This is a genomic window from Mycolicibacter longobardus (genome assembly GCF_002102265.1).
In the GTDB taxonomy this organism is placed as follows: Bacteria; Actinomycetota; Actinomycetes; order Mycobacteriales; family Mycobacteriaceae; genus Mycobacterium; species Mycobacterium longobardum.
In genome coordinates, this window is sequence record NZ_LQPG01000057.1 from 1 (window position 1) to 57671 (window position 57671).

The following is a 57671-nucleotide window of genomic DNA, read 5'->3' on the forward strand; positions in this document are numbered from 1 at the left end:
GGCGCCGAAGGCATGGCAAAAAACAACAACAAACAAAAACCACCAAACACACTATTGAGTTCTCAAACAACACGCCCGGTTTCAGGCAACCCCGCCACTCTACTGCATGACCCTAGTTGAGTCAACTCCGAGTTTTCGGGCTACCGGAAGGTCTTCCAGACTGCTCGTCGATCCGCATCCGCGGTGCGCCGGCCTGTCCTATCCTACACGCTCGATTTCGGCGCCGAGACCGGCCAGGTACTCCACGAACAGCGGGTAGCCGCGGTCGATGTGATACACGTCGTGGACCTCGGTGTCACCGTCGGCGACCAGGCCCGCAAGGACCAGACCGGCGCCGGCACGGATGTCGGACGCCCACACCGGGGCGCTCGAAAGCTGCGGCAGACCGCGTACCACCGCGTGGTGCCCGTCGGTGCGCGCATCGGCGCCCAGGCGGATCATCTCCTCGACGAATCGGAACCTGGCCTCGAAGACGTTCTCGGTGATCATCGACGTACCGTCGGCGATCGCCGCCAGGCCGATCGCCATCGGCTGCAGATCGGTCGGAAACCCGGGGAACGGCAGGGTCGCGACGTTGACGGCCTTGGGCCGGTCGTACTGAACGACCCGGAACCCGTTGTCGGATTGGGTGACGGTCGCCCCCGCGTCGTGCAGCTTGTGCAGCACGAGCTGCAGGTGCGCCGGATCCACTCCGGTCACCGAGATGTCCCCACGCGTCATCACCGCGGCGATAGCCCAGGTCGCGGCCACGATCCGGTCCCCGATCACCTCGTGCTCGGTCGGATGCAGGCGCGGCACCCCGGTGATCTTGAGCGTGGGCGAACCCGCGCCTTCGATCTGCGCGCCCATCTGGTTGAGCATGGTGCACAGATCGGCGACGTCGGGCTCGCGCGCGGCGTTGTGGATGGTGGTGACGCCCTCGGCCAGCACCGCTGCCATCAAGATGTTCTCGGTGGCGCCCACCGAGGGAAACTCCAGCTGGATCTCGGCGCCGCGCAGCGCATCGGCGTGCGCGACGACGCAGCCGTGCTCGATATTGCAGGTGGCACCCAGCTGGCGCAGCCCGGCCTGATGCATGTCCAGGGGGCGCGAGCCGATCGCGTCACCGCCCGGCAGCGCGACCTTTGCCCGCAGACAGCGGCCCACCAGGGGTCCCAGCACGCAGACCGACGCCCGGAACTGACGCACCGCCGCGAAGTCCGCGTCGTACTTGGGCTCGTCCGGCGAGGTGATCCGCACCGTGGTGCCGTCGAGCTCGACATTGGCGCCCAGGCCCCGCAGCACCTCGGCCATCAACGGCACGTCCAGGATGTCCGGGCAGTTGGTGATGGTGCTGGTGCCTTCGGCCAACAAGGCCGCCGCCATCAGTTTGAGGACGCTGTTCTTGGCGCCACCGACGGCGACCTCACCGGACAGCCGGTTACCCCCGGTAACCACGAAACGCTCACCCACTCGCGTCAGTGTAGTGACGTCCTGACCGCGATCCCGAATATTGCCGACGGTGGCCGGTATCGGGCCCACAACAGTTCCCGCGCCCGGTACGGTTTGGGCTATGGCAGTGCACATCACCCGCGTTTACACCCGCACCGGCGACGACGGCACGACCGGGCTGAGCGACTTCTCCCGGGTCCCCAAGACCGACCCGCGGCTGGTCGCCTACGCCGACGTGGAGGAGGCCAACGCCGCCATCGGCGTCGCGATCGCACTCGGCAAGCCCCCCGCCGAGGTGAACGCGACGTTGCTGCACATCCAGAACGATCTGTTCGACACGGGCGCGGATCTGGCGACTCCGGTCGCTCAGAACCCGGAGTTCCCACCGCTGCGGATCACCGCCGACTACATCGATCGGGTGGAGGCGTGGTGCGACGCATACAACGAGCAGCTGCCCCCGCTGAACTCGTTCATCCTGCCGGGCGGTTCGCCGCTTTCGGCGCTGCTGCACGTCGCCCGTACCGCGACGCGCCGTGCCGAGCGGTCGGCATGGGCAGCACTCGAGGCCTATCCGGAGGGCGTGTCGGTCCTGCCGGCGAAATACCTGAATCGGTTGTCGGACTTGATGTTCGTGCTGTGCCGGGTGGCCAATACCGACGGTGACGTGCTCTGGCAGCCCGGCGGGGATCGCACCGACCGACCCGAAAAATAAGGCGCGCCAACGCCTTCCACTAAATCAGTAGTCGTGCCGGCGGGCTCGCGGTGACGGGCGTGCCTCCAGCCACGACAAGAAGGCCGTTCGGGCGCCGCGGTCCAGCGCGATCTCGAAGCCTTCCCGACGGTCCTGGGTGGTGTCGCACAGTTCCAGCACCACGATCTCGTCGGTCATGATGTCGAATTCGTCGCCCCGGGGCGCGCGGCGAGACACCACGTCCACACCGCGGCGGGACAGCCGACGGTCCGGCCACAGTCGCACACTCGAGAGTCGGTAGAAGGCGGCTTCGCCGCCCCGATAACGGACCACGCCATGACGCCAGCCGTGGCCACCGACAGCGGGCAGGTCACGCATGATCGCCGCGGTCCCGCCCTGCCGCAGTTTCCACAGCCGGTAGCTCAGCGCCACCACAGCGCTGAGGAGGACGGCGACGAGCACGACCATGCAGATCATGGGCGTGCTCATCGGATCACGCTCGCTAGTCGATCACACCCAGGGCGCGCAGCCGGGCCCGGCCCTGCGCGGCCATCTTGGGGTCGCCGGACTGAGCGTCGTGCCGTGCGGTCGCTTCGTCGATCTCCGCGGCGAAATCGACCGATTCGGCCAGGATGCTGACGCCCTCGTCCGTCACCGACAGGAAGCCACCGTGCACGGCCAGCCGCAGTTCGTCCTCGTCAACGCGGTCCACCCGCACCATCGCGTCATCGACAAGCTCGGCGACCAGCGGGATGTGCCCCGGCATGATGCCGATCTCACCGACGGTGGTTCGGGTGAAGATGAACGTGGCCTTGCCCGACCACACCTTGCGGTCGACCGCGACGATGTCGACGTCAAGCTCTGCCATTACCCACCGCCTTTCGCCGAGAACGGATTCCGAGTCACAGCTTGGCGCCCAGGCTCTCGGCCTTCTTAGCCAGGTCGTCGAGACCACCGATCAGGAAGAACGCCTGCTCGGGCAGGTGGTCGAAGTCACCCTTGGTCAACCGGTCGAACGCCTCGATGGTCTCCTTGAGCGGCACCGTCGAGCCGGGCTGGCCGGTGAACTGCTCGGCCGCCATCATGTTCTGGCTCAGGAACCGCTCGATACGCCGTGCCCGGCCGACGAGTTGCTTGTCCTCCTCGGACAGTTCGTCGATACCGAGGATGGCGATGATGTCCTGCAGGTCCTTGTAACGCTGCAGGATCCGGATGACCTCCTGGGCGACGCGGTAGTGATCCTCGCCGACGATGGCCGGGTCCAGAATGGTCGAGCTGGACGCCAGCGGGTCCACCGCGGGGAAGATGCCCTTGGAGAACACCGCACGGCTCAGCTCGGTGGTCGCGTCCAGGTGCGCGAACGTGGTCGCCGGCGCCGGGTCGGTGTAGTCGTCGGCGGGCACGTACACGGCTTGCATCGAGGTGATGGACCGGCCGCGGGTCGAGGTGATCCGCTCCTGCAGCTCGCCCATCTCGTCGGCCAGCGTGGGCTGGTAACCCACCGCCGAGGGCATCCGGCCCAGCAGGGTCGAGACCTCGGAGCCGGCCTGGGTGAACCGGAAGATGTTGTCGATGAACAGCAGCACGTCCTGGCCGGCCTCGTCGCGGAACCACTCGGCCATGGTCAGGGCCGACAGCGCCACCCGCATACGGGTGCCCGGCGGCTCGTCCATCTGACCGAACACCAGGGCGGTGTCCTTGAGCACGTTGGCGTCCTCGAGCTCGACCCACAGGTCGTTGCCCTCACGGGTGCGCTCACCAACGCCGGCGAACACCGAGGTGCCACCGAAGTTGCGGGCGATGCGGTTGATCATCTCCTGGATCAGCACGGTCTTGCCCACGCCGGCACCACCGAACAGGGCGATCTTGCCGCCACGCACGTACGGGGTGAGCAGGTCGACGACCTTCAGGCCGGTCTCCAGCATCTCGGTGCGGGGCTCCAGCTCGTTGAAGGCCGGAGGCTTGCGGTGGATGCCCCAGTGCTCGAAGTCCTCGCCGTAGCCCGGCTTGTCCAGGCAGTGGCCCAGCGCGTTGAACACGTGGCCCTTGACGTCGTGACCGACCGGCACCGAGATCGCCGCCCCGGTGTCGGTGACCTCGACGCCACGCACCAGGCCGTCGGTGGGCTGCATCGAGATGCAGCGCACCAGGTTGTCACCCAGGTGCTGGGCGACCTCGAGGGTCAGCGTCTTCGCCAGTTCCGAGAAGGTGATCTCGGCATGCAGCGCGTTGAACAGCTCGGGCACCGCGCCCCGGGGGAACTCGACGTCGACGACGGGGCCGGTCACGCGCACGACGCGGCCGGCGGTTGTCTTGTCAGCGGTAACAGTCATTATCTTCTTCGCTTCCTTGGGGACTTACCGGGCGGCGTCGGCGAGGGCGTTCGCACCGCCGACGATTTCGCTGATTTCCTGGGTGATCTGGGCCTGGCGCTCGCGGTTGGCCTCGAGGGTCAACGCCTTGATCAGATCGTCGGCGTTGTCGGTCGCCGACTTCATTGCGCGCTGGCGCGAAGCCAGCTCCGAGGCCGCCGAGTCGAGCAGTGCCGCGTACACGCGGGTGGTCAGGTACCGCGGCAGCAGCGAGTCGAACAGCGTGGTGGCGTCCGGCTCGAAGGAGTACAGAGTCCGAGGACCGGTCTCCTCTCCGACGTACTCCACCAGCATCGGGGCGATCCGACGCGCCTCGGCCGACTGCGACAGCATCGAGCGGAAGTCGGTGGCCACCACGTGCAGCTCATCGACGCCCAGCACCCCGTCGGTACCCGGGTGGCTGCCGTCGTCGTCGACTCCGGCCATGAAGGCATCCACCAGGGTCGAGGCGATCGCCGCAGCGTTCTCGTAGGTCGGCTGCTCGGAGAAACCGGTCCAGGAATCGGTGATCGACCAGTTCCGGAAGGTGTAGTAGGCCAGCGCTTTACGGCCGACGACGTAGAGAACCGGGTCCTTGCCCTCCGAACGCAGCAGGGAGAACAGCTCCTCGGCCCGCCGGAAGACGTTGGCGTTGTAGCCGCCACACAGACCGCGATCGGAGGACACCACCAGGACACCCGCCCGCCTGGGCTCGCTGCGCTCGACCAGCAACGGGTGGTCCAGGGCCGCCTCGGCGGCCAAGGTGGTGAGCATCCGGGTGATCTCGGTGGCGTACGGCCGCGCCGTTTCGAGCCGGGCCTGCGCCCGGCCGATACGCGAGGTGGCGATCAGCTCCTGAGCCTTGGTGATCTTCTTGATCGACCCGGCTGAGCGGATTCGCCCGCGTAGTTCCCGAAGTGTGGCTGCCATACCGGCGTTACTTCTTCTTCGCCGGTGCGGCCTTGCGGACCTGCACCGCTTCCTTGCCGAGCTTGTCCTCGTCGAGCGCTTCGACATGCTCGTCGGGCACCACCGAGCTGCCGTCGGAGGCGGCGAAGCCCTTCTTGAACTGGTTGATGACCGAGACCAACTTCTCGCTGGCCTCATCGGAGAGCTTCTTCGACTCACGGATCCCGGTCAGGATGTCGTTCTCGGAGGCCCGGATGTGGTCCAACAGCTCGGTTTCGAACCGGCCCACGTCCTCGACCGGCACCGAGTCCAGGTGCCCCTCGGTACCCAGGAAGATCGAGACCACCTGCTCCTCGACGGGCAGCGGCGCGTACTGAGGCTGCTTGAGCAGCTCCACCAGGCGGGCGCCGCGCTCCAGCTGAGCCTTCGACGTGGCGTCCAAGTCGGAGGCGAAGGCGGCGAAGGCCTCCAGCTCGCGGTACTGCGACAGGTCCAGACGCAGCGAGCCGGCCACCTCCTTCATCGCCTTGATCTGGGCGGCGCCACCGACGCGGGACACCGACACACCGACGTTGATGGCCGGGCGGACACCCTGGTTGAACAGGTCGCTCTCCAGGAAGCACTGGCCGTCGGTGATCGAGATGACGTTGGTCGGGATGTAGGCCGAGATGTCATTGGCCTTGGTCTCGATGATCGGCAGACCGGTCAGCGAACCGCCGCCCAGCTCGTCGGAGAGCTTCGCGCAGCGCTCCAGCAGCCGGGAGTGCAGGTAGAACACGTCGCCCGGGTAGGCCTCGCGGCCCGGCGGGCGGCGCAGCAGCAGGGAGATGGCGCGGTAGGCCTCGGCCTGCTTGGTCAGGTCGTCGAACACGATCAGCACGTGCTTGCCCTGGTACATCCAGTGCTGGGCGATCGCCGAGCCGGTGTAGGGGGCCAGCCACTTGAAGCCGGCGGAGTCCGACGCCGGGGCGGCGACGATCGTGGTGTAGTCCATGGCGCCGCCCTCTTCCAGCGCGCGGCGCACGCTGGCGATGGTGGTGCCCTTTTGGCCGATCGCGACGTACACGCAGCGGACCTGCTGCTTCGGGTCGCCGGTCTCCCAGTTCTGGCGCTGGTTGAGGATGGTGTCCACACACAGCGCGGTCTTGCCGGTCTTGCGGTCGCCGATGACGAGCTGACGCTGGCCGCGGCCGATCGGGGTCATGGCGTCGACCGCCTTGATGCCGGTCTGCAGCGGCTCGCTGACGCTCTGACGCTGCACCACCGAGGGGGCCTGCATCTCCAGCGGACGACGGGTCTCGGCCTCGATCTCGCCGCGGGCGTCGATCGGCTGACCGAGCGGGTTGACCACGCGACCGAGGAAGGCGTCGCCGACCGGCACCGAGAGCACTTCGCCGGTGCGCTTGACCTGCTGGCCCTCTTCGATGTTCTCGAAGTTGCCCAGGATCACCGCGCCGACGTTGTGCTCGTCGAGGTTCAGGGCCACGCCCAGCACCCCGCCGGGGAACTCGAGGAGCTCCTGGGTCATCACCGAAGGCAGGCCCTCGACGTGTGCAATGCCGTCGCCGGCGTCGATGACGGTGCCGACCTCCTCGCGCGCGGTGTCGGCGCTGAAGGAGCTCACGTACTCCTCGATCGCCCCCTGAATGTCGTCAGAGGAGATTGTCAACTCTGCCATGGCTTTTCGTCTTCCTGCCTTCGAGATGGGTGATGGTCTAGGTCTTGGTCAGTCGGGCAACTGCGTCTTGGCGGCCGCCAGGCGCGACGACAGCGTGCCGTCGATGATCTCGTCGCCGACCGAGATCGCCAGCCCGCCCAGCAGTGCGGGGTCGACGCCGACCTGCACACGCACCGGGTGGCTGTAGATCCGGCTCAGCACGGTGTTCAGCCGGGTGCGCTGGGCGTCGCTGAGTTCGGCCGCGGCGCCGATCTCGGCCACCAGCTCGCCACGACGTGCCACGGCGATCTGGGCAAGCTCGGTGACTGCCTGATGCGCGGACTGCCCGCGCAGCAGCCGGACGGTCTGCTCCAGCAGCGCCGCCGCGATCGGGTTGGCGCCGCTGGCACCGCCGATGACGTTGCGCAGCAACCCGACCCGCCCGGCGGCCGGGGTCGCGGTGTCACCGAGCAGGATGTCCAGCCGGGGCTGGGCGTCCAGTACGCGGGAGAACCGGAACAGCTGGTCCTCCACCTCGTCGACGGTGCCCGCACTCTCCGCCGACAGCAGCAGTGCCTGCCGGGCGACGTGTTCGACGGCGGTGACCAGGTCGGCGCCGTTGGACCAGCGGGCCTCGGCGGCGGCGGTCACCAACGCCAGAGCGGATGCACCGATCTTGTCGGCGAACAGCCGCTGCACCAGCCGCACCTTCGGTGCGGCGTCGTCGGTCGGCACGGTCAGGTGCCGGGTGACCACGCTCTCGCGCTGCAGCACCTCGGCGACCCCGGTCAGGTCCCCGGCCAGAGCGGACAAGCCCTGCTCGTCCAGGCCGCCTGCCACCTCGCCGAATTTGTCCAGCAGTCCCGCCAGTGCCTGGCGGCTGGCCGAGCGCATCCGGGCCAGGATGGGCGATTCGACCTCGACGGACTTGGGCGCCATGGCGTCGAGTTCGTCGAGGAACCGGTCGACTGTGGCGGACTGCCGCTGCGGGTCGGCGACGTGGTCGCGAACCAGTTCGGCCGCCCGCTGCACAGACTCGGCGCCCAGGCTGGACCGCAGTTCGCGGATGAGTTGCGCGCGCATCAGACCGACCTGCTGTCCGCCGGCGGCTTTGACGCGTTCCGCATCGACGCCGGCCTGACCACGCAGTTGCTCGGTGATCCGCTCGGCATCGGCGCGGGCTTCGGCGGTGACCCGCTGCGCCTCGGCCTCGGCGTTGGCCAACGCCGCGGAGTGCGCCTGGCCGGCCTCGGCGAGGCGGGAGGCGGCCGCGGCCGCCTCCTCCAGCTGTTTGCGCACTGACTCCTGCTGGGCGGCCATCAGCTTGCGCACCGGTGGCACCACGAACTTGACCAGCAGCCAGACGATGATGGCGAAGCCGGCCAGCTGCCCGATAAATGTCGACATCTCTGTTGCTACCGCCCCGTGCTTACCGCGGAAGGTGCCTCGACCTCGACGCCGAGGATCCGGCTGGCCAGGGTGGCCGACAGTGCCGACACCCGGGCCTGCAGCTGCTCATTCACCGCATCGCCTTCCTGCTTGAGTTGGTCGGAGGCGGCCTGCAATGTCGAAGCCACCTCCGCCTCCGCCGCCGACCGCTGCTCGTCGATGACCTTGCGGCCCTCGGCACGGGCCTCGTCCCGTGCCGTCGACGCTTCGAGGCGCGCCGCCGCCATCTGCTTCTCGTAGTCGGCGTCGGCGGCCGCGAACTGCTCGGCGGACTCCCGGTTGTCGGCGAGCGTCTTGGTGACCATGTTGTCGCGCTCCCGCAGCACCCTCATGATCGGCGGGACCACAAAGGTGCTGATCACGCTGAGCACGATCACGAAGATCGCGAGCACCACGAAGAAGGTGCCGTCGGGTTGAAGGAAGCTCTTCTTCGGGCCTTCCTCAGCCGCCTGGCTCAGGGCCAGAACGACAACGCTCATGTCACCCATCTCGCGTGTTACTGCTGCGCGGCGATCGGGGTGGCGAAGACGAACAACGCCATGAAGGCCAGGTTGATGAAGTAGGCCGCCTCGACCAGACCAACCGTGATGAAGAACGGGGTGAACAGCCGACCCTGAGCCTCAGGCTGGCGGGCGATGCCGGCGATCAGGGCGTTACCGGCGATACCGTCACCGATACCGGCACCGATGGCGCCACCGCCCATGATGAGACCGCCGCCGATCAGGGCACCGAGTCCGATCAGATTGGGATCTGCCATTTCTTATCCTCCTTGCTAGCTGGTAGTTCTCTACCAGGTCTGATGTGGTCCTACAGGTACTACTAGTGGTGGTCTTCCTCGAGCTCCATGGCCTGACTGAAGTACAGGATGGTCAGCAGGGCGAAAATGAACGCCTGGATCAATCCGACGAACAGGTCGAAGGTCTTCCAGATCGCGTTCGGCGCCACCATGAAGACCGGCCCCAACAACGCGATCAAGCTGACCAAGATGCCGCCGGCGAAGATGTTGCCGAAAAGTCGCAGGGACAGCGAGACCGGCTTGGCGATCTCCTCCACCAGGTTGATCGGCGCCAGGACGGCCACGTGACCCTTGAGCACCCGCAGCGGGTGGCCCACCAGGCCACGACGCCAGAAGCCGGCCAGGTGGTAGCCGCAGAAGACGAAGAGCGCCAGCGCCAGCACGAAGTTGATGTCGGCCGCAGCCGAGGAGAGCAGCTCGTGGACACCGTGTTCGTCGGAGTACTGCACCGGTAGCACTGAGAGCCAGTTGCAGACCAGGATGAATATGAAGATGGTGACCGCCAGCGGCAACACGAACGGCGCGATCTTCATCCCGATGGCACCCTCGATCTGGTTGCGCATCTGCACGGTGATCGCCTCGAAGAACAGCTGAACACCGCCCGGCACGCCGGTCGAGGTGACCTTGGCGCGCAGGAAGAACGCCAGCGCGATCACGATCACCGCGGCGATCGCGGTGGAGGTGATTGTGTCGATGTTGACCTCACCGACCAGCGGCCACACCGCGGTCTCGTGGTGGCCGACTTCGATGCCTCCCTCAGCCAGGATCGACTCAGTCATTTTCCGTCCCTTCAGCGCCCGACTCTGACGCTTGCGCGCGGAGCTTTTTTACCACTGGCAGCATGGTGGTCAGCACCAACACCACCTCGAACAGCGCCAACCCGAACAGCGCACCCAGGCCGTCCGGCCGGAACTGGTAGGCGATCGCCAGGCCGATCACACTGATGACCAGCAGACGCGACGCCGAGTTCAGCGCCATCTTCTTCTTCAGCGGGTGGTCCTGCGCGGTGATTCGCAGCGCCGACCGGCGGATCAGCAGCGCATTGCCCAATCCGAGCGCCAGGCCCAGCCCGAAGAACACCCCGAACAGCGGGTGTCCGAATTGAGCGGCCACGGCGATCGCGGCGGCGGTCAGAGCGACACATATCAGCAGCAGCCGAATCGGCTGGAACACCACCGACGGCAACACCAACGGCGCATCCTGCGCTGGTGTCGTCACCGCCTCACCCCAATCTCAACATTGCGCTGCGTCACTGTCGCGAAGTCGCCCGCCGAGCGTATCGGATGCCCGAACGCTTCTCCGAACCACCTGACAAGCCCATCCTAACTCGTCCTACTACTCCGCGTCGTAGCGGCCTTCTTCCAGGCCGTTTTCCCTGCGCAGCAGCGGGATGAGCGTAACGACGATCGCGATGAGCATCGCGCCCAACATCACCGCCCCGGTGTAGCGCGGATCGAAGAAGATGGTGCCGGCGGTACCGAACGCCACGATCGCCGTCCACAAGTAGATCAGCAGCACCACCCGGCGATCGGAATGGCCGATCTGCAGCAACCGGTGGTGCAGGTGCATCTTGTCCGGACTGAACGGGCTGAGCCCGGCGCGGGTACGGCGGATGATCGCCAGCAGCACGTCCAACGCGGGTACGCACATCACCGCGGCCACCAACAGGAACGGTGACAGCAGCGCGAAGACGTCACGGGCGCCGTAGGCGGTTTGCGAGATCGGCCCCGCGGCGGTGGTCGACGCCGCGGCCAACATCAGCCCGATCAGCATCGACCCGGAATCGCCCATGAAGATCTTCGCCGGGCTGAAATTGTGCGGCAGGAACCCCAGACAGGCACCGGCCAGCACCACCGAGATCAACGCGGGCGGGTAGAACAGCACGTCACCGCCGTGGTCCTGCAGCACGCCGACGGAGAACATGCAGATCGCCAGCGCGGTGATCAGCCCCAGGCCCGCGGCTAGGCCGTCGAGCCCGTCGACGAAGTTCATCGCGTTGACGATCGAGACCGTCAACGCCAGCGTGAGCAGGATCGACGACACCTGGTCGAGCACCACGGTGCCGACACCGCCGATCGGGATATAGAGCACACTCCAGGCGACGCCCATGGTGACCAGCACGCTGGCCGCGGTGATCTGGCCGGCGAACTTGGTCAGGGCATCCAGTCCCCACTTGTCGTCGAGCAGGCCGATGCCCATGATCACCCCGCCGGCCAGCACCACCGCCGGCATGCCGTTGGAGTAGACGAAACCGCGGGTCAACGCGGGCAACTGCGACGCCAGGAAGATCCCGGCGACGATGCCGACGTACATCGCCAGCCCGCCCATCCGCGGTGTCGGCTTGACGTGGACGTCGCGTTCGCGCGGGTAGGCGACCGCGCCCACCCGGGTGGCCAGCCAGCGGACCGGACCGGTGGTGAAGTAGGTGATGATCGCAGCGGTCAGTCCGACCAGGGCGAGCTCCCGCAGGGGCACACCGGCGCCACGGTCGGCAAGGGCCAGCAGGCTGGTCACGGTGTGCCCGTGAGCGCCGCCGGGTCCAGCCCCAGCACCGCTCCGATCTGCTCGGCGGAGACCGGTCCGGTTCGCACGATGCGCGGGGCGGGCCCGGTCAGATCCACGATCGTCGAGGCCTCCCCTCGTTCGGCCGGGCCCGCGTCGAGGTAGACGTCGACGGACTCCCCGAGTTGGCGCTGCGCTTCGCCGGCGTCGACGGCCGGCGGGCCACCGGAGACGTTGGCACTGGACACCGCCATCGGGCCCACGGCCTTGAGGACCTCCAAGGCCACCGGATGCAGCGGCATGCGCACCATGACGGTGCCGCGGGCTTCGCCGAGGTCCCACTGCAACGACGGCGCCTGGGTCACGATCAGGCTCAGCGCGCCCGGCCAGAACGCGCGGATCAACTCGCGGGCGGTGTCGGGAACGATCAGGGCCAGCCCGTCGATGGAGTTCCACGACCCGACCAGCACACCCACCGGCATGTCCCGGCCGCGTCCCTTGGCCGCCAGCAGCGCGGTCACCCCGGCGGCGTTGAAGGCGTCCGCACCGATGCCGTAGACGGTGTCGGTGGGAAGCACCACCAGGCGCCCGCCCCGGACGGCGTCGACCGCCGCGGCGATCCCGGCGGCGCGCCGATCGGCGTCGGCGCAGTCGAAAACCTCTGTCATGGTTGACCGTTCCTGACCGCCGTCACGAATCGGGGCCGTCCGGTCAGATCCGGGCGGGAGACCACGTCGTCGAAGAATCCGGTACCGCGCACGGCTTCGACCGTAGTCGCCGGCGTGGTGTCGTCGTGCTCGACCGCGAACAGGCCGCCGGGACGCAGCAGTCGTGCCGCCAGTGCGGCCAGCGGAGTGATCACCGACATGCCGTCGGCGCCGCCGAACAGCGCGTGTTCCGGGTCATGTTGGGCCACCTCGGGATCCAGGTCCGCCCCGTCCGGAATGTAAGGCGGGTTGCTGACCATCAGGTCGACCTGGCCGTCCAAGTCCGGCAGCAGATCCGGCATGGTGACGTCGCCGCTGCGCAGTTCCACCGACGTGCCCGCGCAGTTGCGTCGCGCGTAGTCCAGTGCCGGCTCGGAGTCGTCGACGGCGAGCACCCGGGCGGCGGGAAGATGATGGGCCAGCGCGATCGCCAGTGCACCGGAGCCGGTGCAGGCATCGACGATCAGCGGGTCCGGCCGAAGTTGTTGAGCCATAACCCATTCGAGGATGGCCTCGGTCTCCGGTCGCGGGATGAACACACCCGGGCCGACCTGCAGGGTCACCGGGCCGAACGCCGCGGTCCCGATCAGGTGCTGCAGCGGGACCCGGGCTCGGCGCGCGGCCACCAGTTCCCGGTAACGCCCGAAGAAGTCGTCGCCGGGCGGATCCAGCAGTGCCAGACGGCCGCGGTCGGTGCCGGCCGCGTGGGCAGCGAGCGCTTCGGCGTCGTGGCGGGCGGAGTCGATTCCGGCGGCGGTGAAAAGCGCTGCGGCGGAATCGATCGCTTGCCGGAGCTGGTTCACGCCGTCCCCTGTAACCGGGATTCCTTGTCTGCGGCGGCCAGGGCATCGAACATCGCGTCGAGGTCCCCGTCGAGGACCTGGTCTAGGTTGTGCGCCTTGTAGCCGATGCGGTGGTCGGTGATCCGGTTCTCCGGGAAGTTATAGGTGCGGATGCGCTCGCTGCGGTCCACGGTGCGGATCTGGCTGGCGCGGTCGGCGGAGGCGTCCGCCAGTGCCTGCTCCTCGGCCAGTGCCTGCAGCCGAGCCGCCAGGACCTGCAGTGCACGGGCCTTGTTCTGCAGCTGGGACCGCTCGTTCTGGCAGGTGACGACGATTCCGGTCGGCAGGTGGGTGATGCGCACCGCGGAGTCGGTGGTGTTGACGCCCTGGCCGCCCTTGCCGGAGGACCGGTAGACGTCGATGCGCAGGTCGGACTCGTCGATGGCCACCTCGGCGACCTCTTCGGGCTCGGGGTAGACCAGCACCCCGGCGGCCGAGGTGTGGACCCGGCCCTGAGATTCGGTCACCGGCACCCGCTGCACCCGGTGCACCCCGCCCTCGAACTTCATCCGCGACCACACTCCGTCGGCGCTGTCGCCCTTGCTCGCGATGGTCAGAGTGGCGTCCTTGTAGCCGCCGAGATCCGAGGTGGTCTCGTCGAGCACCGTCACCTTCCAGCCCTGCCGTTCGGCGTAGCGGATGTACATCCGGGCCAGGTCGGCGGCGAACAGCGCGGACTCCTCCCCGCCCTCGCCGGACTTGACCTCGAGCACGATGTCGTCGGCGTCGTGCGGGTCACGCGGCGCGAGCATGTCGGTGAGCGCGGTGTCCAGCTCGGCGACGCGCGCCTCCAGCTCGGGGACCTCGGCGGCGAACGACGCGTCGTCGGCGGCCAGCTCGCGGGCGGCCTCCAGGTCGCCGCGGGCCGACTCCAGCTTGCGGTGGGTGGCGACGATCGGCGCCAACTGGGCGAAGCGGCGCCCGGCCCGGCGCGCCTCGGCCGGATCGTTGTGCAGTTCGGGGTCGGAAAGCCGAGTTTCCAGGGCGGCGTGTTCGGCCAGCAGGGCGTCGATCGCCTGGATGCTGCGGGTCATCTCACCTCCATCGCCGAACGCAAGCCGACGCCCGGGTGACGTGCTGGCACGTTCCGGGCGTCGGTGAGGGAGCTATTTGTCGGCGTCTGCCGTGTCGGCCGCAGCACCGACCTTGCGCTTGCCGTAGCGCTTCTCGAAGCGGGCGACCCGGCCGCCGCTGTCGAGGATCTTCTGCTTGCCGGTGTAGAACGGGTGGCACTGCGAGCAGACCTCGACCACGATGTGGCCGCTCTCCTTGGTGCTGCGGGTGGTGAAGCTGTTGCCGCAACCGCAGACCACGGTGGTCTCGCCGTAGGCAGGGTGAATGCCAGATTTCATGATGTCCTCTTCGATCGTCGGCCGCCGGGTCGCCCGCCTTCGAATGTGAGGCGGACGTGAACCGGAACCTGAGGTGTTTGATTATGCCAGCTGCGCTGTCGCCCCCCAAAACGTCGGGAGGGTCTTGCGCATTCCGCTGGGGTAACGCCGTCGGTCAGTCGTTGTCCATGCCGGGCGTGGTCTTGGAGACCTGGACCAGGAACTCGTAGTTGTTCTTGGTCTTGCGCAGCTGACTCATCAACAGGTCGATGGCCTGGTGCGAGTCCAGCCCGGACAGCAGCCGGCGCAGCTTGTGCACGATCGCGAACTCGTCGGGCGAGAGCAGCAGCTCGTCCTTGCGGGTGCCGGACGGGTTGACGTCCACAGCCGGGAACACCCGCCGCTCGGCGATCTTGCGGTCCAGCTTGAGCTCGGCGTTGCCGGTGCCCTTGAACTCCTCGAAGATCACCGTGTCGCCGGTGGAGCCGGTCTCGACCATCGCGGTGGCGATGATGGTCAGCGAGCCGCCGTCCTCGATGTTGCGGGCCGCGCCCAGGAACCGCTTGGGCGGGTAGAGCGCGGTGGAGTCCACACCACCGGACAGGATGCGGCCCGACGCCGGGGAGGCGTTGTTGTAGGCACGCCCCAGCCGGGTGATCGAGTCCAGCAGCACGACGACGTCCTTGCCCTGCTCCACCAGGCGCTTGGCCCGCTCGATGGCCAGCTCGGCGGCCTGGGTGTGGTCCGACGGCGGCCGGTCGAAGGTCGAGGCGATGACCTCACCCTTGACCGAACGCTGCATGTCGGTGACTTCTTCGGGGCGCTCGTCGACCAGCACCACCATCAGGTGGCATTCGGGGTTGTTGCGGGTGATCGCGTTGGCGATGTCCTGCATGATCGTGGTCTTACCGGCCTTGGGCGGCGACACGATCAGCGCACGCTGCCCCTTGCCGATCGGCATGATCAGGTCGATGACGCGGGTGGTCAGCTTCTCGGTCGAGGTCTCCAACCGCAGCCGCTGGTTCGGGTACAGCGGGGTCAGCTTGGAGAAGTCGGGGCGGTTGCGGGCTTCTTCGACCGGGCCGCCGTTGACCGAGTCCAGCCGTACCAGGGGGTTGAACTTCTGCCGCTGGTTGGGCTGCTCGCCGTCTCGGGGCACCCGCACCGCACCGGTCACCGCGTCGCCGCGACGCAGCCCGTTCTTGCGGACCATGTTCATCGACACGTAGACGTCGTTGGGTCCGGCCAGGTAGCCGGAGGTGCGCACGAACGCGTAGTTGTCCAGCACGTCGAGGATGCCGGCCACCGGCTGCACGACGTCGTCCTCGCGCAGTTCGGCGTCCCCGCCGCCCTCGCCACCGCGCTCGCCACGGCGGCGACGGTCCCGGAAGCGGCGACCGCGCCGGCCGCCTCGCCCGTCCTCGTCGTCGCCGGCGCCGCGGTTGGACTGGTCGCCGCCCTGCTCGTCACCCTTGGACTGCGCCGAGTCGTCGGTCTTCGAGTCGGGCTTAGCGTCGGTCTTCGCGCCGTCGCGCCGTCCACCGGACTGTTCGGCCTTGTCTGCCTTGGCGTCCTTGTTGTCGGCGCGGCCCTGCTTGCGTGACTCGCCCTGCTTGTCCGCGTCGGCCGGCTTCTCCTGCTCGGCCTGGGTGTCCTGCTCGCCGCCGTTGGCCGCGGGTGCGCCGGTCGCACGGCTGGCGCCGCGCCGTTCGCGGCGGGCCGGCGCCTCGGTGGCGTCAGCCTCGGAAGCCTCGGCACCGTGGGCTGCGCCGTTCGCGGTCTGATCGGTGCTCGGCGCTTCGCCGCCGTTGCCCTCGACCTCGCGGATCGCGGCGATCAGCTCGCTCTTGCGCATTCCGGAGGCGCCTTTGACGCCGACGCGGTTGGCCAGGGCCCGCAGCTCGGGCAGCACCATCGTCGACAGCGAACCGTCGGCGCCGGTGGCGGCACCGTTGTCCGGCGCCGCAGCGGGGGCCGACTCCGTCGCGGGCGCCGGGGCTTCGGACGGCGCGGCGTCCGAAGGCTCAGGGGTGCCGGTGACGCCGGCGGGCGAGGCCTCGGAGGCCTGCGGGCTCGGGGTCTCGGGAGTGCTCTGAGGGGTCGACAGCGATTCCTGATCGGTGCTGCCTTCAGCCGTGAAGAGGTCCGTTTCGGTCACGGATTTCCTTTCTTCCCTCGTCGGTTTTGTCACGCGAGGGGTTAGTTGCATCCAGCGGAATCGCCGAGTGCGTGTCACCGTCGACTGTTTAACGGTGTTTACCCGTATCGACGGCGTCATAACGCAAACCGTCAGCTACGGGAAGAATTTGGTGGCATCCCGGTTGACATCGCAGTCTGATTCAGGTGCTGATGCCGCGAATGCGGGACGGGACCGAGGATAGCCCGCTTCGGTGCAGGACGCAACAGACACGGCGCGGCGCGCCTCAACCGGGCACCACCACCCCGGAGTTCCACTTGACGGCGTCGCCGACCCGCATCTCGGTCACGTTGAACAGTCGCGCCTCCGGAGCCTCCAGCACCTCGGGCGGCAGTTGGGGCGCCGCGCTCAGCGCTATCACCGCAGGTCCGGCACCGGAAAGCACCGCCGCGATCCCGTGGCGCCGCAGCAGCTGCATGAACTCCGCCGTCTCGGGCTGCGCCGCGGCGCGTTGCGGTTGATGCAGCACGTCCTCGGTGGCCACCAGCAGCAGGTCCGGCCGCTCGGTGAGCGCCACCACCAGCAGCGCGGCGCGGCTGACGTTGAACCGGGCGTCGCGGTGGCTGACCTGCTCCGGCAGCAGCATGCGGGTCTCCGCGGTCGACGAGCGCAGCTCCGGTATCGCCGGGAACAGATGGATGTCGGGGTGCAGCCGCAACGGCGCCGCCGAATAGTCGGCTCCGCTGCCGTCGGCCTTGTCGGCGGTCCAGGACACCACGGCGCCACCCAACACGGCGGCGGCGGCGTTGTCTGGATGGCCCTCGAACTCCGACGCCAGCTGGATCAGTTGGGCTTCGGAGAGTCCGGGCCGATCAAGTTGCGCGACAAGCCCGTTGACCACAGCAAGCCCGCCGACCACCGCGGCCGCGGACGACCCCAGGCCACGTTGGTGCGGGATGGCGTTGCGGCAGCGCACCACCATTCCGGGGGCCTCGACACCGGCTTCGTGCAGTCCCCGGAGGATGCCTTGCACCACAAGGTGATCCGCGGTCAACGGCACCTGGTCGGCGCCCTCCCCCTCGACCTGCACCACCAGGCCGGAGTCGACCGTCTCGACGATCACCTCGTCGTAGAGCCCCAACGCCAGACCCAGGCTGTCGAAGCCTGGACCCAGGTTGGCGGTCGACGCCGCCACCGCGACGGTGGCCGTCAAACCGGCGGGCAACAGTTGGGCCACTAGCCCAGCCCCAATTCGGCGACCACCGTGGCCGCGTCGACGGGAACCGCGGTCACCTGCGGCATGTCTTTGAGCGCGGTGTCGGGATCCTTGAGTCCGTTGCCGGTCACGGTGCACACCACCGTCGAGCCGCGAGGCACGAAGCCGTCCTCCACCGACTTGAGCAACCCGGCGATGCTGGCCGCCGAGGCCGGCTCGACGAACACCCCTTCGGACTGCGCCACCAGGTGATAGGCCGCCAGAATCTCCTCGTCGGTGGCAGCCAGGAACCGCCCACCCGAATCCACCTGCGCTTCGACAGCCTGCGTCCACGACGCCGGCGAGCCGATACGGATCGCGGTGGCGATGGTCTCGGGGTTCTTGACCGGCTCGCCGAGCACCAGCGGCGCCGCGCCCGCGGCCTGGGTGCCTAGCATCTTCGGCAGCTTCTCGGTCAGGCCGTCGGCGTAGTACTCGCGGTAGCCCTTCCAGTAGGCGGTGATGTTGCCGGCGTTGCCGACCGGCAGCGAGTGGATGTCGGGCGCGGTGCCCAGGGCGTCGACGATCTCGAACGCCGCGGTCTTCTGGCCTTCGATGCGCACCGGGTTCACCGAGTTCACCAGCGAGATGGTCGGAAAGTCGGTGGCCATCTTGCGGGCCAGCTCCAGGCAGTCATCGAAGTTGCCGTCGATCTGGATGATCTTGGCGCCGTGCATGACCGCCTGCGCGAGCTTGCCCATCGCGATCTTGCCCTGCGGGATCAGCACCGCGCAGGTGATGCCGGCGCGCGCGGCGTAGGCCGCCGCCGACGCCGAGGTGTTCCCGGTCGAGGCGCACAGCACCGCCTGCTGGCCGCGGGCCACCGCGTCGGTGACCGCCATCGTCATACCGCGGTCCTTGAAGGAGCCGGTCGGGTTGAGCCCCTCGACCTTCAGGTGCACCGTGCAGCCGGTCTGCTCGGAGATCCGCTTGGCGTGGATCAGCGGGGTGCCGCCCTCGTGCAGCGTGATCGCCGTCCAGTCGTCGCCGATGGGAAGCCGGTCGCGGTACGCGCCGATCAATCCGGGCCAGGGCCGGTGGACCGGTGCATGGGTGGAGCTCACTGGTCTGTTCCTTCCAGTCGTAGCACGCTGACGATCCGCTGGACGGCGTCCAGGTCATCCAGCGCCGCAACGGTTTTCGACAATGCTGCGTCAGCGGCCCGGTGGGTGACCACCACGATCCGAGCCCCGATCAGCTGGCCGTCGTCGTCGGCCACGCCCTCCTGGCGCACCTCGGCGATGCTCACCCCGTGGGCGGCGAATTCGGCTGCCACGGTGGACAACACGCCCGGCTTGTCAGCGACGTCCATGCTCACGTAGTAGCGGGTCTGGATGTCGCCGATGGGTGCAATGGCCAGCTTGGCGTATTTGGACTCGCGGGGCCCGCGACCGCCCTGCACCCTGTTGCGGGCGGCCATCACCAGATCGCCGGTGACGGCCGAGGCGGTCGGGGCGCCGCCCGCGCCCTGCCCGTAGAACATCAGCCGGCCGGCTGCTTCCGCCTCGACCACCACCGCGTTGAACGCGCCGTTGACGGTGGCCAACGGGTGGGTCAGCGGGACCAGCGCCGGGTAGACCCGGGCCGAAACCCGCTGTTGCCCATCACGTGTGGTGATGCGCTCGCAGATCGCCAGCAGCTTGATCGTGCAACCCAGCGCCCGGGCCGTGGTGAAGTCCGCCGGGCTGATGTTGGTGATGCCCTCGCGGTAGACGTCGTCAGCGGTGACCCGGGTGTGGAAGGCGATCGAGGCCAGGATGGCGGCCTTGGCGGCGGCGTCGTAGCCCTCCACATCGGCGGTGGGGTCAGCCTCGGCGTAACCCAACGCGCTCGCGTCGGCCAGCGCACTGGTGTAGTCCGCGCCGGTGGAGTCCATCTCGGACAGGATGTAGTTGGTGGTGCCGTTGACGATGCCGGCCACCCGCAGCACGGTGTCACCGGCCAACGACTGGATCAGCGGCCGGATGACCGGGATCGCGCCGGCGACACTGGCTTCGAAATAGAGGTCCACGCGCGCATTCTCGGCGGCCTCGGCCAGCTCGCCGGTGGACCGGGACAGCAGAGCCTTGTTGGCGGTGACGACGGACTTGCCGTGCGCGATCGCCGTCAGGATCGCCTTGCGGGCCGGCTCGACCGGGCCCATCAACTCCACGACGATGTCGACGTCGCTGCGCGAGACCAGGCTGTCGATGTCGTCGGTGAGCAACTCCACCGGCACGCCCCGGTCGGGCGCCACCCGGCGCACCCCGACCCCGCGCAGCACCAGCGGAGCACCGATCCGGGCGGCCAGGTCATCAGCGCTGTTCTCAAGGATTCGGACGACCTCACTGCCGACGTTGCCCAATCCCAGGACTGCAACGCCCACGGGACCCGCGGCCACCTGCGAACCGGACACTTCTACCTCACCTCCAGGCTGATCAGGTCTTCGACAGTTTCCCGGCGCAGCATAAGGCGAGCGTTTCCATCGCGTACCGCCACCACCGCCGGGCGGGTGAGCAGGTTGTACCGGCTCGACATCGAGTAACAGTAGGCGCCGGTGGCGGCCACAGCGACCAGGTCACCGGGAACCACGCCCTGGGGCACCCAGGTGTCACGGACGATGATATCGCCGCTCTCGCAGTGCTTGCCGACGATGCGCGCCAGCACCGGCTGGGCGTCTGTTTCTTTCAGGCCCTCCGGGCCTCGCGATACCAGCCGCACGTCGTAGTGCGCGTCGTAGAGCGCGGGGCGGATGTTGTCGCTCATGCCACCGTCGACGCTGACGTAGCGGCGGTGCGCGGTGGCGCTGATGTCGACGTCTTTGACGGTGCCGACCTCATAGAGCGTGACGGTGCCCGGCCCGGCGATGGCCCGGCCGGGTTCGACGACCAGCCGCGGGGTGGGCAGACCGACCGCCGCGGACTCATCACGGACGATCGCGGCGAGCTTGGCGGCCAGCTCGGCCATCGGCGGTGGATCGTCTTGCGGCAGATACGAAATACCCAGTCCCCCACCCAGATCGATGACCGACAGCTGCGCGGTCTTGTCGACACCGAACTCGGCGACCACATCGCGCAGCAGCCCGATGACCCGGTGGGCGGCCAACTCGAAGCCGGCGACGTCGAAGATCTGCGACCCGATGTGACTGTGTAGGCCGATCAGACGCAGGTGATCGGTGGCGAAGACCCGCCGGATGGCGTCCATGGCCGCACCGCTGGCCAGCGACAGCCCGAACTTCTGGTCTTCGTGGGCGGTCGAGATGAACTCGTGGGTGTGGGCCTCCACGCCGACGGTGACGCGCACCAGCACGTCCTGCACCACGCCGGCTGCCGCGGCGACCGCGTCGAGGCGTTCGATCTCGATGAGCGAGTCGAGCACGATGTGGCCGACCCCGGCATTGACCGCGGTTGCGAGTTCTGCGACCGATTTGTTGTTGCCGTGCAAGGTGATCCGCTGCGCCGGGAAACCGGCGTGCAGTGCGACGGCCAATTCACCGCCGGTGGCGACGTCCAGACAAAGGCCCTCCTGGTCGATCCAGCGCGCGATCTCGCTGCACAGGAAGGCTTTGGCGGCGTAGTGCACGTTGTCGCCCCCGCGGAACGCGCCAGCGATCTCCCGGCAGCGGCCGCGGAAGTCGTCCTCGTCGATGACGAACAGCGGGGTGCCGTACTGCTCGGCCAGATCGGTCAGTTTGACGCCGGCAATCCGCACCACGCCGTCGTCGCCGCGAACGGTGTTGCGAGGCCAGACGTTCGGCGCCAATTCCAGCAACTGCTGCGGAGTTTGGGGCCGCGGCGGCAGACCGTCGTGGTGGATCTCTTCGGCGTGGCGGGGGCCGGCGGGGTGGACGTTCACATTCGCTCCGGTGCGCTCACGCCGAGGATGCCCAGCCCGTTGGCGATCACCTGGCGGGTGGCCTGGCACAGCGCCAACCGCGCGGCGTGCAGGTCGGCGGGTGCTTCATCACCCTGTGGCAGCACCCGGCAGCTGTCGTAGAAGCGGTGGTAGTCACCGGCGAGGTCTTCCAGGTAGCGGCACACCCGGTGCGGTTCACGCAGTGCGGCAGCGGTTTCCAGCACCCGGGGGAACTCCCCCAGGTTGCGGATCAACGTGCCCTCCTTGTCGTGGCTGAGCAGCCCGAGGTGGCCCGTGTCCGCGGTCACGCCCAGTTCGGCGGCATTGCGGGCCAGGGCGCAGAGCCGGGCGTGCGCGTATTGCACGTAGTAGACCGGGTTTTCGTTGCTCGCCGAAGACCACAGCGCCAGGTCGATGTCGATGGGGGTGTCCACCGAGGAGCGGATCAGGCTGTAACGGGCCGCGTCCACGCCGATGGCCTCGACCAGGTCGTCGAGGGTGATGACGGTGCCGGCGCGCTTGCTCATCTTGACCGGCTGGCCGTCGCGGACCAGGTTGACCATCTGGCCGATCAGCACCTCGACGGTCGCCGGGTCGTCGCCGAAGGCCGCCGCGGCGGCCTTGAGCCGGGCGATGTAGCCGTGGTGGTCGGCACCGAGCATGTAGATGCACAGGTTGAAGCCGCGCTCGCGCTTGTCCAGGTAGTAGGCCAGGTCGCCGGCGATGTAGGCGGGCTTGCCGTCGCTCTTGATGACGACACGGTCCTTGTCGTCACCGTAGGCGCTGGTGCGCAGCCAGGTGGCGCCGTCCTTTTCGTAGATGTTGCCGTTGGCGCGCAGGCGTTCGATGGCCTGCTCCACCCGGCCGGAGGTGTGCATCGAGTCTTCGTGGGTGAAGACATCGAAGTCGGTGCCGAATTCGTGCAGCGAGGCCTTGATGTGGGTGAACATCAGGTCGACGCCGATTTCGCGGAAGGTCTCCTGGGCGTCCGGGCTGTTCAGTGCGTCCGGGGCTTTGGCCTGGATTTGGGCCGCGATGTCGGTGATGTAAGCACCGGCGTAGCCGTCCTCGGGGGGCGGCTCACCCTTGGCGGCGGCGATCAGCGAGTTGGCGAACCGGTCGATCTGGGCGCCGTGGTCGTTGAAGTAGTACTCCCGGGTGACCGCGGCGCCCTGGGTGCTCAGCAGCCGGCCGAGTGCGTCGCCGACCGCGGCCCAGCGGGTACCGCCGATGTGGATGGGGCCGGTGGGGTTGGCCGAGACGAACTCCAGGTTGACGTTGAGCTCGTCGAACTCGCTGGAGTGGCCGTAGTCCGTGCCGGCGGTGAGGATGTTCGCGACCACGGCGCCCTGCGCGGAGGTCTCGATGCGCAGGTTCACAAAACCCGGCCCGGCGATCTCCGCGGCGGCGATTCCGTCGGCGTTCGTCAGCGCCTCGGCCAGCCATCCGGCCAGCTCACGAGGGTTGACGCCCACCTTCTTGCCCAGTTGCAACGCCAGGTTCGTGGCGTAATCGCCGTGTTCGGGGTTGCGCGGCCGCTCGACGGTCACCGTCGCGGGCAGCGCGGCGGTGTCCAGGTCGTGCTCGGCCAACACCGCGGTGGCGGTGGTCTTGAGCAATTCGGCCAGATCGGCGGGGGTCACGAGGCCCCATCCTATGGTCTGGCGTGGTCAGGACCCGAATCCGTCCGGTTCTCGGGTGGTGGCTTTGATGCGTTAGTCTGTCGGAGCCCACTTGGCGCCCGTAGTACGTGCGCCCCCGTAGCTCAGGGGATAGAGCGTCTGCCTCCGGAGCAGAAGGCCGCAGGTTCGAATCCTGCCGGGGGCACCATCTGACCAGCGCAAACACCAGCGTGTGCAAGCTGCGTGAAATAGCGGGCACCTAGGCCAGCACACACCTGGCGCCTGTTGTCCAGGCACTTGTCCAGCACAAGCACTGCCACCCCTTGTCTGGCGTTGGCGCTCCATTACGGCCGGCCACCGACAGCAACCTGGCCACGCGCGGCACAAGGCCCAGTAACCACCACACACCAATCGGCCACCAGGGCAACCGGGCAACCTGCCCAACCAGCCACCACTCCGCTACGGCCAACTCCAACGGCACACTCGCCTGCGGCCACCCACGGGAGCCACGAGACATCCACGTCCCCATAAGGAGCGCTACATTGCGGACCGGAGCCGTTTCTATTGCCGTCCGCCTGTACTGCTCCCTCCACCACATCACAACCTGCATAATTCAACGGTGAGTTGGTGGTTTCCAAGCTCCGACTGGACGCTGACTGAGTTAGTGCCTGCCGATACGGCAACGGTGCGGAACTTCTATACTGACGTGGCGAACCTGAAATTGGTTCATCCGCTAATTTTGACTGTACGCAAGGTCGGCCCTGAGCATTGGCGGGTTCAGGAGCGGAATCCGCTGGGGCCATTGTCCTTTCGCGTCTGGTACTCGACGCATGTGCATGTCGAAGCTAATGGCGATGTGGTCGGTGAGTCGCGGCTGTTTCTTGGCGTGCGACTCCACGACATCGTGAGTTTCGAGTCCGTTGACGGCGGCACCCAGGTCATAGAGCGGTTACGGATCGTCGCACCGCGCCCATTGGCTGCGTACACGCATCGCGAAGCGGTCAAAGCGCACGAGGAGATGCTCGGGGCCATGCGACGCCACTTCGAGCAGCTAGGCGAGCCTCGCCACCGTGACGAACTAGCGCCATAAGGAGAGCAACAGTCGGACTCTACTTGGCTCCTGGTGACCCCAAGTGCGCAATCCAAACCCGAAGGCCTAGGGGTGGGGTGGCCGCGCGAACTCGCCCCGCCTGTCCACCCCCCTTCATAACCGGGTCGAGTACCGTACATACGGTTGAAAGCGCCGTGCGCTAGTGCTACGCATACGCCGGATCACCAACACAGTCGTGCTTCTCGTTTCCCTGGTCCCGACCGCCTGCGGGTTCCAAGACGTCACAGAGGTGTCCACTCAAGACATTCCCATCGACGACGCGGTGCGGAAGATCAACGGAGCCGCCAAATGGGCACACCTTCCGACATCTCTGGTTCCGTTGGAGGCCACCGCTCATCAGACCAACACACCGATGGAGGCAGACACTAGCGTCACACTGGCTTTCAAGGCTCCCCTAGCCGACATCGACACCTACCTGACCGCCATGCACGCGCGCAAGGACTACACCCTGGTGCGACCCGCCAATGACTGTCCCCCGCCGCCGAGCGGACAGGCTCTGGTAAGGGAACCACCGCCGCCATCATCCGAGGTGTGGTCTGATTCCGGAATCTTCGAACGCTGCGCAGCTCTCGAACAGTGGGATATGTACAGCGATGAATGGACTGCACGAGGAACAACGGTCGGAACCCTGTACCGTCAGGCAGGCATTCACCCAAGCGGCACGGATGCCATCAACGTCCTGTTCACACTGAGCGGGCACAACCTGTAGCCACCGCCTCCGCTGTCGCGGGATCTCGCATCGCGACATCGCTTCCACAGATGTCGGCGTCACCGATGCCCCCGCTCGTCTTCGCCGATACGAACCGACAGTGCACACAGCCCAATACCGAGCTGACCGGCGCCACAGGCGAAGTGAGCCTTAGCGGCTCTCATTCTGACTCGGTCGTCCGCGCAGTTCGACCTGCCGACATCAGCTTCACTGACCGCAGCAACCGCCACCATGGGAAGCACGTGGATTTGCGCAGAACTAACTCGGAGAAATCATCGGGTGAACTAGGGTCCATTAAATGAGTCACCGGGGCCACTCCAGCGTCGTAGCGCCCCAACCGGACCAGCCGCAGTCCCCCGGTAGTCGCCGAAAGACGCTGCTCATCATCTCGATGGCGGCGGCCCTGCTGCTCGTCATCCTCATTGTCATCGTCGTGGTGACCAAGCAGGGAACCTCCACCACCCCAACCACACTCACATCGAGCTACCCCACCAGCTCGCAATCCCCGCTGGCGAAGCTCGCCACCCTGCCAATCAAGGGTCGCGGCCCGAAAACCGGCTATGACCGCGCTCTGTTCGGGATCCCCTGGTCTGACGATGTCACGGTGGAGGGCGGCCACAACGGCTGCGATACGCGCAACGACATCCTGCGTCGCGACCTCACCGGTGCTGGCTTTCAGCCCGGAAATTCCTGCATCGTCCTATCTGGCGTCCTGAACGATCCCTACACCGGCGAAACCATCTTCTACCAGCCGGCACCCGAATCATTGAGCCCCATCCAGATCGACCACATAGTGTCCCTCATGGACGCTTGGGAGAAGGGCGCTCAGGGCTGGGATGAGTTGACCCGCCGCAACTTCGCCAACGACCCGATCAACCTGCAAGCCACCACCGCGGTAGCGAATCAGGCGAAGGGCTCCAGCGACGCCGCTACCTGGCTCCCCGATAACCATGACTTCCGGTGCACCTACGCGACCCGCATCGTCGATGTAAAAGCCCGATACCGGCTGTGGATCACCGACGCCGAGCATGAAACCTTGGCGTTCCTGCTCAACAACTGCGGCGACGAAGTGGCGCTCAGTTCCCTACCGCCTGTGCCGACGAGCAGCAGTGCCGCACCGTCATGGTCGGCTTCACCGCGCCCATCATCATCACCGACTCCGCGTCCAGCTCCGATGCCGGCGCCGACTCCGCCGTGCTACATCAATGTGAGGGGTGAATGCGTCCCCTTTCCGCGCGACTTCCCCCATCCCCCGGCAGGTGTCAACGCTCTCTGCCGGGACGGCACCTACTCATTCTCGGCCCATCGCCCGGGCTCCTGCGCACGCCATGGTGGCGTCGCCCAATGGATGGATTAGCCCTGTAGTTCCCCATGAAGGCCACCTCGGCCCACGAATTCCCACTTCGCGGATAGCGGAATCACTACGGCCAGGTCCCCCGCGCCCCTAGGGTCGATCAAGTGACGATTCGACTTGGCTTCCAGATCCCCGACTTCTCTTACGGCACCGACGTTTCGAAGCTGTTCCCCGCCGTCATCGCGCAGGCCCGCGAGGCTGAGGCCGCCGGGTTCGACGCGGTGTTCGTGATGGACCACTTCTACCAACTGCCCATGCTCGGCTCTCCTGACCAGCCGATGCTCGAGGCGTACACCGCCCTGGGCGCGCTGGCCACCGCGACCGAACGGGTCCAGCTGGGCACGCTGGTCACCGGCAACACCTACCGCAACCCGGCCCTGTTGGCCAAGATCATCACCACGCTCGATGTGGTCAGCGCCGGCCGCGCGGTCTTGGGCATCGGTACCGGATGGTTCGAGCTCGAACACGACCAACTGGGTTTCGAGTTCGGCACGTTCACCGACCGGTTCAACCGACTCGATGAGGCGCTGCAGATCATTTTGCCGATGATCAAAGGCGAGCGACCGACCTTCGATGGCCAGTGGTACTACGCCCGCGAGGCGATGGCCGAACCCCGCTTCCGCGACCACATTCCACTGCTGATCGGCGGCAGCGGGGAGAAGAAGACGATCCCGCTCGCGGCGCGCCATTTCGACCACCTCAACCTGATCACCGGATTCGACGAGATCCCAACGAAGATGGACGCGGTGCGGCGCAGCTGCGAGGAGGTCGGCCGCGATCCGGCCACCCTGGAAACCACCATGCTGCTCACCGCGCTGGCCGGCCGAAACCTCACCGCCGATCAGATCCCCGCCCAGATCGCGCAGCGGGCGGTGGCCGGTAGTCCCGAATCGATCGCCGAGCAGATCAAGACCAAGGTGCTCGACGCCGGGGTCGGCGGAGTGACCATGAACATTCCCGGCTACGTCCCTGGGGTGATCACTGAAGTCGGTGCGGCATTGCGCGCAGTGTTCGACGTTTGAGCCGTAAGTGAAGTTAACTGACGTCGTTAACTTCACTTAAGTGTCTAAGTGAAGTTAAACTGGCATCGTGACTTCACTTCGGCCCGTCATCTACGAGGACGTGCGTTGGGAACCGCAAGGGGTGCGGTACGCGAGTACCGCGCTGCCGAAGTACGGCACCTATCACCCGGCGATGCCGGCCGACATCGCCGACTTGACCCTGGATCTGCCACCGGCCGTGCTCGCGGAGGCCGAGACGGCCAGCCACGAGATCACCCGCTTCGACGCTGAGCTCGGACGCGAGATCGCACCATTCGCCTCCGTGCTACTGCGGTCCGAATCGGCAGCCAGCTCGCAGATCGAGAACCTGACGGCGTCGTCGCGCGCTATCGCCGAAGCCGAACTGTCCGGCGGCAGCACCAAGCGCAACGCCGAGATGATCGTCGCCAACACCGCTGCGATGCAGGCGGCGATCGCCTTGTCCGATACGGTGGATGCCGCGGCAATTCTGGCGATGCACCGCGCGCTGATGCATAGGGAACCCCGCCACACGCCTGGTGAATTCCGCACCGAGCCGGTTTGGATCGGCGGCGGATCCAACCCCATTGGCGCGACATTCGTCGGCCCGCGCCACGAGCTGATTCCCGGCGCGATCACCGACCTGATCTCGTTCGCGCAGCGTTCCGACATTCCCGCACTGCCACAGATCGCGGTGGCCCACGCTCACTTCGAGACCATTCACCCTTTCACTGACGGGAACGGACGCACGGGCCGCGCGCTGGTGCAGGCCATGCTGCGCAACAAGGGAATGACACGACAGGTGACGGTGCCGATCTCAGCAGGATTGCTCGCCGACACCGGCACCTACTTCGCCGCGCTCACCTCCTACCGCGAGGGCAACGCGGCACCGATTGTCGTGCGCTTCGCGCAGGCCGCTGTCCTGTCCATCGCCAACGGGCGGGAGCTGGTCGCCGAACTTCGGGATATCCGGGAGAACTGGAACTCTCGGATCACCGCGCGCTCTGACTCAGCGGTGTGGAAGGTCGCCGACCTGTTGACCCGCCGCCCCGTCGTCAACGCGGCGCTACTCGCGGACGAGTTGGGTATCGAATCGACCAACGCCCACCGCTATCTGAATCCGCTGGCGGAGGCGGGAATCCTCATCGAAACGTCCAGCGGCTCCCGCAACCGGGTGTGGCGTTCCGCCGAGGTGCTGGCCGCACTCGACGCATTCGCCGAACGAGCCGGGCGGCGGAACCGATCCGAGCGTTGAGCCTCAGCCCAACACGGTGTGCATCAACATCACGTCGTAGGCGTTCCACAGCGACAGCGTGAAGTACACGTCCTTGCCCGTCGACCAGGGATGCATGTAGGGCGCGTAGATGCCGCCGGGAATCTGGCCGGTGGGAATCAGCGTCTGCTCGGCGCTCCACGGCCCCTGGGGCGTGGGAGCGGTGCGGGCCACGACGTCATTGCCGCCGTTGCCGTACAGCGCCAGGTACTGCTTGAGATAGGTGTTGTACTGCACCGACATCTCGCCCACCGGGCCGGGGATCACCGGGGTGGCCGCGGCCGGGTTGTTGGGCACCCACGAACCACTGTCCCCGTTCCAGTACTGGTACTTGGTGACGTCGGGGATGGCGCGCTCGGGCACCCGCGACAAGAACGCCGGACCGCCACGGCCGGCAGGAGTTCCGTAGGAGTACAGGTAGCCGTCATTGCCGCGTAGGAACGCGCCCTGCTGGAATTTCTCGTTGCCGGGGACGAAGTGCGCCCGTGGGACATTCTCCGGCGACGACGAACGCACCGTCCCCGGATAGACGCCCCACGTTTCGCCGTTGTCGTTGGACACCGCGATCGCCGAGTAGTTGGTGGACCATTCACCGTCGCGGCCCCACTGCTTGACCGACATGAAGTTCATGTACTGGTTGCCGCCGATCCCGACGGCGGCAGTGGGGATCATGCTCTCCTGGGAGGGCGACAATTGCAGGGCGGGCAGGATCTGCTTGGAGAAGTTCGCCTGGCGCAGTGGCGAACCCGAATACCTGTTGCCTACGGCGCCGGGGCCCACGGTGATCCCGTCGGCCAGGTTGTTGTCCTGGGTGCGCAGCAGCACGTTCTTCCGCCACTGCTTGCCCTGGATCCGGCAGTAGCCGAAGGTGTCGCCGAACGCCATGAGAATCTGACGGTTAGCGGCATCACCGTTGTCCCAAAGGATTCCGAGATCGGTGCCGGAGATGCCGAAGCGTTGCAGGGTCTGATTGGGACTGTTGGGTCCGGTCACCCACTCCACCAGCGATGTCTGGGATGCCGCGATAGCCCCGGCGGCGTCAGCGTTCGAAATACCCTGGTCTGCACCGGCGTTCGGAGCAGGTTGCGCGGGCTGCACCGGTTGAGCGGCATTCGGCGCCACCTGACCGCCCGGATACGGGGCCGGGGGCACCACCGCAGCCTGTTGCTTGATCGTGCCGTTCGGGTTGATCAGCGCGGCGATCAGCGGCCCCAGTTTGGGCAGCGGTGCGAGGTCATTGGTGCCGCGGGGCCGCCGCCCGATCGGCAGCTGTCCGGCTCCGGTGGCCGGCGAGCCCGGAGGCGGGTCGATGTTGGCCTCGGGGGCATTGCAGGTGGCCGCCATCGCCGGCGGGGCGAACTCGGTGGCCAGAACCAACCCGAGCACGACCGCCGGCACCATCGCCGCCGAGACGATTCGACGCGTCGCCGACATGTCACACCCTTCCCCAGGACCCGCTCCCGGGCCTCGCACACTGTGACGATAGTGATTTCTGGGACCCCTGTGACCCACGGGAGACCGATAGAGACGCATCCGTGACGGTGTCGCAACCAGCGACTTCGCCGCTCAGCCGGCCCGACTGACCTCGGCGATCACATCCGACACGCAGCGCAGTTGACCGAGGTCGGAGCTGGTCGGGATCAGATGAACTTCGTCGGTGCCCATCGCTTCGAACCGGCGCAGCACCTCGGCCAGCTCGTCCTCGCTGCCGGCCCAGCCCGTCGTCGGCGCCATCGCCTCGACATACTCGGCCGGAATCCAGTTCATGTAGCGCAGCAGGTGCCGGCGCACCTGGTCACGGGCCGCATCACGATCCCCCAGGGCGAACCAGAACGACGTCGCCAGGTGCGGCTTGGCCCGGCCCGCCTGCCGCCAGGCGTCCCGGGCGACGTCGAACAGTTCGCTCTGCTTGGCCACGTCAAGGTCCATGGTGATGCCGGCCAGGCCCTCGGCCCAGCTCGCCGCGCTGCGCAGCGTCTTCGGACCGATGGTGCCCACCACCAGTGGGGGCCCGCCGGGTTGGGTCGGGGCCGGCCCGACCGGCAGCACCGACTCGGTGATCTTCTCCCCCGCCCAGACCCGTCGCATGGTCGCCACGGCCTCGGCCATCTCCCGCATCGTCTGCGTCGCCGGATCGGCACCGACCGCGCGGTAGTCCTCGACCCGGCCACCCACCCCCAGCCCGACGGTGAGCCGGCCGCCACTGAGCACGTCCGCGGTGGCAAGCGCCTTGGCCAGCATGACCGGATCATGCAGTTGCGGGACGATCACCGTCGTCACCAGGCGCACCCGCTCGGTCCACGCCGACAGCGCACCCAGCAGAGTCAGGCTGTCGGGGTTGGTGAACGCGATCCGCTCGCCCCAGCACAGCGACGAGAACGGCCCATCGTCTATCGCACGCGCCCAGTCGCGCAGCAGTGTTGCGTCCAGGTCCGGTTCCATCACCGGCATGGTCATTCCGACCTGCATGACCGCGATTGTGGCACGGACGCCGAGCCGGGCCGACACTGGAGGAATGAGTATTTCCTTCAACCACACGATCGTCGCCGCCCACGACAAGCAGGCGTCAGCGGCGTTTCTGGCGGAGTTGTTCGGTCTGCCCGAACCGCAGCCGTTCGGTCACTTCGCGGTCGTCGGGCTCGATCACGAAGCCAGCCTCGACTACGCCGAAGTGCCCCAGGACGAGGAGATCCGACCGCAGCACTACGCCTTCCTGGTCTCCGAAGACGACTTCGATGCGATCTACGGCAAGATCTCCGCGCGCGGACTGGAGCACTGGGCGGATCCGGGCGGTCAGCGCCCCGGCGAAATCAACCGCCGCGACCACGGACGCGGCGTGTATTTCCGGGATCCCGCCGGCCACAACATGGAGATCCTCACCCGGCCCTACGGCAGCTAACCGGAGGAATGGCCGCGCTGGCGCTCCTGGGTGCGATAGTCGGTGGCGAATTCGGCGACGTGCGCGGGCAGATCGCCCGCCGCGACAGCGGCCAGGCTGGTCTCCTCGAGCACCGAACGCATGCTCGCCCGCAAGGCCCGCCACACGTCGGTCAAGGCGGCGGTCGGGCCCGCATAGGGCAGATCGCCCAGGCCGATGTCGCGAACACTGGCCAGCGGGCCGTCGATGCTGCGCAGCACGTCGGCGACGCTGATCTCGGTGGCCGCCCGGGCCAGCTCGTAGCCCCCGTCGCGGCCGCGCTGACTACGCACCAACCGATCGGTGCGCAGATCAGACAGGATGTCGACCAGGAACTGCGCCGGAATGCCCTGTGCGGCGGCTATCTCGTCGGTCTTGACCAGGGTGCCGGGCTCCGCGGTGGCGAGTTGGACCATCGCCCGCACCGCGTACTCCGCCTTGGCCGACATCCGCATCACGAGCATTCTTCCATCTGCGGCGTCAGCCGACGGCGGCGAGCACCGCTTGCGCGTATTCGGGGCGACACACCACCAGATCGGGCAGCAGCGGGTCCGGCCGGTTGTAGACCAGCGGCGAGCCGTCGATGCGGGAGGTGTGCAGGCCGGCGGCACGGGCCACGGCCACCGGGGCGGCCGAGTCCCACTCGTACTGTCCGCCGGCGTGGACGTAGACATCGGCGGTGCCCTGTACGACGGAGGCGACCTTGACCCCCGCCGAACCCATCGGCACCAGCACGCCGTCCAGACGGTCGCGGACGGCTTCCGCGAGAGCGGGTGGGCGGCTGCGGGACACCGCGATACGCGGCGGGCCGGTGTATTCGGGTGGGGCGGGCACGGTCGGCGTGGCCAGGGTGACACCGCGTGCGGGCAGGGCTATCGCACCGGCGGCCAGTTCTCCGGCCTGCCACAGCGCGACGTGCACAGCCCAGTCGTCACGGCCGAGTTCACTGAACTCCCGGGTGCCGTCGAGCGGGTCCACAATCCACACCCGCTCGGCGCGCAGGCGTACCGGGTTGTCGGCGCCCTCCTCGGACAGCACCACGTCGTCCGGCCGTTCGCTCGCCAGTGCGGCCATCAGGAAGTCATGAGACCGCTTGTCTCCGGCCGCTTTCCGCTCTGCCTCGGTCCCGTCGGCCAGTTCTTCGCGAACCGTCAGCAGCAACCTGCCGGCCTCGGCGGCAAGCTGGGCAGCCAGCTGATGATCCGTCACTTTCGGGCGTCGATCGCGTTGATGACCTGGCGGGCCTGCTGGTCGATGCTGTCCTGCGAGCTCAATCGCACGTCGGGATTCCTCGGCCGCTGATACGGGCTGTCGATACCGGTGAAATGCGTGATCAGGCCCGCGCGCGCCTTGGCATACAGCCCCTTGGGATCCCGCTGCTCGCACACCTCCAGTGAGGTGTCACAGAACACCTCGACGAAGTCGAACCCGGCGTCGGTGTGCACCTGGCGGGCCATCTGGCGATGCTCGATCAGCGGGCTGATCGCCGGCACCAGCACGATCTGCCCGGAGTCGGCCAGCAGGGTGGCCACGTGCGCCAGCCGGCGCAGGTTCTCGGCACGGTCAGCCATCGAGAATCCCAGGTCGGCGTTGAGGCCGTGGCGCAGATTGTCGCCGTCGAGAACGTAAGCGGGCGTTCCCCTTTCGAGCAACAATTGCTCAACGCGCATGGCCACCGACGACTTGCCCGCGCCGGACAGGCCGGTCAACCACACGGTGCGGCCCTTCGACAACCGGTCCGTCGCGGTGACCAGCGACTCGTGTCGCACCGTGTTCGGGCTGGCGACCCGGCCTGAGACGTCGCGCAGCACCATGCCGGCCGCGACGGTTCCGTTGGTGGCCTGGTCGATGAGGATGAACGACCCGGTGCTGTCGTTGCGGGTGAACTCGTCGAGCATCAGCGGAACCTGGGCGCGCAGCGAAACACGTCCGAGCTCGTTGAGCTTCAAGGTGTTTGCGTCTTTGTCCCGGTGCAGGGTGTTGACGTCGAGGCGGTAGTCCAGCGCCATCACCTTCACCCGGGTGGTGCGGGTGGTGTGTTTGATGATGTAGTCGTTGCCCGGTTGCAGGGTCGCACCGTCGGCCATCCAGCACACGGTGGCGTCGAAGTCCTGGGCGACGCGCGGCTGGTTGTTGGTGCGGGCGATCATGTCGCCGCGGGAGATGTCGATGTCGTCTTCGAGAGTGACCGAGACGGCCATCGGCGGAAACGCTTCGTCCACTGCGCCGCTCGGTCCCTCGATCGCGGCGACCCGGCTCGGCTTGCCGGACGGCAGCACCACGATGTCGTCGCCGGGGCGCAGCACACCGCTGGCCACCGTGCCGGCATAGCTGCGGTGGTCGGCGTGCTCGTGGGTCTGCGGGCGAATCACGTACTGCACCGGGAATCGCACGTCGACCAGGTTGCGGTCGCCGGCGATGTAGACCTCTTCGAGGTGCGACAGCAGTGCGGGGCCGTCGTAGTAGGGGGTCTTGTCGGACTTGGTCACCACGTTGTCGCCGAGCAGCGCCGAGATCGGGATGGTCGTCACGTCGTGCACGTCCAGGCGGGTGGCGAACGAGTGGAAGTCGTCCCGGATCGCCTCGAATTGCTCTGCATCCCAGTCGATCAGGTCCATCTTGTTGACGGCCAGCACGATGTGGCGGATGCCGAGGAGCGACGCGAGGAAGGTGTGCCGGCGGGACTGCTCCTGCAGCCCGTGGCGCGCGTCGACCAGCACGATCGCCAGCTGGGCCGTCGAGGCGCCGGTCACCATGTTGCGGGTGTACTGGATGTGCCCCGGAGTGTCGGCGATGATGAATTTCCGCTTGGGCGTTGCGAAATAGCGGTAGGCGACGTCGATGGTGATGCCCTGCTCGCGCTCCGCGCGCAGGCCGTCGGTGACCAGGGCCAGGTCGGTGTAGTCGTTGCCGCGCTCCCGGGAGGTGCGCTCCACCGAGGCCAGTTGGTCCTCCATGACGGCCTTGGAGTCGAACAGCAGCCGCCCGATCAGCGTGGACTTGCCGTCGTCGACCGATCCGGCCGTCGCGATTCGAAGCAGCGTGGTTGCCGCACCCATCAGAAGTACCCCTGCCTCTTGCGGTCTTCCATACCTGCTTCGGAGATCCGGTCGTCGGCGCGGGTGGCACCGCGCTCGGTCAGCCGCGACACCGCGGTCTCGTCGATCACCTCGTCGACGGTTACCGCGGTGGACTCCACACAGCCCGTGCAGGTGACATCGCCGACCGTGCGGAACCGGACCGAGGTCTCGAACACCTCTTCGCCGTCGACGGGCCGCAGGAACTCGTGATCGGCCAGCAGCATGCCGTCGCGCCGGAACACCTTGCGTTGATGCGCGAAATAGATCGACGGCAAGGTGATGTCCTCGGCGCCGATGTAGGACCAGATGTCGAACTCGGTCCAGTTCGACAGCGGGAACACCCGGATGTGCTCGCCGGTGCGATGCCGGCCGTTGTAGAGGTTCCACAGCTCGGGCCGTTGCGCCTTGGGGTCCCACTGGCCGAACTCGTCGCGGAAGCTGAACACCCGCTCCTTGGCGCGGGCCTTCTCCTCGTCGCGGCGGGCACCACCGAACGCCGCGTCGAACTTGTTCTCGCGGATCGCCCGCAGCAGGGTGACCGTCTGCAGCGGGTTGCGCGACGGCCCGTTGTCGACCACCCGGCCGGCGTCGATGTCGTCCTGCACCGAGGCGACCACCAGCCGCACTCCCGTCGCCGCGACCAGCTCGTCGCGCGTGGAGATGACCTCCTCGAAATTGTGGCCGGTGTCGACGTGCATCACCGGGAACGGCAGCCGGCCCGGCGTGAACGCCTTCACCGCCAGGTGCAGCATGACGATGGAGTCCTTGCCGCCGGAGAACAGCAGCACCGGGCGCTCGAACTCCGCGGCCACCTCCCGGATGATGTGGATGGCCTCGGCCTCCAGGGTGCGCAGATGCGTCAGCTGATAGTGCCCGGCCGTGGGCGCCTCCGGAGTCGCGGTGATGTTACTGGTCATGACTTCCTTGCCAGAGATATCCGATAATCTTGGTGAGACTTACCATATTTGTTGGTTATGACTGGCTATGCAACCAGGTGGGCCTCTTGCTGTCAATGCGGTCTCACCTGCGTTGCCCCCCACACCCCCGGGGTGACGACAATGGGCAAAAGTTCCCATACCGATTGAGGTTGGCCGGCAATACCTTGTGGCGTATGGCCCCGTTGAAGTCCCCCATGGCTCTGTTGCTGCTAGCGCCCGTGCTGGCGAGTTGTCACTTCTCCTTCTCGGCAGGCGGGCCCGACTACAAAAAGTTGGAGAACGCGATCACCAGCGAACTCAACGAGAGCTACAAGCCGCTCAACCACCAGGTCAAGAGTGTCGACTGCCCGCGGCAGAACCCGGCCCCCAAAGCCGGCGATACGTTCATCTGCAAGGCCGATCTCGACGGCAATCCGGTGCGGGTCAAGGTAACGGCCACCGACGAGCAGAACGTCAATTTCAGCACCATGGACACCGTCTATGACCTGTCCCTGACCGCGCAGGATCTGGCCAGGGACATCTCTGCCGACCGCCGCTTCGCCGTGACCGTCACGTGCGGCGAAGGGCTGAAGGTGGTCGAGATCGGACAGTCCTTCACCTGCATCGCCGCCGACCGCCGCGGCGACACCCGCACAGTGAAGGTCACCGCGGGCGCGGTCGGCACACCGGACCGCTGGGAGCTCCTCAGATAGCCCCAGCCTTGGGCTTCGACGGTGATGTCATCACCGTCGCTAATCGAGGCCAAACTCGGCACCTGATCCTCGCCCTGCGATAGCGTGCCTGCCAAATGGCAGGCATCGTCGGGAGGGCCGACTTCAGCGACCGGCTCGCGCGAGCGTGGACGCACGCCCGGCGCGGCAATGGTCGGGTCATCGTGATCGTCGGCGATGCGGGTATCGGCAAGTCGAGCTTGCTGCGGTGGCTGGCCACGCACATCGGCGAACCCGCAACCCTGATCGCCTGCCGCGGCGGCGAGATCGCACCACCGATGGCCACTGCCGCAGAAATCATTGCCGCACTTCCCGTTCCACAACCTGAACTCGAATATGGTGGCGTAGTCGATGTGCTGCGTGCCGCCGAAGCGATGCGCTGCGCCCTGGAAAAGTCCGGCCCCGCAGCCCTGCTCATCGATGACATCCACGACGCGGATCCGACCAGCCGCACCGTGCTCAACCTCGCGTTGCGCCGCGCCGCCGCCACCGAAGTCCTCACGGTGATCACCGGCCGTCCGATACCGTCGACATGGGCGTTCGCGGAGGGCTTTCAAATCGAGGAACTTCCCGGCCTGGGACCCGAGGCGGCCACGGAACTGCTCGACAGCGCGGCCGAGGTGACGATCGCCCCGCAGGTGGTGCAGCGTCTCCTCGATGTCGCGGCCGGGAACCCTCTCGCGCTGGCCCACCTTCCCCAAGCCCTGTCGCCCGGGCAACTGTCCGGCGCGGAGCTGCTGCCCGAGGAGATTCCGCTCGCCGGCGATCTGCGCACGGTGTTCACCCGTCAGCTGCCGCCTGCCGGGTCACCGGCCCGCGAGCTCCTCGACCTGGCCGCGCTGTCGGCCGACGGTCGATGGTCCGTACTCACCCAGCTGTGCCCCGATGCCGCGACGGCACTGAGCCACCTGGAGAACACCGGCCTGGCCCGCCTGCACGAAGGCCGGCTGACCCTGCAACATCCGCTGCTGCGCGGTGCCGCCGTCGCGGCCATGTCGCCGGACCATCGGCGCGCGCTCAACCTGGAGTTCGCGGCGATCGACTCGCTGCCCGAGGAGGTCCGGCTCGTTCACCGAGCCCGCGGCACTCTGGGACCAGACGACGAACTGGTGGACGCACTGGTCGAATCGGCGCGGGTGACGCGCATGCGAGGGGGCACGGATGCGGCGGCACGCATGCTGGACCGGGCCGTCGACCTCACCGGCAACGACACCCGGCGCGCAGCGCTGCAGTTGGAGGCCGCCCAACTGCTCGGCGTCGCCGGCGAGGCCGCCGCGGCGCGCAACCGGCTCGAGGCGCTGCTGGCAAACCCATCGGCACGCGAACTGCACGTTGCGGCAACACTCACGCTGGCCATCCTGGAGGCGCTCAGCGGCGCGCCGGCCGCCGCCTGGCAGCGGCTGGTCCAGTGTCTGGCGGTGGCGTCACCAACCGAGCTGGGCATCGTTCACGCCCGCATGAGCATCCCGCTGGGCATGCTCGGCCTCGTCGGAGAGATCTTGGCCAACGCCGAAGCCGCCGTCAGCCACAGCAAGCCCGACACCCCGGCATGGGGCGTCGCCCGGCTGATCCGGGCCCACGCGGCCAGCGCCCAGGACGAGCGGCGGGCCAACGAGCTCGTCGACGAGCTCGTCGACGGACCGGACCTGGTCGAACTGGTCGATTTCGACCCGATGGTCGGCCTCCACATCGGCCGGGCGCTGGCGATCGCCGAACGCTATGACACCGCGGTGTCCACCTTGTCCACGCTCGCCGCCCGACTACGCGGTGAGGGCGCCCGCTCCTCGCTGGCGATGACATTCGGCGCCCTGGGCGAGACCTGGGTTCGCGCATCACGTTTCGATGAGGCGCTGGTCTGTCTCGACGAGGCGATCGCGCTCAGCCTGGCGACCGGCCAGCGGGCGTTCGCGCCGTTCTGGCTGTCGCTGCGCGGCCGCGTGCACGCCCTGCGTGGCGACGACGAGGCCGCCCAGCAGGATCTGGAACTCGGCTTCGCCATCACCGACGAACAGTCGACGTTCGGTGCCCGCTACTTCCTGCTCGCCAATGCGGGCCTGGCCGCCCTGACTGCGGGGTACTACGACCAAGCCATCGCCAAGCTGGCCGAGATGTGGGCGTTCGAGCAGGCGGGCGGGCTTTTGGCTCCACAACTCGCCCGCTGGCATGCCGATCTGGTCGAGGCCTATGCGTGCTCCGGCCGCAGCGCAGAGGCAGAACCGATCGTCGCGCATCTGTCGGCGGTGGCCGCGACACCGAGTGCGAGCCGCTGGACCGCGGCAACCGCCCTGCGAGCCCAGGCCCTGGTCTGCGCCGATCCTGCCCGCGCAATCCAGCTACTCGACCAGGCGCTGGCGATCTACGATCCCGAGGTCGACGGGTTCGACCACGCGCGCACGCTGCTGCTCAAGGCGCAGCGCGACGGACGAGCGGACACCCGCGCCGCTGCCCTGTATGCGTTCCGCCGTCTCGGCGCGGCACCGTGGGCAGCGCGATTGACCACTTCCCCGCCCACGCCGGGTGCCGTGCCGCTGACCGATTCCGAGCGGCGTGTGCTGGAGGAGGTCGCCAAGGGCTTGACCAATCAGCAGATCGCCAGGCGACTTGATGTGAGTGCCAAGACAATTGCCAATCACCTCTACCACGCCTACCGCAAGCTCGGGGTGGCGTCGCGCACCGAGGCAGCGCGCTACATCCTGCTCAACGACCCACCCGACCAAGCGCTGTGAGGCAGGCGGACGGCCGCGCTACAGGGTGATTTCGCCGAGCTTGCCGGTGGCGACGTCGAAGACGAACCCGCGCAACGACGTGGTCTTGGTGATGAACGGGCTGGCCTTGATCCGTCGCAGCGACTGCCGGACATCCTCGGCCTCGTCCGGAAACGCCTCGGCGGCCCAGGCCGGGCGAAGCCCGGTCTCCTCCAGGATGGAGCGCTTGAAGTCGTCGTCGGTGAAGGTGAGCATCCCGCAGTCGGTGTGATGGATCAGGATGATCTCCCGGGTGCCCAACAGTCGCTGGCTGATGGCCAGCGACCGGATCGCGTCATCGGAGATGACGCCGCCGGCGTTGCGGATCGCGTGCGCCTCACCCTCGTGCAGGCCCAGCACCCGATACACGTCGATGCGCGCATCCATGCAGGCGACGATCGCCACGTGCTTGCTCGGCGGCATAGGCAGCGGACCCTTGAAGGTCTTCGCATATTCGGCGTTGTTGGCCAGGTAGTCATCGGTAACGGTCACGGGGCTTCTCCCTCTGTCGCGGTCGAACGCAGTCGCAGTCGAGCGGAGCCTAGTGAAGCGACCCGAGGATTTCACGGGTAAAAATCATCCGATTAGCGATCTACCGGCGGCGTCTTCCCCGGGGACACGACGCTCGCGGGCAGAGGCATGCGGCGTGGCCGCGCGGGAGACCTCTACCCTTTGGGCCATGATGCGGTTTCTGGCCGGCCGGGCGCTGAACTACCTGGTGCTGCTGGGCCTCGCATCGTTTCTGACGTTCTGCCTCACCTCGCTGGCGTTCGCCCCGCTGGACAGCCTGATGCAGCGCAACCCGCGTCCCCCCCAGGCCGTGATCGACGCCAAGGCCGCCGAACTCGGCCTGGACAAGCCGATTCCGCTGCGTTACGCGCACTGGGCCTCGCACGCGGTGCGCGGCGACTTCGGCGTCACCGTCACCGGCCAACCGGTCTCCAGCGAGCTGGGCCGGCGCATCGGGGTCAGCCTGCGCCTGCTGGTCGTCGGCTCGCTGGCCGGCACCGTCATCGGCGTGGTGGCCGGGGCGTGGGGCGCGGTGCGCCAGTACCGGCTCTCCGACCGGGTCATCACGCTGGCGGCCCTGCTGGTGCTCTCGGTGCCCACCTTCGTGCTGGCCAACCTGGTGATCCTGGGCGCGTTGCGGGTCAACTGGGCGCTGGGCATGCAGGTCTTCGACTACACCGGGGAGACCTCCCCCGGGCTGGTCACCGGCTTCTGGCCCGGGTTGGCTGATCGTCTGCAGCATTTGGTGCTGCCGTCGCTGACGCTGGCGCTGGGTGCGGCCGCCAGTTTCAGCCGCTACCAGCGCAACGCGATGCTCGACGTGCTGGGCCAGGACTTCATCCGCACTGCCCGCGCCAAGGGCCTGACGCGGCGGCGTGCCCTGTTCAAACACGGGTTGCGCACCGCGCTGATCCCGATGGCGACGCTGTTCGCCTACGGGGTGGCCGGGTTGGTCACCGGCGCGGTGTTCGTGGAGAAGATCTTCGGCTGGCACGGCATGGGCGAATGGGTGGTGCAGGGGGTGGCGACCCAGGACACCAATATCGTCGCGGCGATCACGGTGTTCTCCGGCGCCGTGGTGCTGCTGGCCGGGCTGCTCTCCGATGTCATCTACGCGATGCTGGACCCGAGGGTGCGGGTGTCATGACGGCTACCGGCACCGAGGTCGAGTTCGCCTCCCGGCGCACCCTGGTGCTGCGCCGATTCCTGCGCAGCCGCACGGCGGTGGGCGCACTGGCGCTGCTGGCGGTGATGTTCGTCGGCTGCTACACGCTGCCGGCCCTGCTGCCCTACTCCTACACAGATCTGGACTATGACGCGCTGCTGGTGCCGCCGGGCGCTCGACACTGGTTGGGCACCAACGCTTTGGGCCAGGACCTGCTGGCGCAGATCCTGCGCGGCATGCAGAAGTCGATGCTGATCGGGGTGTGCGTGGCGGTGATCTCCACGGCGATCGCCGCGACGGTGGGGGCGATCTCCGGGTACTTCGGCGGGTGGCGTGACCGGGTGCTGATGTGGCTGGTGGATCTGCTGCTGGTGGTGCCGGCGTTCATCCTGATCGCGATCATCACCCCGCGCACCAAGAACAGCGGCAACATCGCGCTGCTGGTGCTGCTGCTGGCCGGGTTCAGCTGGATGATCAGCGCCCGCATGGTGCGAGGGCTGACGATGAGCCTGCGGGAGCGTGAATTCATCCGGGCCGCAAGATATATGGGTGTCTCCAGCCGGCGCATCATCATCGACCACATCGTGCCGAACGTGGCCTCCATCCTGATCATCGACACCGCACTCAACGTCGCGGTGGCGATCCTGGCCGAAACCGGCTTGAGCTTCCTGGGTTTCGGTATCCAGCCCCCCGACGTCTCGCTGGGCACCCTGATCGCCGACGGCACGGCCTCGGCCATCACCTTTCCGTGGGTGTTCCTGTTTCCGGCCGGGGTGCTGATCACGATCCTGGTCTGCGCCAACCTCGCCGGTGACGGCCTGCGCGACGCGCTGGACCCCGATGCCGCCACGCTGCGGAGCCGCCGATGAGCGCCCTGCTGGAAGTCTCCGACCTGGCCGTGACGTTCGGCGCCGGGGCTGATGCGGTGCATGCGGTGCGCGGCGTCAGCTATCGGGTGGACGCCGGCGAAGTCGTGGCCATGGTCGGCGAATCGGGCTCGGGGAAGTCCGCGGCGGCCATGGCCGTGATGGGGCTGTTGCCCGAGTACGCGCAGGTGTCCGGGTCGGTGCGGCTGAACGGCACGCAGCTGATCGGCCTGGGCGACACCGCGATGTCGCAGTTCCGCGGGGCCTCGATCGGGATGGTCTTCCAGGACCCGATGTCGGCGTTGACCCCGGTGTACACCGTGGGCGATCAGATCGCCGAGGCCATCGAGGTGCACCAGCCCCGGGTTGGCCGCGCCGCGGCACGCCGGCGCGCGGTGGAGCTGTTGGAGTTGGTCGGAATCAGCCGCCCCGAGCAACGGGCACGCGCCTTTCCGCACGAGCTGTCCGGCGGGGAACGTCAGCGGGTGGTGATCGCCATCGCCATCGCCTGCGACCCCGACCTGCTGATCTGCGACGAACCCACCACCGCGCTGGACGTCACGGTGCAGGCCCAGATCCTCGACGTCCTCAAGACCGCGCGCGACGTCACCGGTGCCGGGGTGCTGATCATCACCCACGACCTCGGGGTGGTGGCCGAGTTCGCCGACCGGGCGCTGGTGATGTACGCCGGCCGGGTGGTGGAGGCTGCGCCGGTCGGGGTGTTGTATCGGGATCGGCTGATGCCCTACACCGTCGGGCTTTTGGGCTCGGTGCCGCGCCTGGACGCCGAGCAGGGCACCCGGTTGGTACCGATACCGGGCGCACCACCGTCTTTGACGGCCGGAGTCGATCCGGGCTGTCCGTTCTCACCGCGCTGCCCGCTGGCCGACGATGACTGCCGGGTCCGCGAGCCCGCGCTGCTAGGCGTCGGGGCGGACCACTCGGCGGCGTGCATTCACACCGACCAGGTGACCGGACGCAGCGCCGCTGAGATCTATCACGTGCGCACCGATGTCACCACTGCCCCGCCGGCTGATTCGCCGACCGTGTTGCGGGTCCGCGATCTGGTCAAGACCTACCCGTTGACCAAGGGGGTGTTGCGGCGGCGGGTCGGTGAGGTGCGGGCCGTTTCTGGTGTGAGCTTCGAGTTGCAGCAGGGTCGCACGCTCGGGATCGTGGGCGAATCCGGCTCGGGCAAATCCACCACCCTGCACCAGATCCTGGAACTGGCTGCGCCGCAGTCGGGTTCCATCGAGGTGCTCGGCGCCGATGTCGCGACCTTGAAGCGAGATGGCCGCCGCGCCCTGCGGCGGGACCTTCAGGTGGTGTTCCAGGATCCGGTGGCCTCCCTGGACCCCCGGCTGCCGGTCTTCGAGCTGTTGGCGGAACCATTGCGCGCCAACGGCTCCGACAAGGCGTCAACCAACAGCCGGGTCGCCGACTTGCTGGAGCTGGTGGGGCTGCGCCGCGCTGACGCACCGCGGTATCCGGCGGAGTTCTCCGGCGGGCAGAAGCAGCGGATCGGGATCGCCCGGGCCCTGGCGTTGGAGCCGAAGATCCTGGCACTGGATGAACCGGTGTCCGCCCTCGATGTGTCGATCCAGGCCGGGATCATCAACCTGCTGCTGGATCTGCAGCAGCAACTCGGGCTGTCCTATCTGTTCGTGTCGCATGACCTCTCAGTGGTCAAACACCTGGCGCACCGGGTGGCGGTGATGTTCGCCGGAGAGATCGTCGAACAGGGCGAGGCGGACCAGGTTTTCCGCGACCCGCAACACGACTACACCCGGCGACTGCTGGCCGCGGTGCCCCAGCCGGTGGTGAACTCATGACCACAGCGTTGACTCTGCGCTCACGGCGACGTTGTGCGAGAAGGGACCGCCCTGGACGCAGAGTCAACGGGGTGGCGACACTCGTGACGCTGGTGCTGGCCCTGAGCAGTTGCGAGGCCGTCGATATCACCGCCCCGGAGGGTGCGGCCGCCGTCGGCACCGTCAGCGACATCAACCCGCAGGACCCGGAGACGCTGCGCGACGGCGGAAACCTGCGCCTGTCCATGATGCAGTTCCCGCCGAACTTCAACCCCTTGCACATCGACGGCAACCTGGCCGAGAACGCCGCCATGCTCAAGGCCATGATGCCGCGGGCGTTCATCATCGGGCCGGACGGTTCGGCGACGGTGGACACCGACTACTTCACCAGCGTGGAACTGACCGGCACCAACCCCCAAGTGGTCACCTACACGATCAATCCCAAGGCGGTGTGGAGCGACGGAACTCCGATCACCTGGAAGGACATCGCCAGCCAGATCCATGCCACCAGCGGCGCCGACAGCGGATTCGCGATCGCGACCACCAACGGCGCTGAACGGGTCGCCTCGGTGACCCGCGGCGCGGACGACCGGCAGGCCGTGATGCGGTTCGCCAAACCCTACGCGGAGTGGCGGGGCATGTTCGCCGGCAACTCGATGCTGTTGCCGGCCAGCATGACCGGCGACCCGGAGACCTTCAACAAGGCCCAGCTGAGCAGGCCGGGCCCCTCGGCCGGACCGTTCGTGCTGTCCACCCTGGACCGCACCAGCCAGCGAATCACCTTGACCCGCAACCCCGCCTGGTGGGGCAGACGGGCGAAGCTGGACACCATCACCTACCTGGTGCTCGACGATGCCGCCCGGATGCCGGCGCTGCAGAACCACACCATCGACGCCACCGGGGTGGGCACCCTGGATCAGTTGACGATCGCGCGGCGCACCGAGGGCATCGCGATCCGCCGGGCGCCGACCCCGGCCTGGAACCACTTCACCTTCAACGGGGCGCCGGGCGCGATCCTGTCCGACAAGGCGTTGCGGCTGGCGGTCATGCGCGGCATCGACCGGACCACCATCGCCAAGGTCACCCAGCGCGGTCTGACCGCCGACCCGGTGGCGCTGAACAACCACATCTACGTCGCCGGCCAGGAGGGCTACCAGGACAACAGCACGGTGGTGGCCTACGACCCGGACCGCGCCGCGCGCGAACTCGACGAACTCGGCTGGAAACTGCACGGGAAGTTCCGGGAGAAGGACGGCCGCCCCTTGGTGATCCGGCACCTGTTCTACGACGCCTCCAGCACCCGACAGTTCGCCCAGGTGGCCCAGCACAACCTGGCGCAGATCGGGGTCAAACTGCAGCTGGACGCCAAGGCCGGCGGTGGCTTCTTCACCGACTACGTCAACGTCGGCGACTTCGACATCGCCCAATTCAGTTGGGTGGGTGACGCTTTCCCGTTGGCGGGACTGAACCAGATCTCCGCCTCCTACGGCGAGGCGAACTTCGGCAAGATCGGCAGCCCGGAGATCGACGCGAAGATCGAGGAGACGCTGGAAGCCCTGGACCCGGCCGTGGCGCGGGCGCGGGCGAACGAAGTCGACACGCTGTTGTGGGAAGAAGGTTTCAGCCTGCCGCTGATCCAGACCACGGGCAACGTGGCGGTGCGCAGTTCGCTGGCGAACTTCGGGGCGCCGGGCCTGGCCGATCTGGACTACACCGCGATCGGGTTCATGAAGGGGTGATCAGGCGCTCAGGTCGATGCGGTGCGCATCGGTGACGCTGCGGTAGCGGTCCGGGCTGCAGGTCAGCACGATCACCTGGCCCTGAGCGCCGACGGCATCGAAGACCGCGCCCATCTTCTCCAGCCGCTCCGGGTCGGTGAAGCCGAGGGCGTCATCGATCACCACCGGGACGCTGTCCTCCTTCGCGACCAGGGCTGCCCCGGCCAACCGGGTCAGGATGCCCAGCTGTTCCTTGGCGCCACCGGACAATGACTCATACGGCACGGTGCGGCCACCGAGGGTGCGGGCGCAGATCTTGAGGTCGGTGTCGACCTCGACTTCGAAGTCGGCGCCGAACACGTGAGCGCCGAGCCGCTGGATCTCGACACGGAACGGTTCGACATAGCGCCGACGGGTGTCGTCGCGGTGACGGATGATCGTGGAACGCAACAGGGACGCCGCGCGAGCTCTCCGACCGATTCGATCATGTTCGGCCGCGGCGTGTTCCCGCGCGATCTGTGCGGCGTCCAGCTGGCCCCGGCGGCCCTGGGTGCCGAAGACACCGAGCTCGACCTCCACCTCGTGCAGCGCCCGGGCGGTCTCGGCGTGCCGGAGGTGCAATGCCTGTGCCGCTGCCTCGGCTGCGACGAGTTCGGCATCGACGGCGTCGGGTGTCGCGGCGTCCAGCTGTTCGGACAGCTCGGTGACGCGCTGTTGCGCGATCCGCAACGCTTGCCGGTTCGATTCGACGGCGGTGGCCAGATCTTCGTCGCTGACCGCCGCCCGCTGTTCGGTCAGGCGCTGGGTGATGGCCTCCAGCTCGATCCGCTGCGTCGCCGCTTGGTCGCGGAGCAGCGTCACCCGGGTGGCGGCCTCGGTGCGGCGGGCTGCGGCCTCGGAGACGGCCCGGCGACGAGTCTCGCAGTCGGCATCGGCCTGGGTGCGCAGTGCGTCGGCCGCGTCCCGTTCGGCGCGGGCACCCTCGGGTGTGATCCCGGCGGCAACCTCGCCGTGTTCGCCGCGCAGCTGCGTCAACCGGGCGCGCAGCGCCTCGACGTCATCGTCGCCACGCAACGCCGCCAGGGCGGCGGTCAATTGGTCACGGCCGCCCTGGAGTTCGCGGCGCCGCTGGTCGGAACGGCGCGCCTGCGCCAGATCATCCACGCCGGCCGCCGCCAGGGCGTCGGCAAGTTCAGATTGTGCCGCAACGTGTTTGGTGTGGGCCTCCCGTGCACTGTCCCCCGGCCTGACCCGTACGCTCAGCAGGCCGGGCACCTGCACCTCGGTGCTGTCGGTGACGGACGCCGACCAGCTCTGGCCGGCCGGCAACCGGGTGTGCTCGCCGGCGATCAGGAGATCGATGTCGGCGGCCGCGGTGAATTCCAGAGTCGCCGAGATCGCAGCCAGTGACGCCTGGGTCCGGTCGACGGCGGCTGCCGCGTCCTCGATCCGGCGCAGCGCCGACTCGGTCACGATGATCTCCGCCAGCTCTGCCGACACCTGCGCGAGCTCGCCCTCGGTGGCGTCGATGCGGGCGAGGCGGGCGGCCAGCCGGTCCGCCTCCTCCCGTGCTGCCAGCTGCTCGACGAGACGGCGCGTGGTCGCGGCGCGCTCGGTGGCGGAGGCCAGTGCCCGGGCAGCCTCGGATGCCTCGAGCTCGGCAGCCGTGACGTCGGCATCCGCGCCGACCTGCGCCTGAGTGGCTTCGGCAATCTCGTTGTCCAGCAGGCCAACCGTGGCCGTCCGGGATTCGAGGTCACCGAGCAGCCGCTGCCTGTAGGTGTGGCCGGATTCGGCTGCGGCACCGGTGGCTTCGGCGGCAGCGGCCACCAGCTGTGCGTCGCGCAGTTGGTCCCGCAGGGCCGCGATGGTGGCGCCGGCGACCTGCGCGGCGCTGTGCCGGGCATCAGCGGCAACCTGATCCTCGGTCAACCGGGCCAACTGCTCGGACAGCCCGGCGTGCCGGGCCACTCGTTCCTCGACCTCGGCGAGCAGCTCGGCGCAGCGCGCGACCTCTGCCTCGGCGTCGGCCAGCGCGGAGATGGCGGCCGCCCACTCCCCCGTGGGACGTCCGGTCGCGGTGAAGTAGCGCGCGTATTCGGCGTCGATCCGTTCGACGAGAATGGGTTCGGTTCCGCTGAGGGTGACGGTGTCACCGGCGGCGACATCGAGCGCCCGGGACAGCGCATCGCATCCGGAAAGATCCACCGCCGCGGTCGACGCCGCCTGCAGCACCCGCTGGGCCTGCCACAGTCCGGTGTCCATGGTCTCATCCAGCATGGCGCGAACCCGTTCATGCGCCTCATCCCCGGTGAGCTGCTCACGACGCGGCTCCAGCACCGTCAGCTGTGTCCGAGGCGCCTTGTGGAACCGCTTGTGATAGACGAAACGGTAAGGGCCGGTGCTGATTTCAGCGGTGACCTCAGCGCCGACGTCGGCGTGGGTCGGCTTGACCTGTTTGACATCCTTCTTGGCGGAGCGGTCCTTGGACTCCAGCAAGAGGTCCAGCGCCTCGATCATCGAGGACTTTCCGATCTCATTGGCGCCGGACACCACCACCACGCCGTGATCGGGGAAGTCGATCTCCCGGTGCGCCACACCGCGATAGTTGGTCAAGACCAACCGGTGCAACCTCATGCCGCACCTCGATCGACGAGCCGCAGCAGCAGCGCCAGCGCGGCGTGGGCGTCGTCTGCGACGCCGGTGTCGCCGCCGCGTGCCGTGGCGACCAACTCCGCAACGGCGTCGGCCGCGAAACCGCCGATCCCGAGGTCGGTGAACTCGCCGTCGACGGGGACCACCACCAGGTCGGTGTGGCGTTTCCAGGTGCCCACCCAGGCGAACAACCGCGAGTATCGGTCCAGGCAGGCGTCCAGCGCGGCCCGGTCGGTGACACTGAGCGAACCCGTCAGCGCCAGCCGGACCACGGTGCGTCCTTTGTCCGGCAGTTGGTCGAGGTTGATGTCCAGATCGGCGACGTCACGATCGGTGTCGAGTTGGCGCTGCAGCGTCAGGAAGCGCCATCGGCCGATGTGCCGGGAGTCGACGCTGACCGCGCCGTCGGCCTCATCGATGTCGACGACCAGCACGTGGCCCGGGTCGGACTCGATGTCGTCAAAGTTGGTGACCTCGGGTGAACCGGAGTACCAGATCCGACCCGTTGCCCCCACCTGGGTGCGAGAGTGCTTGTCCCCCAAGGCGACGTAGTGGATCACGCCGCGAGACAGCGCGTCCTCAAGTGCTGTCAGTCGGATCAGCGCCGGGTTGCTCGTATCGGGGTCGAGGACGTCGATGCCGCCGTGGGCGACCAGGATCCGGGTGGTGCCGTCCGCGGGCAAACCGTCAAGCACGGCGGCCGCCAGATCGCCGGTGGGGCGCTTGGACCGCCACGGCGCGGCGACGATCTCAAGGCCCGGGCGTACCCGGTGCACCCCGGCGGCGTCGAGCACCACGACATTGTCGGGGCATTCGGCGGTGAACAACGCGCTGGTGTAGACCGACGCAGCATCCAGCGGATCGTGGTTTCCGGGCAGCAGGTAGACCGGGATCCCGATGGTGCGCATGGCCTCCAGAGACTGGCTGATGATCTCCGGGGCGAGCTGGTTGTCCTCGAACGCGTCGCCGGCGACGACGACGAACTCCGCCCCCGCCTCGGCCGCCAAGGTTCCCAGCCCGGCCACCGCATCGCGCCGGGCCCCCGAGTAGCGCGGCTGGGCGTCACCGGACAGGAAGTGCCGGGTCATGCCGAGCTGCCAGTCGGCGGTGTGCACGAATCGCATGTCGGTCCTGTCCTTTCCACCGGCTGCCGGCCGGGCATCGCGAGTGTATGGCCGGCCACCGACAAGACCGCGGACCTTGATCGGCAGGTCCGGGCGCACGATCCACGGTCCGACCCCGTGCGTCACACCCGGCACTTCAGCATCGCGGGTAGCAGGGTGCGAGGAATTTCAGAACGATGGCGCATCCGAGCCACCTACCCTGGAACGGGTGAGCTCTCACCGCACCCTCATCCTGTTGCGGCACGCGAAGTCGGACTATCCGCCGGGCGTGGCCGATCACGACCGGCCGTTGGCGCCACGCGGCATCCGGGAAGCCGGGCTGGCCGGGGACTGGTTGCGCACCAACGCGCCCGGTATCGACCAGGTGCTGTGCTCGACGGCGACCCGAACCCGGAACACCTTGGAGTGCGCCGGAATCGACGCGCCGGTCAGTTACCTGCCACAGCTCTACGATGCCGCACCGGGAACGGTCATCGCCGCGATCAACGAGGTTCAGGACGATGTTCGCACACTGCTGGTGATCGGACACGAACCCGCGATGTCACTGGTAGCCCTCGGCCTGGCCGGCGCCGAGGGAACCAACCAGGCTGCAGCCGAGCAGATTTCGTTGAAGTTCCCGACGTCGTCGCTGGCGTTGCTGCAGGCGAAAGGCCGCTGGGAGCACCTCGAACTCGGCAGCGCGGCGCTGGTCGGCTTTCATATCGCACGCCGAGGATGAACTACTCAGTTCGACTGGAGACTCAGGAATTCGTCGCTAGCGTGAGTTCCATCAGCTTGAGGGCCTGCTCGCACGCGTCGATCCCGGGGGCCTGCGGGTTGACCCACCAGCCCACCACTCCGGCGGCGTCACTGGCCACCCCGCACGAGCCGTTGGGGTCGGCAGGCCGCATCACGATCGAGGGCACACCCACAATGGTCTTGTTCTCGATCTGATACTGCAGGAACTCGGCCACCTTGCGCTCGTTGTCCAGGCTGCCCTGCTCGAACCAGAACCGGGTGATGTCGATCAGCCCGGCGGGGTTGGCGGCCTGCCAGCGACAGATGGCGCCGACGAAGGTGCTCTGGATGTCCAGCGGGTCAGCCCCCACCGTCTTGGCCAAGATGTCCGTGGTCAGCACCTCGCACTCCTTGAGCAGGTTCGGATACTGCCGCTCGGAGTTGTTGTTGCGCTGCGTGTCCCCCGCGCCCGCCTTGACCGCGGTGCCGCCCACCTCACGCGAGCAGCCGGTCAAGCTGATCAGTACCGCCAACACCGCGACGGCACTGGCCAGAATCCGGCGGTTCATTTGGCGTTCGCAATCGACTGGCGAGTCAGCTCTTTGGCGACGTCGCACGGGTCGGGGAACGGCTTCTGGGCGAAACTCACCGACCACTCGATGAAGTCATCCTTGAACTGGATGCCGACCTCGCACAGGTTGTCGCCCATGGTCGGTGCGGTGCCGATAGCGATGAAACCGCTGTGGCCGTCGATGTTGATGTCCTCCACGGAAGTCCGTGACACCTCCTCGGTCTTGCGCTCGCGCCCGATGGGACTGCCGCGATACCAGGAGAAGGAGAAGTGTGGGCCCATGATCCCGCCGCGGGCCAGCCACTGGCAGCCCACCGAGTTCTGAGCGGTGTTGACCAGCCCGGACACCCTGGTCAGGTTGGTGACGGTCTCATCGCTGACGCCGCCGCACTGCGGGAACGACGGGCCGTGGTTGCTCTGCTCGGAATTCGGCGCCGACGACTGGCCGGACTGAGCTTCGGTCGAGCCGGAGTCGGAACATCCGGCGACCATCGGGATCACGGTGGCGACCACCAGGGCCGGGACCGTCAGTTTGAGCCGCACAGGATGCACTGTAGCGGCACCATCGCCGCTCAACCACGACACACGGGTTGACCTGATGATTTGTGTCGCCGTGTGTCGCCACAGCAGCGCCGGGACCGCACGGGTGTGCGACAGTAAGCCCATGCTTCTGGCGCTGCTGCGCTGCTACATCAGGCCGTATCGCCGGCCGGTCGCCGCGGTGATGACGCTGCAGCTGATCAGCACGCTGGCCTCGCTGTACCTGCCGACCCTCAACGCCTCGATCATCGACGACGGAGTGGTCCGCGGCGACACCGCGGTCATCACCCGGCTCGGCGCGGTGATGCTCGCCGTCACCGGCCTGCAGGTGCTGTGCGCCGTCGCCGCCGTCTACTTCGGGGCGCGCACCGGGACCGGCTTCGGCCGCGACCTGCGCCGCGCGGTGTTCACCCAGGTGATCCGGTTCTCCGAACGCGAGACCACCCGGTTCGGAACGCCGACCCTGTTGATCCGCACCATCAACGACGTCCGTCAGATCCAACTGGTGGTGCAGTTGAGCGCCACCGTGCTGGTCGCCGCACCGATCATGGGCGTCGGCGGGGTGCTGATGGCGGTGCACCAGGACGCCGGGCTGGCCTGGCTGCTGGCGGTCAGCGTGCCGGCGCTGGCGCTGGCCAACTACCTGATCGTGGCACGCATGCTGCCGCTGTTCCGCCGCATGCAGATGCTGATCGACAACATCAGCCGGGTGCTGCGCGATCAGCTCACCGGGATCCGGGTGATCCGTGCGTTCGCCCGTGAAGCACACGAGCGCGACCGGTTCGCCCAGGCCAACGCGGCATTGCAGGACGCGTCGCTGACCGTCGGCAACCTGCAGGCGCTGATGCTGCCGGCCACCACGCTGATCATCAACGCCTCCAGCGTCGCGCTGATCTGGTTCGGCGGACTGCGCATCGACGCCGGGCAGATGCAGGTCGGGTCGCTGATCGCGTTCCTGTCCTATTTCATGCAGATCCTGATGGCCGTGCTGATGGCCACCATGGTCCTGGCGATCCTGCCGCGTGCCTCGGTATGCGCCGAGCGGATCTCCGAGGTGCTGTCCACCGAGCCGGCCGTCAGCGCCCCGCTGAACCCGGTGTCACCGGTGTCAAACACGGGCGAGGTCCGGCTGACCGGCGTCGGCTTCCGCTATCCCGGCGCCGACCGCTCGGTGCTGCAGGACGTTTCGCTGACCGCACTGCCCGGCAGCACCACCGCGGTGGTCGGTTCCACCGGATCGGGAAAGTCGACCCTGGTGTCGCTGATCTGCCGGCTGCGTGACGTGACCGACGGCGCGGTGCTCATCGACGGCGTGGACGTGCGCGACCGCGACCCGGAGGCACTGTGGTCGGGCATCGGGCTGGTGCCGCAGCGCGGCTACCTGTTCTCCGGCACCGTTGCCGACAACCTGCGCTACGGCGCCCCGGCAGGGGTGACGGTCAGCGACGAGCAGATGTGGGAGGCGCTGCGGGTGGCCGCCGCCGACGATTTCGTGGCGGCCCACTCCGACGGGCTGGCGATGCCGGTGGCCCAGGGCGGGATCAATCTGTCCGGCGGACAGCGGCAACGGCTGGCGATCGCGCGGGCGGTGATCCGCCGGCCACCGATCTACCTGTTCGACGACGCGTTCTCCGCGTTGGACACCCGTACCGACGCTGCCGTGCGCGCGGCGCTGCGGAAGGTGGCCGCCGACGCGACGGTGATCATCGTGGCGCAGCGCATCTCGACGGTCACCCAGGCCGATCAGGTGATCGTCATCGACGACGGCCGCGTCGTCGGCGCAGGCACGCACCAGCAGTTGCTGTCCGACTGCCCCACCTACGCCGAATTCGCCGAATCCCAGTCGGTTTCCGCCGGGGTAGGTGGCCCGCCGTGACGCCGCCGGCCCCGGCCGCACCAGTGGGGAACTTCTCGGCGACCGCGCTGCGCCTGGCCCGCCGGATGGGCCCGCAGCGCAGGTTGATCGCGGCGGTCGTCTGCCTGTCGCTGGGCGGCATCGCGATCGGCGTGGCGGGACCGCGCATCCTGGGGCATGCCACCGATCTGGTGTTCAACGGGATCATCGGCCGCGGTCTGCCGGCCGGGATGAGCAAGCAGCAGGCTGTCGACGCCGCCCGTGCTGCGGGCCAGGGCACCTACGCCGACATGCTGTCGGGAATGGACGTGGTGCCCGGCGCCGGCATCGACTTCACCGCCGTGGCGCACACCCTGACGTTGGCGATGGGACTGTATCTGGTTGCCGCACTGATGGTCTGGACCCAGGCCCGGCTGCTCAACAAGATCCTGCAGCGCACCATGCGGGCGTTGCGCCGCGATGTCGAGGACAAGGTGCACCGGCTGCCGCTGCGCTACTTCGACACTTCTCGGCGCGGTGAGCTGCTGAGCCGGCTCACCAACGACGTCGACAACACCGCGACGTCGGTCTCGATGACGGTCAGTCAACTGTTCTCCTCGGTGCTGACCGTGCTGGTGGTGCTGGCGATGATGCTGTCCATCTCGCCGCTGCTGGCCGCGATCACGCTGGCCGGGGTGCCGGTGTCGCTGCTGGCCGTGCGCGCGATCACCCGGCGCTCGCAACGGCTGTTCGCCGCGCAGTGGGCAGCCACCGGGCGGCTCAACGCCCACCTGGAGGAGACCTACAGCGGTTTCACACTGGTGCGGACGTTCGGTCGCCGGGACTGGGCGCAGCAGCGTTTCGATGACTGCAACGACGAGTTGTACCGGGCCGGGTTCGGCGCTCAGTTCTTCTCCGGGTTGGTGGCACCGGCGACCGGGCTGGTTGCCAACCTGGGCTATGTCGCGGTGGCCGTGATCGGCGGATTCCAGTTGGCCACCGGGCAGATCACCCTGGGCAGCGTCCAGGCGTTCATCGCCTACGTTCGCCAGTTCAACCAGCCGCTGGGGAACCTGGCGGCGATGTTCAACGCCCTGCAGTCCGGGGCCGCCAGCGCCGAGCGGGTGTTCGAGTTCCTCGACGAGCCCGAGGAACCAGCTGCCCCGACAGCGGCTCTGTCTTTTGAGTCACTTGACGGCTCCGGCGGGCGAGTGGAGTTCCGCGATGTCAGCTTCGGCTACCGACCCGGTGTGCCGGTGCTCGAGGAGCTGTCGCTGGACGTGGCGCCGGGCAGCACGGTGGCGATCGTCGGCCCGACCGGGGCGGGAAAGACCACCCTGGTCAATCTTTTGATGCGGTTCTACGACGTGGACCGCGGGCAGATCCTGATCGACGGCGTCGACATCACCGGCGTGGACCGCCACGCGCTGCGCTCGTCGATCGGGATGGTGCTGCAGGACACCTGGCTGTTCACCGGAACCATCGCCGAGAACATCGGCTATGGCCGGCCCGACGCCACCGAAGACGAGATCGTCGAGGCTGCCCGCGCCGCGCATGCCGACGCGTTCGTGCGGGCCCTACCGGCCGGCTACGCCACCCGGGTCAACGACGACGGCGCCGCGATCAGTGCCGGCGAGAAGCAGCTGATCACCATCGCCCGGGCATTCCTGGCCCGGCCGCAGCTGCTCATCCTGGACGAGGCGACCAGTTCGGTGGACACCCGCACCGAGCTGCTGATCCAGAAGGCGATGCGGGAACTGCGCCGGGATCGTACGAGTTTCATTATCGCCCACCGGCTTTCGACGATCCGCGACGCCGACCTGATCCTGGTGATGCAGGCCGGCCGGATCGTCGAGCAGGGCACCCACACCGAGTTGCTGGCCCGCCGCGGGGCGTACTGGGCGATGGCCGAGAGCAGCTGAACTCAGGCCGAAATCATCGGAGAAATCAACCGTTGCTGACCGGTGGTCACCGGCGTAGATTCGACCGCGAAGCAGGCCCGGTCGTGACCGATCCGAAGAGCTGGTCCAGTGGGTGGAAGCCAGCCGCGCAGGAAGTGTGAGACGCCCCCCACGTCCCTCCGGGCCTGCCCCATTTTCTCCGGTGACAGCTGGACCCGGACCCCCACATGACGAGTTGCCCGGCTGCGAGCGACAAATCGGAACGGACCCATCTGGGCATCCGCCGTTGTCGCTGTGAGCCGGGCAACTCTGCTATCCCCCGCCGACGCCGACGAACCCGGGTGAACCGCCGATCAACCCTTCAGGTGCAGCACGTCGGCCAGCGGACGCCGCGGGGTGGGCGCCGGGGTCTTCTCCAGCGCGGGCGTGCCCCCGACCCGGATCAGGATCTGCGGCAGATCATCGCCACCGACCAGCCCGGCGAGCAGCCCCCGGGCCGCGGGCACCTCGGTCAGGTGGGTCACCGGGCAGGTCGCCAAACCGGCCATGGTGCATTCCAGCAGCACCGTCGAGAGCGCCTCTCCGCAGGCCAGCGCATCGCCCGGGTCGTCACTGGCGGTGGACAGCAGCACGATCTTCGAGTGGTCGTCGCCGACCTCGAGACGCCGCTCCCGGTTGTGGGTCACCGGGAACGTCCGCCCGATGTCGACCCGGTCGCTCTCGGCGGCCGAGACCAGCGCGCTCTCCGGGATCCCGTCGGAGACCTCGAACGGCGCGGTCCACCAGCCGAGCTCAGCGTGATACGACGCGTCGTACAAGCGCAGCGCCTCGGTGAGCTCGGAGGCCTCGGCGAGCTTGGAACGCAGGTCGTCGGCCAGCACGCACAGCCGCACCGGGTCCTCCACACAGCTGTACAGCACCGACTCGACCGGCTCCCAATTGCTCGGGACCATGAACGGGAGCCGATCGGTCCGCCGCATCAGGATCGCGTTGGCGCGATACCGATGCATATCGGTGACCCGCCCACCGGGGGTGAACCTGATCGAAGCCAGATGCTCCGGTCGCTCCGCATCCGGGAACCGCTCGACCTGCGCCGCCCATCCGGCCGCAGCCATGGCCACCCGCAGGTGATCGAGCACCGCTCCGCAACTGATCAACGCCTCACGCGCCGACTGGTCGCCGTGCACGGCGCGGGTGGAATCCAGGTACAGCTCGAGCCGACCCCGGTCAGCCACCCACCGCCAGGGCTGGCTGTTGTGCAGCGAAGGCGCTCGGCAGGCCAGCCGCACCGCCTCGGTGAGGACTTCGGAGTCCACGGTCGTCTCCAGCATCAGCCACCTCCAACGGATCTGTTGACCTCAGGTTTCCAGCCCGGGTCGGGCCGCAACAGGGGCCGTTAGTCCCTGGCCGGGCGGCGTTGTACCCACGTCAGTCGTCGGCGCGGCGCCGGACACGGAACAGATTCACCTCACTCTTGATGCCCTTGAGGTGGCGTCCACCGGCGAACGACCACTGAAAGGCCGCGGCTTCGGCCAGCGCCGCCCGCACCGGCTCCGCGACCAGCACCGTGCCCGGCCGCGCCACCCCGGTTATCCGGCTGGCGGTGTTGACCGGGCTGCCGAACCAGTCCCCGACCCGGCTGACCGCCTCCCCGGAAGCCACACCGGCACGAAGCCGGGGCAGGCTGTCGTCGGCCTGGGCCGCCTCAACCAGCCGCAGCATCGCATCGACCAGCGGGGCCGGTTCCGGGCAGACGAACATCACCGCATCGCCGATGGTCTTGATGAATCGCACCGGGGGAACGGCGATCTCGTGCCCCAGCACGGTCAACCGCTCGGCGAGCTGGACCAGCTCCTCGGGCGGCACCATCTCCCCGAGGCGGGTGAAGCCCACCAGGTCGGCGAAGGCGACGGTGATCTGCCGGGCCCCCGGCAGCGGTGCGCCCGCCAACCGCTCGCTGGCGGTGACGGCGTCGATGTCGAGCTGATGACGCAACTGCACCATCAGCATGTCCTGGACGAACGGGCCCAGCAACGGCGCCAGCCCGGCCACCATTTCTCGCGAGCGCTGCGCGATCTCCAACTCGGTGACGCCCGGCTCGCCGATGGCGGACAACACCGTGAAGCGCATGAACTCAGCCGTGTGGGCCAACCCGTCGGCCAGCACGCGAGCGGTCTGCAGGGCCTGCTCGGCATCGATACCGGCCTCGATGAAGCGGCGCGCATGCTGGGCGATGCTGGCGTCGGCGCGCATCTGCACCGGGGCATCCGGATCGTCCATCCAGGGCAGCCCGATCGCCCGCTGCAGGCGCTGCAACTGATCGAGGTCGACTCCAGTGGATTCACTGATCTCGCGAGCCGAAATATACGTTCCGTCGTCGCCGATCAGCCGTCGCGACGCCAAGAACATCGGCGAAACCGTGCCGCGAATCTCTTCGGCGGTGATGCCCTGTCCCAGCAGCCATTCGATCAGCTCGGCGCGTTCGGCACGCGGGGTACCTTCCATCCCGTCCAGCAGTTCTTCGATCTCGGGGTCAGCCACGCCGCAAACGTATCTCGCGGCAGACTGTCGGTGTGTCTGAAGTCTTCGATGCGTTGACCCCCGATCAACTCCGCGCGCGCAACACCGTCAAGTGGAACCAGTTCGGCCCCGACGTGCTGCCGCTGTGGATCGCCGAGATGGACTTCCCCACCGCGCCGGCGGTGCTCGACGGGATACGTGCCTGCGTGGCCAGCGAAGAGTTCGGCTACCCGTCGTTGCGTTCCGGCACGCTGCCCACCGCGCTCGCGCAGTGGTGCGAGCGCCGCTACGGCTGGACCATCCGGCCGGAATGGGTGCGGGTGGTGCCCGACGTCCTCAAGGGCATGGAGGTGGTGATCGAGTTCCTCAC

Annotated in this window: 52 protein-coding genes and 1 tRNA gene (1 of these 53 running past the window's edge); 18 read left to right on the forward strand and 35 right to left on the reverse strand. The window is 67.9% G+C overall.

Translation table 11 applies throughout. The annotated features are described in order from the left end of the window. Window positions 1-198: 198 nt before the first annotated feature. On the reverse strand, window positions 199-1452 hold the full coding sequence (murA, locus tag AWC16_RS22450) for a UDP-N-acetylglucosamine 1-carboxyvinyltransferase (protein WP_085266936.1): 1254 nt from the start codon (window positions 1450-1452) through the stop codon (window positions 199-201). A gap of 100 nt (window positions 1453-1552) precedes the next feature. Here murA and AWC16_RS22455 point away from each other — a divergent pair, with 100 nt between their 5' ends. After that, window positions 1553-2143, forward strand: a complete 591-nt coding sequence (locus tag AWC16_RS22455; protein ID WP_085266937.1) for a cob(I)yrinic acid a,c-diamide adenosyltransferase — start codon at window positions 1553-1555, stop codon at window positions 2141-2143. 24 nt (window positions 2144-2167) lie between these two features. Here AWC16_RS22455 and AWC16_RS22460 read toward each other — a convergent pair whose 3' ends face one another. The 21 genes from AWC16_RS22460 to argS form a co-directional block, all read right to left on the reverse strand. Then, entirely contained in the window at window positions 2168-2611 is a 444-nt protein-coding gene (locus AWC16_RS22460) for a DUF2550 domain-containing protein (RefSeq protein ID WP_085266938.1), read from the reverse strand. A gap of 13 nt (window positions 2612-2624) precedes the next feature. Then, a complete protein-coding gene (locus AWC16_RS22465; protein WP_085266939.1) occupies window positions 2625-2990 on the reverse strand; it encodes a F0F1 ATP synthase subunit epsilon in 366 nt (121 codons plus the stop codon). Window positions 2991-3024: 34 nt separating this feature from the next. Beyond that, window positions 3025-4455 (reverse strand): F0F1 ATP synthase subunit beta, encoded by a 1431-nt coding sequence (gene atpD, locus AWC16_RS22470; RefSeq protein WP_085266940.1) that lies wholly within the window; start codon window positions 4453-4455, stop codon window positions 3025-3027. A gap of 24 nt (window positions 4456-4479) precedes the next feature. Beyond that, a complete protein-coding gene (locus AWC16_RS22475; RefSeq protein ID WP_085266941.1) occupies window positions 4480-5403 on the reverse strand; it encodes a F0F1 ATP synthase subunit gamma in 924 nt (307 codons plus the stop codon). A 7-nt stretch (window positions 5404-5410) separates the two neighbouring features. Further along, the gene (gene atpA / locus AWC16_RS22480; RefSeq protein WP_085266942.1) at window positions 5411-7060 is read right to left on the reverse strand and encodes a F0F1 ATP synthase subunit alpha; all 1650 of its coding nucleotides are present in this window, start codon (window positions 7058-7060) and stop codon (window positions 5411-5413) included. Window positions 7061-7108: 48 nt separating this feature from the next. Beyond that, the gene (locus AWC16_RS22485; RefSeq protein WP_085266943.1) at window positions 7109-8446 is read right to left on the reverse strand and encodes a F0F1 ATP synthase subunit B/delta; all 1338 of its coding nucleotides are present in this window, start codon (window positions 8444-8446) and stop codon (window positions 7109-7111) included. Window positions 8447-8454: 8 nt separating this feature from the next. Continuing rightward, window positions 8455-8976, reverse strand: a complete 522-nt coding sequence (locus AWC16_RS22490; protein WP_085266944.1) for a F0F1 ATP synthase subunit B — start codon at window positions 8974-8976, stop codon at window positions 8455-8457. A gap of 8 nt (window positions 8977-8984) precedes the next feature. Beyond that, window positions 8985-9245, reverse strand: a complete 261-nt coding sequence (locus AWC16_RS22495) for a F0F1 ATP synthase subunit C (protein ID WP_019735417.1) — start codon at window positions 9243-9245, stop codon at window positions 8985-8987. A 62-nt stretch (window positions 9246-9307) separates the two neighbouring features. Further along, on the reverse strand, window positions 9308-10063 hold the full coding sequence (gene atpB, locus AWC16_RS22500; protein WP_085266945.1) for a F0F1 ATP synthase subunit A: 756 nt from the start codon (window positions 10061-10063) through the stop codon (window positions 9308-9310). Then, window positions 10056-10502, reverse strand: coding sequence for an ATP synthase subunit I (locus tag AWC16_RS22505; RefSeq protein ID WP_085266946.1), 447 nt, complete (start codon window positions 10500-10502; stop codon window positions 10056-10058). The genes atpB and AWC16_RS22505 overlap by 8 nt, the downstream gene beginning before the upstream one ends. 117 nt (window positions 10503-10619) lie before the next feature. Beyond that, window positions 10620-11798, reverse strand: a complete 1179-nt coding sequence (locus AWC16_RS22510) for a glycosyltransferase family 4 protein (RefSeq protein ID WP_085266947.1) — start codon at window positions 11796-11798, stop codon at window positions 10620-10622. Further along, window positions 11795-12454, reverse strand: a complete 660-nt coding sequence (locus AWC16_RS22515) for an L-threonylcarbamoyladenylate synthase (protein WP_085266948.1) — start codon at window positions 12452-12454, stop codon at window positions 11795-11797. Before AWC16_RS22515 ends, AWC16_RS22510 begins: the two co-directional genes overlap by 4 nt. Further along, window positions 12451-13296, reverse strand: coding sequence for a peptide chain release factor N(5)-glutamine methyltransferase (gene prmC / locus AWC16_RS22520; protein WP_085266949.1), 846 nt, complete (start codon window positions 13294-13296; stop codon window positions 12451-12453). The genes AWC16_RS22515 and prmC overlap by 4 nt, the downstream gene beginning before the upstream one ends. Beyond that, window positions 13293-14369 carry a peptide chain release factor 1 gene (prfA, locus tag AWC16_RS22525; protein ID WP_085266950.1) on the reverse strand — a complete coding sequence of 359 codons (1077 nt, stop codon included), beginning with the start codon at window positions 14367-14369 and terminating at the stop codon, window positions 13293-13295. Before prfA ends, prmC begins: the two co-directional genes overlap by 4 nt. Window positions 14370-14441: 72 nt before the next feature. After that, window positions 14442-14687: a 50S ribosomal protein L31 gene (gene rpmE, locus AWC16_RS22530; RefSeq protein ID WP_085266951.1), complete on the reverse strand. Its 246-nt coding sequence runs from the start codon at window positions 14685-14687 to the stop codon at window positions 14442-14444. 154 nt (window positions 14688-14841) lie between these two features. After that, window positions 14842-16824 (reverse strand): transcription termination factor Rho, encoded by a 1983-nt coding sequence (rho, locus tag AWC16_RS22535; RefSeq protein ID WP_207572390.1) that lies wholly within the window; start codon window positions 16822-16824, stop codon window positions 14842-14844. A gap of 265 nt (window positions 16825-17089) precedes the next feature. Beyond that, window positions 17090-18040, reverse strand: coding sequence for a homoserine kinase (gene thrB, locus AWC16_RS22540; RefSeq protein ID WP_085266952.1), 951 nt, complete (start codon window positions 18038-18040; stop codon window positions 17090-17092). Then, complete coding sequence (thrC, locus tag AWC16_RS22545; RefSeq protein ID WP_085266953.1) at window positions 18040-19122, reverse strand: threonine synthase; 1083 nt, start codon at window positions 19120-19122, stop codon at window positions 18040-18042. The genes thrB and thrC overlap by 1 nt, the downstream gene beginning before the upstream one ends. Further along, on the reverse strand, window positions 19119-20438 hold the full coding sequence (locus tag AWC16_RS22550; protein WP_085266998.1) for a homoserine dehydrogenase: 1320 nt from the start codon (window positions 20436-20438) through the stop codon (window positions 19119-19121). Before AWC16_RS22550 ends, thrC begins: the two co-directional genes overlap by 4 nt. A 17-nt stretch (window positions 20439-20455) precedes the next feature. After that, the gene (gene lysA, locus AWC16_RS22555; RefSeq protein ID WP_085266954.1) at window positions 20456-21892 is read right to left on the reverse strand and encodes a diaminopimelate decarboxylase; all 1437 of its coding nucleotides are present in this window, start codon (window positions 21890-21892) and stop codon (window positions 20456-20458) included. Beyond that, the gene (gene argS / locus AWC16_RS22560; RefSeq protein ID WP_085266955.1) at window positions 21889-23535 is read right to left on the reverse strand and encodes an arginine--tRNA ligase; all 1647 of its coding nucleotides are present in this window, start codon (window positions 23533-23535) and stop codon (window positions 21889-21891) included. Before argS ends, lysA begins: the two co-directional genes overlap by 4 nt. Window positions 23536-23646: 111 nt before the next feature. Here argS and AWC16_RS22565 point away from each other — a divergent pair. From AWC16_RS22565 to AWC16_RS22590, 6 genes are all read left to right on the forward strand, one after another. Further along, window positions 23647-23722 (forward strand) — tRNA-Arg (locus AWC16_RS22565). 411 nt (window positions 23723-24133) lie between these two features. After that, on the forward strand, window positions 24134-24604 hold the full coding sequence (locus tag AWC16_RS22570) for an SRPBCC family protein (protein WP_207572391.1): 471 nt from the start codon (window positions 24134-24136) through the stop codon (window positions 24602-24604). A gap of 196 nt (window positions 24605-24800) precedes the next feature. Then, window positions 24801-25334 (forward strand): hypothetical protein, encoded by a 534-nt coding sequence (locus AWC16_RS22575; RefSeq protein ID WP_133056023.1) that lies wholly within the window; start codon window positions 24801-24803, stop codon window positions 25332-25334. Between the two features lie 391 nt (window positions 25335-25725). Further along, entirely contained in the window at window positions 25726-26691 is a 966-nt protein-coding gene (locus tag AWC16_RS22580; protein WP_085266958.1) for a GmrSD restriction endonuclease domain-containing protein, read from the forward strand. A gap of 101 nt (window positions 26692-26792) precedes the next feature. Continuing rightward, complete coding sequence (locus AWC16_RS22585; RefSeq protein ID WP_085266959.1) at window positions 26793-27710, forward strand: LLM class F420-dependent oxidoreductase; 918 nt, start codon at window positions 26793-26795, stop codon at window positions 27708-27710. 67 nt (window positions 27711-27777) lie between these two features. Next, window positions 27778-28962 carry a Fic family protein gene (locus tag AWC16_RS22590; protein WP_109561550.1) on the forward strand — a complete coding sequence of 395 codons (1185 nt, stop codon included), beginning with the start codon at window positions 27778-27780 and terminating at the stop codon, window positions 28960-28962. Between the two features lie 3 nt (window positions 28963-28965). On the opposite strand, the gene AWC16_RS22595 is transcribed toward AWC16_RS22590, so the two are convergent. Beyond that, window positions 28966-30414: a DUF4185 domain-containing protein gene (locus AWC16_RS22595; RefSeq protein ID WP_085266960.1), complete on the reverse strand. Its 1449-nt coding sequence runs from the start codon at window positions 30412-30414 to the stop codon at window positions 28966-28968. A gap of 132 nt (window positions 30415-30546) precedes the next feature. Continuing rightward, window positions 30547-31437: an LLM class flavin-dependent oxidoreductase gene (locus tag AWC16_RS22600; protein ID WP_085267001.1), complete on the reverse strand. Its 891-nt coding sequence runs from the start codon at window positions 31435-31437 to the stop codon at window positions 30547-30549. A 58-nt stretch (window positions 31438-31495) separates the two neighbouring features. On the opposite strand from AWC16_RS22600, the gene AWC16_RS22605 reads away from it, so the two are divergent. Next, window positions 31496-31879 carry a VOC family protein gene (locus AWC16_RS22605; RefSeq protein WP_085266961.1) on the forward strand — a complete coding sequence of 128 codons (384 nt, stop codon included), beginning with the start codon at window positions 31496-31498 and terminating at the stop codon, window positions 31877-31879. On the opposite strand, the gene AWC16_RS22610 is transcribed toward AWC16_RS22605, so the two are convergent. The 4 genes from AWC16_RS22610 to cysD are packed head-to-tail and all read right to left on the reverse strand — an operon-like array spanning window position 31876 to window position 35894. Continuing rightward, complete coding sequence (locus AWC16_RS22610; RefSeq protein ID WP_085267000.1) at window positions 31876-32352, reverse strand: Rrf2 family transcriptional regulator; 477 nt, start codon at window positions 32350-32352, stop codon at window positions 31876-31878. The two genes, AWC16_RS22605 and AWC16_RS22610, sit on opposite strands and share 4 nt — an antisense overlap. A gap of 25 nt (window positions 32353-32377) precedes the next feature. Next, the gene (locus AWC16_RS22615; protein ID WP_085266962.1) at window positions 32378-33106 is read right to left on the reverse strand and encodes a 3'(2'),5'-bisphosphate nucleotidase CysQ; all 729 of its coding nucleotides are present in this window, start codon (window positions 33104-33106) and stop codon (window positions 32378-32380) included. Then, a complete protein-coding gene (gene cysC / locus AWC16_RS22620) occupies window positions 33103-34956 on the reverse strand; it encodes an adenylyl-sulfate kinase (RefSeq protein WP_085266963.1) in 1854 nt (617 codons plus the stop codon). The genes AWC16_RS22615 and cysC overlap by 4 nt, the downstream gene beginning before the upstream one ends. Then, window positions 34956-35894 carry a sulfate adenylyltransferase subunit CysD gene (gene cysD / locus AWC16_RS22625; protein ID WP_109561551.1) on the reverse strand — a complete coding sequence of 313 codons (939 nt, stop codon included), beginning with the start codon at window positions 35892-35894 and terminating at the stop codon, window positions 34956-34958. The genes cysC and cysD overlap by 1 nt, the downstream gene beginning before the upstream one ends. Window positions 35895-36109: 215 nt before the next feature. Between cysD and AWC16_RS22630 the strand changes: the two genes are divergently transcribed. Further along, window positions 36110-36607: a DUF4333 domain-containing protein gene (locus tag AWC16_RS22630; protein ID WP_234812392.1), complete on the forward strand. Its 498-nt coding sequence runs from the start codon at window positions 36110-36112 to the stop codon at window positions 36605-36607. A 95-nt stretch (window positions 36608-36702) separates the two neighbouring features. Beyond that, window positions 36703-39351, forward strand: coding sequence for a helix-turn-helix transcriptional regulator (locus AWC16_RS22635; protein ID WP_085266964.1), 2649 nt, complete (start codon window positions 36703-36705; stop codon window positions 39349-39351). Between the two features lie 18 nt (window positions 39352-39369). Here the strand turns inward: AWC16_RS22635 and AWC16_RS22640 are convergent, their stop codons facing one another. Further along, on the reverse strand, window positions 39370-39861 hold the full coding sequence (locus AWC16_RS22640; RefSeq protein ID WP_085266965.1) for a beta-class carbonic anhydrase: 492 nt from the start codon (window positions 39859-39861) through the stop codon (window positions 39370-39372). Between the two features lie 187 nt (window positions 39862-40048). Between AWC16_RS22640 and AWC16_RS22645 the strand changes: the two genes are divergently transcribed. Genes AWC16_RS22645 through AWC16_RS22660 form a run of 4 tightly spaced genes read left to right on the forward strand, consistent with a single transcriptional unit; the run spans window position 40049 to window position 45460 of the window. Further along, window positions 40049-41026, forward strand: a complete 978-nt coding sequence (locus AWC16_RS22645; protein WP_085266966.1) for an ABC transporter permease — start codon at window positions 40049-40051, stop codon at window positions 41024-41026. Beyond that, window positions 41023-41913, forward strand: a complete 891-nt coding sequence (locus AWC16_RS22650; protein WP_085266967.1) for an ABC transporter permease — start codon at window positions 41023-41025, stop codon at window positions 41911-41913. The genes AWC16_RS22645 and AWC16_RS22650 overlap by 4 nt, the downstream gene beginning before the upstream one ends. After that, window positions 41910-43742 (forward strand): dipeptide ABC transporter ATP-binding protein, encoded by a 1833-nt coding sequence (locus tag AWC16_RS22655; protein ID WP_085266968.1) that lies wholly within the window; start codon window positions 41910-41912, stop codon window positions 43740-43742. The genes AWC16_RS22650 and AWC16_RS22655 overlap by 4 nt, the downstream gene beginning before the upstream one ends. Further along, window positions 43739-45460 carry an ABC transporter family substrate-binding protein gene (locus AWC16_RS22660; protein ID WP_234812393.1) on the forward strand — a complete coding sequence of 574 codons (1722 nt, stop codon included), beginning with the start codon at window positions 43739-43741 and terminating at the stop codon, window positions 45458-45460. Before AWC16_RS22655 ends, AWC16_RS22660 begins: the two co-directional genes overlap by 4 nt. Here the strand turns inward: AWC16_RS22660 and AWC16_RS22665 are convergent, their stop codons facing one another. Together AWC16_RS22665 and AWC16_RS22670 are read right to left on the reverse strand one after the other, a co-directional pair. After that, on the reverse strand, window positions 45461-48076 hold the full coding sequence (locus AWC16_RS22665; RefSeq protein WP_085266970.1) for an AAA family ATPase: 2616 nt from the start codon (window positions 48074-48076) through the stop codon (window positions 45461-45463). It abuts the gene before it with no gap. Then, complete coding sequence (locus AWC16_RS22670; protein ID WP_085266971.1) at window positions 48073-49218, reverse strand: metallophosphoesterase family protein; 1146 nt, start codon at window positions 49216-49218, stop codon at window positions 48073-48075. The genes AWC16_RS22665 and AWC16_RS22670 overlap by 4 nt, the downstream gene beginning before the upstream one ends. Window positions 49219-49426: 208 nt before the next feature. Between AWC16_RS22670 and AWC16_RS22675 the strand changes: the two genes are divergently transcribed. Continuing rightward, window positions 49427-49936: a SixA phosphatase family protein gene (locus tag AWC16_RS22675; protein ID WP_234812394.1), complete on the forward strand. Its 510-nt coding sequence runs from the start codon at window positions 49427-49429 to the stop codon at window positions 49934-49936. A 22-nt stretch (window positions 49937-49958) separates the two neighbouring features. On the opposite strand, the gene AWC16_RS22680 is transcribed toward AWC16_RS22675, so the two are convergent. Further along, on the reverse strand, window positions 49959-50504 hold the full coding sequence (locus tag AWC16_RS22680) for a DUF3558 domain-containing protein (protein WP_085266973.1): 546 nt from the start codon (window positions 50502-50504) through the stop codon (window positions 49959-49961). Further along, on the reverse strand, window positions 50501-50998 hold the full coding sequence (locus tag AWC16_RS22685) for a DUF3558 domain-containing protein (protein ID WP_109561553.1): 498 nt from the start codon (window positions 50996-50998) through the stop codon (window positions 50501-50503). The genes AWC16_RS22680 and AWC16_RS22685 overlap by 4 nt, the downstream gene beginning before the upstream one ends. A 172-nt stretch (window positions 50999-51170) precedes the next feature. Between AWC16_RS22685 and AWC16_RS22690 the strand changes: the two genes are divergently transcribed. Both AWC16_RS22690 and AWC16_RS22695 read left to right on the forward strand, forming a co-directional pair. Continuing rightward, complete coding sequence (locus AWC16_RS22690; protein WP_085266975.1) at window positions 51171-52922, forward strand: ABC transporter ATP-binding protein; 1752 nt, start codon at window positions 51171-51173, stop codon at window positions 52920-52922. Continuing rightward, on the forward strand, window positions 52919-54802 hold the full coding sequence (locus AWC16_RS22695; protein WP_085266976.1) for an ABC transporter ATP-binding protein: 1884 nt from the start codon (window positions 52919-52921) through the stop codon (window positions 54800-54802). The genes AWC16_RS22690 and AWC16_RS22695 overlap by 4 nt, the downstream gene beginning before the upstream one ends. A gap of 332 nt (window positions 54803-55134) precedes the next feature. Here AWC16_RS22695 and AWC16_RS22700 read toward each other — a convergent pair whose 3' ends face one another. Beyond that, window positions 55135-56112 carry an Acg family FMN-binding oxidoreductase gene (locus AWC16_RS22700; protein ID WP_085266977.1) on the reverse strand — a complete coding sequence of 326 codons (978 nt, stop codon included), beginning with the start codon at window positions 56110-56112 and terminating at the stop codon, window positions 55135-55137. 97 nt (window positions 56113-56209) lie between these two features. Beyond that, window positions 56210-57322: an adenylate/guanylate cyclase domain-containing protein gene (locus AWC16_RS22705; protein WP_085266978.1), complete on the reverse strand. Its 1113-nt coding sequence runs from the start codon at window positions 57320-57322 to the stop codon at window positions 56210-56212. 32 nt (window positions 57323-57354) lie between these two features. Here AWC16_RS22705 and AWC16_RS22710 point away from each other — a divergent pair, with 32 nt between their 5' ends. Continuing rightward, a protein-coding gene (locus AWC16_RS22710) for a MalY/PatB family protein (RefSeq protein ID WP_085266979.1) crosses the window boundary here: on the forward strand, window positions 57355-57671 show its beginning. Its footprint extends 838 nt past the window's final position; the window shows 317 of its 1155 coding nt (coding positions 1-317); the start codon lies at window positions 57355-57357; its stop codon lies beyond the right edge, outside the window.

Excerpts from the sequence above, each read along its gene's own strand:
- AWC16_RS22455 (WP_085266937.1), top strand. The coding sequence starts at position 1,553 with ATGGCAGTGCACATCACCCGCGTTTACACCCGCACCGGCGACGACGGC.
- AWC16_RS22460 (WP_085266938.1), bottom strand. The coding sequence starts at position 2,611 with ATGAGCACGCCCATGATCTGCATGGTCGTGCTCGTCGCCGTCCTCCTC.
- AWC16_RS22465 (WP_085266939.1), bottom strand. The coding sequence starts at position 2,990 with ATGGCAGAGCTTGACGTCGACATCGTCGCGGTCGACCGCAAGGTGTGG.
- atpD (WP_085266940.1), bottom strand. The coding sequence starts at position 4,455 with ATGACTGTTACCGCTGACAAGACAACCGCCGGCCGCGTCGTGCGCGTG.
- AWC16_RS22475 (WP_085266941.1), bottom strand. The coding sequence starts at position 5,403 with ATGGCAGCCACACTTCGGGAACTACGCGGGCGAATCCGCTCAGCCGGG.
- atpA (WP_085266942.1), bottom strand. The coding sequence starts at position 7,060 with ATGGCAGAGTTGACAATCTCCTCTGACGACATTCAGGGGGCGATCGAG.
- AWC16_RS22485 (WP_085266943.1), bottom strand. The coding sequence starts at position 8,446 with ATGTCGACATTTATCGGGCAGCTGGCCGGCTTCGCCATCATCGTCTGG.
- AWC16_RS22490 (WP_085266944.1), bottom strand. The coding sequence starts at position 8,976 with ATGGGTGACATGAGCGTTGTCGTTCTGGCCCTGAGCCAGGCGGCTGAG.
- AWC16_RS22495 (WP_019735417.1), bottom strand. The coding sequence starts at position 9,245 with ATGGCAGATCCCAATCTGATCGGACTCGGTGCCCTGATCGGCGGCGGT.
- atpB (WP_085266945.1), bottom strand. The coding sequence starts at position 10,063 with ATGACTGAGTCGATCCTGGCTGAGGGAGGCATCGAAGTCGGCCACCAC.
- AWC16_RS22515 (WP_085266948.1), bottom strand. The coding sequence starts at position 12,454 with ATGACAGAGGTTTTCGACTGCGCCGACGCCGATCGGCGCGCCGCCGGG.
- prfA (WP_085266950.1), bottom strand. The coding sequence starts at position 14,369 with ATGACCCGCAGCATCCAGGCGATCGACGCCCTGCTGGCCGAACACGCC.
- rpmE (WP_085266951.1), bottom strand. The coding sequence starts at position 14,687 with ATGAAATCTGGCATTCACCCTGCCTACGGCGAGACCACCGTGGTCTGC.
- AWC16_RS22580 (WP_085266958.1), top strand. The coding sequence starts at position 25,726 with ATGGCGGCGGCCCTGCTGCTCGTCATCCTCATTGTCATCGTCGTGGTG.
- AWC16_RS22595 (WP_085266960.1), bottom strand. The coding sequence starts at position 30,414 with ATGTCGGCGACGCGTCGAATCGTCTCGGCGGCGATGGTGCCGGCGGTC.
- AWC16_RS22600 (WP_085267001.1), bottom strand. The coding sequence starts at position 31,437 with ATGACCATGCCGGTGATGGAACCGGACCTGGACGCAACACTGCTGCGC.
- AWC16_RS22605 (WP_085266961.1), top strand. The coding sequence starts at position 31,496 with ATGAGTATTTCCTTCAACCACACGATCGTCGCCGCCCACGACAAGCAG.
- AWC16_RS22610 (WP_085267000.1), bottom strand. The coding sequence starts at position 32,352 with ATGCGGATGTCGGCCAAGGCGGAGTACGCGGTGCGGGCGATGGTCCAA.
- cysC (WP_085266963.1), bottom strand. The coding sequence starts at position 34,956 with ATGGGTGCGGCAACCACGCTGCTTCGAATCGCGACGGCCGGATCGGTC.
- cysD (WP_109561551.1), bottom strand. The coding sequence starts at position 35,894 with ATGACCAGTAACATCACCGCGACTCCGGAGGCGCCCACGGCCGGGCAC.
- AWC16_RS22630 (WP_234812392.1), top strand. The coding sequence starts at position 36,110 with ATGGCTCTGTTGCTGCTAGCGCCCGTGCTGGCGAGTTGTCACTTCTCC.
- AWC16_RS22635 (WP_085266964.1), top strand. The coding sequence starts at position 36,703 with ATGGCAGGCATCGTCGGGAGGGCCGACTTCAGCGACCGGCTCGCGCGA.
- AWC16_RS22645 (WP_085266966.1), top strand. The coding sequence starts at position 40,049 with ATGATGCGGTTTCTGGCCGGCCGGGCGCTGAACTACCTGGTGCTGCTG.
- AWC16_RS22650 (WP_085266967.1), top strand. The coding sequence starts at position 41,023 with ATGACGGCTACCGGCACCGAGGTCGAGTTCGCCTCCCGGCGCACCCTG.
- AWC16_RS22655 (WP_085266968.1), top strand. The coding sequence starts at position 41,910 with ATGAGCGCCCTGCTGGAAGTCTCCGACCTGGCCGTGACGTTCGGCGCC.
- AWC16_RS22660 (WP_234812393.1), top strand. The coding sequence starts at position 43,739 with ATGACCACAGCGTTGACTCTGCGCTCACGGCGACGTTGTGCGAGAAGG.
- AWC16_RS22665 (WP_085266970.1), bottom strand. The coding sequence starts at position 48,076 with ATGAGGTTGCACCGGTTGGTCTTGACCAACTATCGCGGTGTGGCGCAC.
- AWC16_RS22670 (WP_085266971.1), bottom strand. The coding sequence starts at position 49,218 with ATGCGATTCGTGCACACCGCCGACTGGCAGCTCGGCATGACCCGGCAC.
- AWC16_RS22680 (WP_085266973.1), bottom strand. The coding sequence starts at position 50,504 with ATGAACCGCCGGATTCTGGCCAGTGCCGTCGCGGTGTTGGCGGTACTG.
- AWC16_RS22685 (WP_109561553.1), bottom strand. The coding sequence starts at position 50,998 with ATGGTCGCCGGATGTTCCGACTCCGGCTCGACCGAAGCTCAGTCCGGC.
- AWC16_RS22690 (WP_085266975.1), top strand. The coding sequence starts at position 51,171 with ATGCTTCTGGCGCTGCTGCGCTGCTACATCAGGCCGTATCGCCGGCCG.
- AWC16_RS22700 (WP_085266977.1), bottom strand. The coding sequence starts at position 56,112 with ATGCTGGAGACGACCGTGGACTCCGAAGTCCTCACCGAGGCGGTGCGG.